We start from the raw sequence: 57104 nt of genomic DNA on the forward strand, positions 1-57104 counted from the left end.
AGGGGGATGAGGTGCTGCGCCCCACTGGCAGCCTGCGGATCGAGGAAAAAGATGTCGTGGCTATCTTTGCCATGGCTAAGGATGTGCCCGAGGTCGAGCGGTTGCTGCAGGTTTCGATCGATTTCTTCTGATGATGCGCGCGCGAACACAGCAGATCGGTTTGGTGCGGCGATTGCCGCTGTTCCTGCTGATCTGGGCGGTGTTTTCGCTGTCGATGTGGGTGCCGGCGATCTATGCGCTGGCGCTGGATGATCATGACACGTCGCGGTCGTTCTTCTATTCCGGTTTGTTGGGGCTGTTCGTGGTGGCCTCGGTCGGGTTGGCGTCATCGAACCGGGTGCCGCGAAGGGGCACGTTGGGGCAATTGGCGGTGTTGTTGGGGTGTTTTACGGTACTGCCCTTGTTTCTTGCCATTCCGCTGCACGATGCGTTGGGCAATACCACTTTCTTGAACGCCTATTTCGACATGGTCAGTGCGCTGACAACCACGGGCGCTGACATTTTCCCAGACCCTGATCGCCTTACGGCCCCGCTGCACCTTTGGCGGGCGCTGGTGGGTTGGATGGGCGGCTTGCTGATGTGGATTTCGGCCGCCGCGATTCTTGCACCGCTGTCGTTGGGCGGGTTCGAGGTGACCGCACGTGGGCAACCCGGCCGTCCAGTCTCTGGTGTTGCACAAAGTGAAAAGGTTGATCCGCGTGGACGATTGATCCGAGTGACTCGCACGCTGACGCCAGTTTATACAGGTCTGACGGCGGTGATCTGGCTTTTGCTGCTGATCGCAGGCGAGCAAGGACTGACCGCCATCTGTCATGCGATGTCCACAATGGCTACGTCCGGAATCTCTCCGGTCGGTGGGCTTGAGGGCGCACAGGCTGGTTTCACGGGTGAGGCGATCATATTCTTGTTCCTGTTCTTTGCCCTGTCCCGACTGACCTTTTCCACGGATACCGCCACCACCGGGTATTCGCGGCTGGACAAGGACCCAGAATTTCGGATCGGTCTGCTGATCGTCATCGCCGTTGCAACGCTTTTGTTTTTTCGTGTGTGGGCGGGCGTCAATGAAATCGGCGGGACACTGAGCCCGATTGATGCGGTGTATGTGTTCTGGGGTATGGTGTTCACGGCACTGGCTTTCTTGACGACGGCCGGGTTCGAAAGCGCCAACTGGAATGACGCACAGCAATTGTCGGGGCTGGGGACGCCCGGCCTGATCCTTATGGGGCTGGCCCTGATCGGCGGGGGAGTCGCAACCACGGCGGGCGGCGTCAAACTGCTGCGGGTATTCGCTTTGTACCTGAACGGAGCGCGTGAGATTGACCGGCTGATTTACCCCTCATCGGTCAGCGGCGTAGGGGGTGGTAACCGACGCATTCAAAGTGACGGAGCCTTTATCGCCTGGATCTTTTTGATGATGTTCGCACTGACGGCCGCCTTGTTCAATCTGCTGCTGGCGATGATGGGGGCAGGGTTCGAACAGGCCATGGTCTTGACCGTTGCGGCGCTTAGCACGACGGGTCCGGTGATTGAACTGGCCACGGATATTCCCATCCGACTTGTGGACCTGTCACTTGGAGCCAAACTGACAATGTGTGCGGCAATGGTGATCGGGCGGCTGGAAACACTTGCGATCATTGCCTTGATTACGCCAACCCTTTGGCGCGATTAAGCTTCGGCATTCCAGAATTGACTGATTTTTCATCTGGAATATCTGTGCGCAGCACTCCATACTCCTGCGGAGGGAGCGCGTTGGTCCGCAGCGCGTAGCAAGAACAATGGCGAGATAATAAAATATGGCTTCGGACAGACAGAATCTGCAGGACGCGTTCCTGAACAATGTACGGAAAGCAAAGGTCCCGGTCACAATATTCCTGATCAACGGTGTGAAATTGCAGGGTGTGATCACCTGGTTCGATAATTTCTGTGTGCTGCTGCGCCGCGACGGACAGTCGCAGCTGGTCTATAAGCATGCGATTTCGACCATCATGCCGTCGCAGCCGATCAGCCTGTATGAGGGCGAAGACGCCTCTTGATGGAACACGATAGGACGCGCACCCGGGCTTGGGTGCTGCATCCGGAAATCAAATCTGATGAACAGCGCCGCGTTCCCGAACCAGCGCTGGACGAGGCGGTGGCGCTGGCTGCCGCTTTACCCGATTTGGATGTGATCGGGTCTGAAATTGTGCGCTTGCAACGCGCCCAGCCGGGGTTGCTGTTCGGCAGCGGCAAGATCGAGGAACTGGCCGAGCGGCTTCATGACAATGAAATCGAATTGGTTCTGATCGACGGGCCGGTTTCACCCGTGCAACAGCGCAACCTTGAGAAGGCTTGGAAGGTCAAAATCCTCGACCGAACCGGCCTGATCCTTGAGATTTTCAGCGACCGCGCCCGCACCCGCGAAGGTGTGTTGCAGGTCGAGATGGCGGCGCTCAGCTATCAACGAACGCGGCTGGTGCGGGCCTGGACACACTTGGAACGTCAGCGGGGCGGATTGGGGTTTGTGGGCGGTCCCGGTGAAACCCAGATCGAGGCCGACCGCCGTGCGATTGATGAACAACTGGTGCGTCTGCGGCGGCAGCTGCAAAAAGTTGTCAAAACCCGCACGCTGCACCGCGCTGCCCGTGCCAAGGTACCGTATCCGATTGTGGCCTTGGTGGGCTATACAAACGCCGGTAAATCCACACTGTTCAACCGTCTGACCGGGGCCGAGGTGATGGCCAAGGACATGCTGTTTGCCACGCTGGACCCGACCATGCGCCGCGTTGAGTTGCCCGACGGTCCTGAGGTGATCCTGTCGGACACGGTGGGTTTCATCTCGAACCTGCCGACCGAACTGGTCGCGGCTTTCCGGGCGACACTCGAAGAAGTTCTGGGCGCCGATATCGTTGTCCACGTACGCGACATCAGCCATGAGGAATCCGATGCACAGGCGCAGGATGTCGAGGCGATTTTAACCTCGCTGGGCGTCGACGAAGAACGCCCCCGGCTGGAGGTGTGGAACAAGATCGACTTACTGAATGGCGACGAACGTGAGGCCGCGTTTAAACGAGCCAAACGTGATCCGTCGATATTCGCCATTTCGGCGGTAACCGGCGAAGGGGTAGACCCTCTGCTGGCCGAGATTGCAACCAAGCTGCAGGGTGCGCGACACGAAGAGATACTGTCTTTGGGATTTGCCGAGGGCAACAGGCGCGCCTGGCTGTTTCGACAGGATGTCGTGCGGTCCGAAAAGCAGACCGAAGACGGGTTCGAAATCACTGTATTGTGGACGGACAGGCAGGCGGCGCAATTCGCCGGGATTTAGCAATCAACCCCCATCAATCTGACGCTGCATATCCTCGACGTCGAACCAGCCTTGCGAGGATAGAACTTTGTGGTCTTCGGTCAGGTCCCATTCTTCCCAGCCCCGTGTGACGACAAGATTGCCGGTTTTGGTATGGTGGCCTTCGAAGGTCCAAACAAAGATAGCGTGGGGCCCAGCCCATCGCATCATGTCGCAGCGTAGCTCAAGATCGGGAAAGTCTGATTGAAATCCACGGGCCATTTCGGCGATCGCGGCGCGGCCTTTCAGCGGTTCAGCCCGGTTCATGGATATCTGCCCGTCGGCGGCAAAAAAGCTGGCGACTGCATTATGATCACCCGAACTCCAGGCGATTGCATAGTCGCGCGCAAGGTTGTTCAGCCTATCCCGAATACTCGCCATTTGTGCCCCCGGTCCCACATAATCCGCTGACAGATCGTATGCGAAAACGGCACTCGGCGTCCACGGGGGCGGGTAGCAGGGGGCAAGGTCTTGCCGAAACAGCGGAATTCAGCGCGGGATCAGGTTGGTCACTCCGACGGCCGCAGCGCGCGCCAAATCCAGGTCCAGTGACATCGGGATATACTCGCCTCGCCGCCATAGCTGAGCCTGATCATCATAATAGCGCGACAGGAAATGGCCCGACTGGCCGGTTGCCGTAATAAACACCGAGCTGTCCGGGTCCGCAAAGTCATAAACACCGCGATAACCTGCTCCATGTACGTTCTGAAACGGGTCCTTGCCCTCGCCCGAGGTACGCCCGCGTAGCAGGGTGTTGTCGCCGCCGCTGGTAGATTGCCGGATATTGACGAAGAACCGCAAAACCGGAACCGAGCCCAGTACCGGGTGATCGTGTGTTGCCTGATGCGCATCGCCCCAGCGCAGGGATTGCAGTGCGGTTCCATAGTTTTCGGCGATCCAGATCAGCGCATCGTCCAGCGCCAGCCGCGCCATGTCGGTGCAGGTCTCAGAGGGGGCACTTTGGCGTACGTCACACCAGACCGACGCGCCATCGATGTCGCGGTAGACGCGCTCGATGAACAGCGGCTCGACATGTTTGTATTCGGCGGCCAGTGGGCCCAGCTCGTCCGAGATTAGACGTATTTGCAGCGCCCTTAGCCACGCGGCATAGATCAGCGGTTCGGGCAGGTGCTCGTTCATCTCACCGTTCCATTCGGCCAGCAAGGACAGGGCGATCTGGCGCTGACGTTCCGGGGTGCCTTCGGGGGCGGATGCGCCGGTAAACCAAAGATCCGCGCCGATCAGCGGCAGCAATGAGCGGGCGGTAAAGCTGACGGTATCCAGTTGTGCCTCGATAAAGCTGTCGCGCGTGTGAACCTCGCGCGATTGCATCAGGCGTTCCCAGCGATGAACGCGCTGGGTGTCGCCCCATTCATACGAGACATGCAAGGGGAAGGGGCGGTCGATGATCTTGTTGTTTGTGTTGCCCAGAATACCACCTGCGGGGGCCACGAATTCGGGATTGTCGGCATAGGGCAGGCGACCTTGCCAGAGGTTTTCGGCCAGCCAACCGGGTGTTGGGATGCGGCCACGGCTTTGGTTGCGCAGGTCGCGTTTGGGCATTGCGCCAATCAATTTCAGACCGATCGTGTCCTTGTCGACCAGCGACAGGTTTTGCGAGGGCGAAATGAACAACTCGCCCACATCAATGGCCTCGCGAACAGTGTCGGCATTCATCAGGGCCATAGACGCCGTCATCGACGTGTCGCGCGGGCTAAGCGCCGTCCAAGACAACGAGGCGACATGACCCGGAGGCGTGATCGTATCCAGATTGTAATGACTTCCAGGCAGGACCGGGCCATTTTCCGTCCAACGCAGGGTCAGGGTGATGGGGGTCTCGTCCTTGATCTCGATAATCGAGGGGCGGGTGCGGAACTTTTTGAAGCCATCCGGCGACAGATATTCCTCGGTGTTGTCGGGGTTCAACTGCTCGATATGTACGTCCTGATCGTCCAGGTAGGACGACGTCAGACCCCAGCCTAAACGATCGCTGCGCCCGGTCATGATGGCAGGAACACCGGGAATAGTTGCACCAATCACGCCACCTTTGGCCAACTCCAGCCGCGCCAGATACCAGACACCGGGGGCAGTGAACCCTAGATGCGGGTCATTGGCCAACAACGTTCCCCCACTGGCCGAGCGTGAGGGCGCGGCGGTCCAGGCATTGGACGCTCCGGCCAATCCTCGTTTCGGAAAAGGCGACAGCGGCGTGTCGGGCATAGGTGTGCCGTGGGCGTAACGGGGCAGCCCTGGAAACAAAGCGGCATATTCTGGCAGGGCAGCAATACCGGCCCCCGGCACATTCGGCAGGATATCGGTCAACCGCGCCGGATCGTTCAGCATTAATGAAGTACGGGCACGCAGCACTTCGTCCTCAAGATGGCCGGACAGTTGCAGACCCATCAGCTTGATCACCGCAATGCTATCGCCCGGTTGCCAGGGCGAAACGGGCGCGTTGAACAAAAACATCTCGGGCGCACCACGGCCAAGGGCGGCTTCGTTGATCTCATCCAGTCGCGCGTTTACCCCGGCGGCATAGGCGCGTAAGGCGGTTTTGGTGTAATCGTCCTGCGCCTCGACCGAGCGGTGGGCCAGACCGTAAAGGTCCAGTCGGCGCAGCAGCTTGTCGATGTGGACGGTACGCGCGCCGAAAATTTCCGACAGGCGCCCCTGGGCGGTACGGCGCATGACCGTCATCTGCCACAGACGGTCCTGCGCATGGGCATAGCCCAGACCGAAGAACACATCCGGATCATTTTCGGCCAGGACATGAGGGACATTGGCGGTATCGCGGATGATCTCGACCGGGGCGTTCAGCCCCCGAACCGCGACCGTTTGATCGTAATCCGGCAGGGACTGGCTCGCCAGGAAATACACCAATGCCACAGCGGCCAAAGCCAGCAGGACCAGACCCGTTGTAATGCGTACGAGCCAGCGAAAAACAAATCCCATCTGCGGCCTACAATCCTGATCCTATTCCGATTGAGGTCAGACTAGATGATGGCTGGATCGACCGAAAGAGGAACAGCCCGGGAATATTCGTGTTTACAGCGCTATAAATGAAAAACCCCGCCGCAGCTGGGAACCTGTGGCGGGGACTAATGAGGGGGGAGTGGTAGTCCGATGTTTATGGAATGATCCGCGTGTATTTGGTGCCTTCGACAGTGGCGCCGAATTTCAAACCGGCTTGGCCGAATACCACCGCCAGCACAGGCGAACGCAGAGTCGTTGTGTCAGTGGACAGGGAGTTTCCAGTTGCATCAACCACATAGCCAATATCGGCACCGGCAGTCCATCCGCTGGAACGGCGGAAATCGTTCAATGCGTCCTGGGTCATGAAGAACAGGACATGTGCATATTGTTGCGCGCCGATTTGCAGGCCGGCGGTTCCGGAAATTGCAGAATAGTAATCAACCGTTGCGCCCTGAATGCGCAAGGCGCCTTGGCCGTAGGCGCCACCAAAGAAGATTAATCCGGCGTCGGTGATCAGGGGCATGATCAACATGCCGTTGGCTTTGTTTGCGATCTCAACCGTGTTGGGATATTTCGCATACATTTCGGTCAGTGTGGCATCGACGCGGGCATCGATGGTGGCGGCGTTGGAATTGCCGACACCGTTGCCGCAAGCTGCGGTTACCGTCAAACCGGCCATGCCAAAGGCAAAGCCACGACGGCTTAGTTGGGGTGCATTGGAACTGCTCATGTCTATTTTTCTCTGTATGACTGCCTGATATGTCGGGTGTTCCCGATCTTATGTGCAAGAATACGCCGATTGCCGTCGCGTGTCACGGGAAAGCTGAGTGACAGCGGATCACAATCGGCGAAAAATTGCGACAATTGGGGGCATTAGCCTTGCAAGGCGCGCGCGACCTGTGGGGCGAAATAGGTGAGGATGCCGTCGCAGCCAGCGCGCTTGAAGGCCAACAGGCTTTCCAGCATCACTCTATCACCATCGATCCAACCGTTCCGTGCCGCGGCCTGTATCATCGCGTATTCACCCGACACCTGATAGGCATATGTCGGAGCGCCAAAGGTGTCCTTTACCCGTCGGCAGATATCCAGATAGGGCATGCCGGGCTTGATCATCACCATATCCGCACCTTCGGTCAGGTCGCGTTCGATCAGGCGCAGGGCTTCGTTCGAATTGGCCGGATCCATCTGATAGGTCTTCTTGTCGCCCGTAAGCGCGCCCGAAGCACCGACCGCATCACGGAAGGGTCCGTAAAAGGCGCTGGCGTATTTCGCGGCATAGCTGAGGATCATCACGTTCTGGTGCCCAGCAGATTCCAACGCCCGGCGCATTTCACCGATCCGCCCATCCATCATGTCGGACGGACCGATGATATCGGCACCTGCCTCAGCCTGTGCCAATGTCATCCTGACCAGCGCTTCGATAGTCTTGTCGTTCACAATTTCGCCATCGATGACATAGCCGTCGTGACCGTTGATGTTGTACGGGTCCAGTGCCACGTCGGTCATTACCGCGATATCCGGGGCTGCGGCCTTTATGGCGCGGATGGCCCGGTTGGACACATTGTCAGGGTTCCAGGCCTCGGCGCAATCCTCGGTTTTCAGGTTGGCGTCGGTGTAGGGAAATATGCAGATCGCTGGGATTCCCAACGCCTGCGCCTCAACCGCGGCCTTAGCTATCAGGTCCACCGACCGGCGCATCACACCGGGCATCGAGGGTACGGGCTCCTCCACACCCTCGCCGTCGCGCACAAAAACCGGCCAGATCAAATCATCTGTGGTCAGCGTATTTTCCCGAACAAGGCCGCGCACGGCCTGCGATTGGCGCGCCCGGCGGAAACGGGTCAGGGGATAGGGGGCGATGGTCGGCTTCATGTCGCGCTCTCCTTGAATATTCCCGCATTGGGTGGCATGAATTCCACGTGGTCTCAAGGGTAACGATGGTCGCGCCTGCGCAGTGAAGGCCCCTAAGGACAGTGAACAAAGGGCTGACGCTTGGACTTATTCTCTACGCTTTTCGAAATTATCGACATGCGCAGCTTTTCGAATCTGTGGTATTGGATCGGGCTGGCCGTGCTGTGGTCGTCCACAAGCCACTGGACTCTGGGTGTGCCTTATGATCTGCTGGTGCGCGCGCGCCGTGTCGGCGGCGAAGCCGAGCGTGATTTTCTGGACATCGTGCGGATCAACAAAAACCGGATACTGTATATCGTTGAGGTATCGGGGCTGGCCATTCTCGGGTTGAGCTGTTTCATCTTCACCGGTCTGGCGATGCTTGGGTTCGTTTACGGGGTTGAATTCGCGCAGGCTGTGTTCTTGTTGTTATTCCCGGTCTGTATTGTGATGCTGATCAACATTTCGGCGGCGCGAAAGCTGCAGGCCGGCGACGGGACATTGGAGTTTACCGGCAAGATTTTGACCCGCTGCCGGATTTATACGCAGATTATCGGCATGATCTCGATCTTGATCACGTCGCTTTGGGGCATGTATCAGAACTTTTCGATTGGTGTTCTGGGGTAGGAAATTCGGAAAGGCGAGGCAATGACGGCTCCGAACCACGTAACAGTCGGCGGCGCCCCTGAGGGGTTTGACGCACAGCTTGTCCTGAACGAGATCACCCGATCCGCCGGGCCGGTTTGCCACGTCGCGCGCGATGACAAGCGGATGGAGGCAATGCGGGCAGCACTTGCCTTTTTCGCCCCGGACATGCCGGTGTTCGTCTTCCCCGGCTGGGATTGCCTTCCGTATGACCGGGTGTCGCCGAACGCGGATATCGCTGCGGCGCGGGTCGCAACACTGGCCGCGCTGGTGCATCAGATGCCCGAACGGTTTGTGTTGCTGACCACGCTAAACGCCGCGACCCAACGAGTGCCAGCGCGCGATGTGCTGCGTGAGGCCGCGTTTACTGCCCGGGTCAACCACCGTGTCGACGAAACAGCATTGCGGAACTTTTTGGTGCGCATGGGTTTCACGCAAAGCCCGACGGTTATGGAGCCCGGAGACTACGCGATCCGCGGCGGCATTATCGACATCTTCCCTCCGGGCGAATCTGGCCCGGTTCGGCTGGACCTGTTCGGTGATGTGCTGGACGGTGCGCGCCGGTTTGACCCAGTGTCGCAGCGCACGACTGAAAAGCTGGACGTGGTTGAACTGGCCCCGGTGTCCGAGGTCATTCTGGATGACGCCGCCATCACACGATTCCGCCAGAACTATCGCATCGAATTCGGCGCGGCGGGCACCGATGATCCGCTGTACGAGGCGGTCAGCGCTGGCCGCAAGCATCAAGGCGTGGATCACTGGTTGCCGTTTTTTCACGAAAAGCTTGAAACGCTGTTCGACTATCTGCCTGGTGCCACGATCTCGTTGGACGATCAGGTCACGCCCGCGCGCTTGGCCCGGTGGGAATCGATTGAGGATCAGTACGAAACTCGGCGGTTGGCGCTGGAAAACCGCTCGCGCATGGACACGGTCTATAAACCTACGCCTCCAGGATTGTTGTATCTGGACGATGCTGCATGGGAGCAGGCGGTGGGTGATCGGCGCGTTTTGCAGTTCAGCCCGTTGCCGCAGGCCAGCGGCCCCGGCGTGATCGACGCTGGTGGACGGATCGGGCGGAATTTTGCACCCGAGCGACAGCAGGAAAGCATCAGCCTTTTTGGCGCGCTGGCCAGTCATATCACAGACAAGATGGACAAAGGGCCGGTCCTGATCGCGTCTTATTCCGAGGGTGCGCGTGAACGCCTGACCGGATTGATCGAAGACGAAGGTCTGGCTGAGGCAATCCCCGTTTCCGACGGCACTCGCGTCGGTAAACGCGGGCTGCACCTGGCCGTTTGGGCGTTGGAGCATGGGTTCGAAACGTCGGATCTGACGGTGATCGCTGAACAAGATGTTCTGGGCGACCGCCTGATCCGCCAACCCAAGAAACGTCGAAAGGCCGAGAACTTCCTAACCGAAACCCAATCGCTATCACCCGGCGATCTTGTGGTGCATGTGGACCACGGGATTGGCCGCTACATGGGGATGGAGGTCGTGACGGCGGCGGGCGCAGCCCATGAGTGCCTTTTGTTGGAATATGCCGAACAGTCCAAGCTGTACCTGCCGGTCGAAAACATCGAGCTGCTGTCGAAATACGGGCACGACGAAGGTCTTCTGGATCGTCTGGGCGGCGGTGCATGGCAGGCCAAAAAGGCCAAGCTGAAAGAGCGCATCCGCGAGATGGCGGACAAGCTGATCCGCATCGCTGCTGAGCGGGCGCTGCGTAAAGCTCCGGTGATGGACCCGCCGCCCCATGCGTGGGAGGAGTTCAGCGCGCGTTTTCCGTATCAGGAAACTGATGATCAGCTGCGCGCGATTTCCGATGTGATGGAAGACATGCACTCGGGCGCGCCAATGGATCGTTTGATTTGCGGCGATGTCGGCTTTGGCAAGACCGAGGTCGCCATGCGTGCTGCCTTTGTCGCCGCGATGTCGGGCGTGCAGGTGGCCGTTGTGGCCCCTACGACGCTGCTGGCCCGACAGCACGCGGCATCGTTCAAGGAACGGTTCCGGGGATTCCCGCTTGAGGTTCGGCAGCTATCGCGTTTTGTCTCGGCGAAAGAGGCGCAACAAACCCGCGATGGGTTGGCGCGAGGCACAGTGGACATCGTGATCGGCACCCATGCGCTGCTGGCCAAGGGGATTCGGTTCAACAACCTCGGGCTGCTGATCATCGATGAGGAACAGCATTTCGGGGTGGGTCACAAAGAGCGCCTCAAACAACTGCGCTCGGACATTCACGTGCTGACCCTGACCGCGACGCCGATACCGCGGACGCTGCAATTGTCGCTGACTGGTGTGCGTGATTTGTCAATCATCGGCACGCCGCCCATCGACCGTCTGGCCATCCGCACCTATGTCAGCGAATTCGATGCGGTCACGGTGCGCGAGGCGCTGCTGCGCGAACATTATCGTGGCGGGCAAAGTTTCTATGTGGTCCCGCGTATTTCGGACCTGCCCGAGATTGAGGAATTCCTGAAGGACCAACTACCGGAACTGACTTACGTTGTCGCGCATGGGCAAATGGCGGCGGGCGAACTCGATGACCGCATGAATGCCTTCTATGACGGGAAGTATGATGTGCTGTTGGCAACGACGATTGTGGAAAGTGGGCTGGATATTCCGACGGCCAACACAATGGTCGTGCATCGCGCGGATATGTTCGGTCTGGCGCAGCTTTACCAGATCCGCGGACGGGTGGGGCGATCAAAGGCCCGCGCCTATGCCTATCTGACCACCAAACCGCGCCAGCGATTGACGGCCACCGCCGAGAAACGCCTGCGGGTTCTAGGCTCTCTTGATACACTGGGGGCGGGGTTCACGCTGGCATCGCAAGATCTGGACATTCGCGGTGCCGGCAATCTGCTGGGCGAGGAACAGTCGGGCCAGATGCGCGACGTGGGCTACGAGCTGTACCAATCCATGCTGGAAGAGGCGATTGCCAAAATCAAAGCCGGTGAGATGGAGGGTCTATCGGACGCAGACGATCAGTGGGCCCCACAAATCAATCTAGGCGTCCCGGTTCTGATCCCCGAGGATTATGTGCCCGATCTGGATGTGCGCCTGGGGCTGTACCGCCGCTTGTCCTCGCTTTCGACCAAGGTTGAACTTGAAGGTTTTGCGGCCGAGTTGATTGACCGCTTTGGTTCGCTACCAAAAGAGGTGAACACCCTGATGCTGGTCGTGCGTATCAAAGCGATGTGCAAACGTGCGGGCATTGCCAAATTGGACGGCGGACCAAAGGGTGCGACGATCCAGTTTCACAATGACAAGTTTGCCTCGCCTCAGGGGTTGGTCGAATTCATCCAGAACCAGCGCGGGCTGGCCAAGGTCAAGGACAACAAGATCGTCGTGCGCCGCGACTGGAAAAAGGACAGTGACAAGATCAAGGGGGCCTTTGCCATCGCTCGTGATCTGGCAGAAAAGGTTGTGGCCGAGAAGAAAAAGGCGAAGGTCTAGTCTCCGCTGACAAAAGTACACAACTGCCAGTCGCCCGCGTCTGACTTGACGAACGCGGCGCGGTGGCCGGTCATGGGCCAAAGAAAATCGGCGTGCATATAACCTTGCGTGCCGTCCGTCAGCAGGACGCGCTGATATTCGGCACCGTCTTGATAGTCACGTATAATCGCGATTTCGTGGCTGATCAGGCTTATAATGGACGAGTTGCGATCCGGTCTTTGACGTAGAGATACATCGGAACCTTTGACAAAGAACGCCAACTCTGGGTCCAGCGAGGCGGGCAGGGTGATCTGCCATTGATGCGGCATCCAGAACTCGCCTTCTTCGTCGAAGTAACCGGGCTGAGACAAAGTGGTTTCCAGGTCAGACCAGTATTGCGCGCGTAACGCATCCGCGTTTTCACGCTGTTCTTCCGACAGGGCTTCCGGGTCGAGGGTCAGATTGGAACGTAATTCCTCGGGGCCGCCTTCACCGCCATGGCTTAGGTAGATATCGGGGCAGGACGCCGCAACCACAGCGTCGGTATCCCGTGCAGCCACTTGGTCCAATAATGCCTCGCGAAAGGCGATCAACGATGGATCACGGTCTGCCTGATCGACCGGTGGAAAGGATTGACGGTCGGCAAGTGCTGGGCCGCAGATCACGGCAGCCAGCAGTAGCGCGTATCTCATTCGGCGGCCCTCATCGCGGCTTGGGCGCAGAAACAGGATGCTCCGACCGCGCGGTCGGCACGTGCCAGAGCCAAATCAAGACGTTGTTTGATTTGAGCGATTTCAACACTTTCGCCGCGCGCCTTCAGGCAGTCATGCAGACCTTTGAGGCTCCAAACATTGTCCGGATGGATCGAAGCACGGCTGAGGGTGGCGCCCAAGCCAAGGTCTTCGCGATAGACCGCTTCAGCCTCGGTTACGTGACCTTGTTCAAACAACAACGCCCCTAATGCATGGCGGGTTGGCTGCATCCAGCCCCACGGTTCGTCATAGGGCAGCGTGTCATCCAACTCGACCGAGCGTCGCAGATGGGCGTAAGCGATATCGTAGTTGCCCTTGCGATACTCAATCTCTCCACTCAGCATTTCCCGCGCGATTTCAAGCAGGTCAACGACGCGGTTGTTGTGTAGCAGGCGTGTTTCGGGCACGCAGGCCTTGGCCGACAGGAACAGTTGTTCCTCAGCTTCGGCTTCGGCGACGTCACCGGTTGCAGCATGGGCGATGGCGCGAGCATAGTGGATGGTGGCGGTCAACGTGCGATACAGGTCGGGGTCTGCGGGCAGTTTCAGTGCCTTGGCTTCCTCCCACTGGCCAAAACGGATCAGGATATGCGGCCCCATGGACATGTAGCTTTCGAAGTAATCCGCCATGGGCGGGCTTTCGATGCGCAACATATCTTCGGGGGTGGTGTCCCACAGGCCTTGATTGGCGCGCAGGGCCGGTTCCATCTGGCCCAGGAACAACGCCCCGTAGATGGCGAAATGGTAATTGTGCTGACGATAACCGGTATAGATGTTGAACGCGCCTTCGCGCTCGTAATATTTTAGATCGGCTATGGTGGCCTTTTCGTTCCAATAAACGACGTTGTGGTAGTGCCCGCACAGCACATCGATATGGGTGGGCATATGCACCAGATGGCCCGCATCCGGCACCAGCGTGCGCAGAACATCCCCGGCTTTTAATGCCTTTTCGGGGGTCGGAGACATCTCCATCAGGTGGACATAGAGGTGCAGCAAACCCGGGTGCGACATGGCTGCGGGATCATTTGCCATCGCGTCCTCAAGAACCTTCTGCGCCTCAAGCGTGGCGGCACCTTCGGCAGGTTTTCCGGTCTTCAGATCCCACATCTGCCAGGGGGTGAGGTTCAGCAGCGCCTCAACATATATCGTGCGCAGATCCAAGTGATCGGGTTGGTCGGTAAAGGCTGCGCGCATGGCATCTGCAAAATCGTGGTTCCAGCTGTTCATATCCGGGATCGGATTGCGTTGAGGGTAACGGGCGGGCAGGGCGTGGATCAGCGCCTGTTCAACGGGGGTGCAGGTGTCCAACAGGGCCACCGCTTGCTGTGTCGCGTCATAGGCTTGCGCGAGCGCTTTCTGCTGACCACGCGCGTCGCGTAAATCCCAGGGCAGGTTGTAATTCGGACCGGCGGCATAAGCGATGCCCCAATGGGCCATGGCGCAGTTCGGGTCATGCTCGGCAGCGCGTTGGAAACAGACAACGGCCTCGTCATGGTTATAGCCATAGGTCCAAACCAGCCCCCGATCGAACCAAAGCTGGGCCTCGGCTGAGGTCGTGCTGACCGGACAGGAATATGTGCCCAGATCGTAATAGTCGCTCATTGAAAATCTCCCCTCGGGTCGGGGAAAGATTAGCGTGATTCACCCGGGCTGCACAGGTCAGGCAGGCAGTCTGTTTTCGATCCGGCCCATATGCAGCATCAGTCCGAAACCGGCCACGCTCATCACCAGAATGCCGGTGGTCAGCGGATATAGCGAGCCATCGAACATTTGACCGATCGGGGCGGCGATAGCGGCGGCCAGAACGGTCGAAAACGCGCCGATGACCGACGCTGCCATACCGGCAATATGGCCCATTGGCTCCATTGCGATGGCGTTCAGGTTGCCCATCGTCATGCCAGCCATGAAAAAGATCGAGGTCTGCCAGAAGACGAACACCGCAAAGTTCAGATTGGCCGAAAGCGGCATCATGTTCAGCGTGATGACGCCAATCGTGATGGCGATCTGCGCGCCAAGGGCCCATGTCACCAGCCGCCGCATCCCCACGCGGATCACAAGCGCGGCGTTCAACAGGCTGGCGGACCCCGCCATCAAAGCCACAAAGCCGAACCAAAACGGGAAGCTGTCGGCGCTGTCATGGATCACGTCATAAACTGGCTGCACCATGGTCAGCATAGTGAACAACATGCCAAGGCAAAGGGATTGCACAAAGATTGATACGCGCACCGTGGGATGGGCGAACATCTCGCGTGCGGCCGCGGTCATCAAGGGCAGGCGCAGTGGGCGACGGTTTTCCGGCCTCAGCGATTCTGGTAGGCGCAGACCCAGCCAGATCACGGTGATCACCGAGAACAGGATGAACGAAACAAAGATGCCACGCCATCCCGCGATGGCGATCATTCCGGCCCCAAGCATCGGGGCGACGGCAGGCACCAGCGTAAAGATCATCATGGCGATAGAGACGATCCGCGCCATTTCCCGGCCCGAGTACAAGTCTCGGATGATCGCCATGGCGACCACACGCGGCGCGGCGCAGCCGATGCCCTGTGCCACCCGCGCGAACAGTAGAAGTTCCAGCGAAGAACTGGCCCAGGCCACGGCTGCCGACAAGATGTACAACGCCGAGCCGACATAGATCACTGGCTTGCGCCCAAACGCGTCGGACAATGGACCCACAAAGAATGTCCCGATGCCCATACCCAGAACAAATGAGGTCAGGATCAACTGAGCGTCGTTGATATCATCGGGGCTCAGCTGCGCGCCGATCTCGGGCAAAGCAGGCAGCATCGAGTCGATCGAAAACGCAATCGTCGCAAACATCATTGCGACAAGTGCGATGAACTCTCCCGAAGACATGCGATTGGCCATGGCGCCCTCCTGACCTGATTGCGCTATCACGGCTTTTCAGGTGGCGCTAGGGGGCAGGCTGCACAGGGACCTGTGCTATTTTGCAGGGGAAGCCTCAAGCTGAGACATAATCTCACCGATTACTTTTTCCCACATTTCAGGGGGTTGTGCGCCCGGAACCGCGTGCTGGTTGGCCACAATGAAGGTAGGAACAGAATTTACCCCCATCTGTCGCGAATGGGTGTCGCGGGTGCGGATATCCTCGCGATCAGCGTCGGATTTCAGCAGTTTCGATACCACAGCTGCGTCCATGCCGATACTGTCGGCGATATCGGCCAACACTTCGTGATCGCCAATATCACGTCCCTGCACGAAATATGCATCGAACAGAGCGTTTACGGCTGCGTCTTGCTTGCCCTCGATCCCGGCCCAGTGGATCAGGCGGTGCGCGTCCAACGTGTTAGGTGTGCGTTTCATCCCTTCGAAGTCGATGCTCAGCCCGGCATTCTGCGCATGCTCAACCACCGGGGCATAGGCGCGCACGGCACCGTCTTTGCCGCCGAACTTGCGCTCCAGATATTCGCGGCGATCCATGCCTTCGTTCGGCATGTCGGGGTTTAACTGAAACGGATGCCATTCGATAACGAACGGGTGGTCCGGGATAGCGGCCAGAGCTTTGTCCAGATGGGTTTTGCCGATATAGCACCATGGGCAGATCGGATCGGACATGATGTCGAGTTTGACGGTCTGAGTCATGGTGTATTCGCCTTGAAATAGGCCGGGAGCGCCCGACGCAGGAGTTTGCCATTACCACCGATTGGCAGCTCGGGCAGGTGAATGAACGCGCGTGGCTGTTTGTAGCGCGCCAGATTTGCCTCCACATAGGTTTGCAAAGCGTCTTCGTCCAGCTTTTCCGGACCGGTATAGAAAGCGGCTATCACGAATGTGTCCTGTTTAACCTCAACTGCCGCTGCACCCACTTGCGCGATGCCGGGGAATTTGGTTAGGGCGGCCTCAACCTCGACCGGGGACACGCGATAGCCACCCGCGTTCATCATATCGTCGTCGCGGCCCAGATAGGTGATCTGTCCGTCCATCGCCATGGCCCCTTGATCACCGGTCAGAAACCAGTCGCCCTGCATGCGGGCCTTGGCCTCGTCAGGTGCATTCAGATAGGTCAGCATCAGACCGGGGTCGGATCGGTGGATGGCAATGGTACCTTCTTGGCCACGCGGAACCGGCCCGTCCGGCCCCAATATCGCCACCCGGCGACCCGGTTGAGGTTGCCCCAACGCCTCGCCCCGCGCCGGATGTGCAGGGCTGGACGAGATGAAGGTCGAACATTCGGACATACCGAAGGCTTCGTACAATTCTGTCCCGGTCAGGTCGCTCCATTGCGCGTGCAGGTGCCGCGACAGCTTTTCGCCTGCGCACAGGCCGTGACGCAGGTCCGGTAAATGCAGATCAACGGCGGATTTAAGCAATTTGCGAAACACGCCGGGCGCGGCAGCAAAGATCGTTGCCCGATTTTGTCTTAACAGCTCTGGAAGGGCATCAGGGTCGGTGCCTGGATCGGGGATCAACGCGGTCGCGCCGATCGACCAGGGATCCATCAGCCCGGTGCCCAGAGTATAGGTCCAGTTGAACGCCCCGGCATGACACAGACGGTCCGTATCCCGCAACCCGTACCAGCCATCCACCATCATCTGGCGCGCCCAGATGGCGCGGTGGGCATGGGCCACAGCGCGTGGTTTACCAGAAGTGCCAGAGGTATAGACGACATAGGCCAACCGGTGCGGGTCACCGAGTTGGAACTCGGCAGGGGGCAGTGCGCGCATCCCCGACAGATCGTCCAGCGTAATCTGCAACGGATGATTGGCGCAGGCGACGGCTGGGTCGCGCAGAATGGCTGTGGGTTGCAGATCAGAAATCATGCGCACGGTTTCGGGCTCGGTCAGCTGTGACGAGGTGGGAACCGGCACGATCCCGGCAGCTATGGCCCCAAGATAGGCGATGGGGAAATCAACCGTATTCCCCAGTCGCATCAACGCAATGTCTCCGGGATTCAATCCGGTCTTCAACAGCCCGGTGGCGGTGCCCAGAATGGCCGATTTCAATACGCCATAGGTCCAATCCCGCGCCCCGTCATTGCCTAAAACCGACAAAGCGGTTTTGTCCGGGTGGTCATCCGCGTGCCGCAGAACGTGCGCGGCCAGATTGAATGGTGCGGGGCAGGCCGGAGGCGGCCCCTGATCGAAAACAGAAAGCATGGCCACTGGCTATCGCGGCGCTTGGCGCGTTGCAAGCCGGGCGGGCTGGTCCTATAGATTGGCGCATGAGTACTAATGAACAGCCATCTCTGATCCGAATTGCACGTGACTCGGGTGAGCACACCGATCCCGAACCACTTGATCTGGGTGCGCGCGTGCGTCAACTGCGCAAGGCGCGGAACTGGACGCTGGAACAAGCGGCGTCTCAGGCGGGGCTTGCGCGCTCGACCCTCAGCAAGATCGAGAATGGGCAGATGTCGCCCACTTATGACGCGCTGAAAAAGCTGGCGACCGGGTTGGAAATTTCGGTGCCACAGCTGTTCACCCCGCCACAGCGTGATCAGGTGATCGGTCGGATGGCAATCACCCGCATGGGCGAAGGCGCTGAACATCCGACGGGAACATACGAGCACGAGTTGCTGGCGGAAAACCTAACGAAAAAGCAGATGCTGCCCTATCGGGCTCGCGTGCGCGCGCGTTCAATGGACGAATTTGACGGCTGGGTGCGCCATGACGGCGAAGAATTCCTGTATGTGCTAACCGGGGTTGTGAAACTGTACACCGAATTCTACGAACCCGTCGAAATGCGCCGTGGCGACAGCGCTTATTACGACGCCAGTATGGGTCACAACGTGATTTCCGTCAGTGACGAAGATGCGACGATCCTGTGGGTAACGTCACTTGCTTAAGGAACGGCTGAACTCGCGGTTCAGACCTTCGGTGAATAGAAAATCCTCAAGTTCTTCGTGGGCTTCATTTACGGTCAGGTGGTGGCGTTCGGCTAGGTAGGCTTCGAACCCTTTTCGATCTTTGCTCAGCCGCACCTTGTCCTGATCGCGCAGATTCGGAAAACGCCGTTTAGCGCGGGAATACATAGCATCCCAGTCTTGCAGCAGGTCAGTCCAGTTCAACATCAGTCAGCTTTCCGTAATTCGGGTTTCACGGCTGCTCGGCCCTTTCATCAGGGTACGGAGATGGCGGGAGTCGATGCGCATGACAAAATGTCGCACCTGAGCGGCGCTGACGTAACGTCAAAAAGGCCCGTTACGCACGATACGCAACGGGCCTACGGACCTGAGGTTGGAGTGAGTGGAGGCCGGTCCGCAAAATCCAAGAGTGACGCGCTGCATGACAAGCTATCTAGCGAAATAATCAGAATTAATCCGGCCAAACAGCACGTTTAAATGACAATAGGCTATATCGTACAGATATGTTCAGTAAAGCCCCTTGTGGGTGTTTTTTTTAGTTAAGCTGGAATTTGGGTGATCAGCAAATTGTGGCGAAACTTCGTTCGAATACCCCTAGATGTAGTGTGGTTTGCGCCATGTGCCGAAATCCGCCGAAGGCTGCGGCGATATGGCAGAGCCGTCCTTTGGAGCCAAATCTTCAAATCCAAAGCACCAAAGCACCAAAGCACCAAACAACCTACAGCGGATTAATGCGGCAGTGGGGCTTATTTGGTCACTCTTCGTACCACCAAACCTGCGGCATATACTCGGGCCCGTCGCCATAGATCGGCAGGGTTTGAGGCTGCTTCAGTTCTTTGGCATGGGCGATGCGCCCGACGTCGAAGTTCCAGATCGGAATGACATAGCGACCAGCAGTCAGAACCCGATCAAGCGCGCGGGTGGCGGCCACGAAATCCTCGTGACTTTCCGAGGCCAGCATAGCGTCAATCAGCCCATCCACAGCGGGTGAGGCGACACCCATCAGGTTGCGCGTGCCCTGTACATCCGCGTTTTCGCTGCCCCAATACAGACGCTGTTCATTGCCCGGAGACAGAGACAGCGCACGGCGAAGGAACGTGATGTCAAAATCAAACTCGGCATTGCGGCCGACAAATTGCGCGCTGTCTACCTGTTCGACATTGACCTTGATGCCCAGACGTTCAAGCGCGCGGGTGTAGATTTCGATGGCCGTTTGTCCTTCGCTATCGCCCTGTTGCAGCAGAACGGTGATGGCAAAGTCCTGACCATTCTGGTTGCGCAGCACGCCGTCCTGAATGGTCCAGCCAGCCTCGGCCAGCAGCTTGTTGGCCTTGCGAATATTAGCGCGATTCCGGGCCGAACCGTCGCCGACGGGCAGGGCATAACCTTCAAGCGCGCCGGGCGGAAGGTCGTCGGCATAAAGTTGCAGCAGATCGGCGACACGCCCAGTGGCCGGGCCGGGTTGCATGCCCAGGTCAGAGCCCGAGAAATACGAAGTGATCCGTGGTTGGGCGCTGCCGGTGATCGTATCGTTGATAAATTCGAAATTGAACGCCAGCAGCATCGCCTCGCGGACTCGCCAATCATCGAAAGGGGCCTTGCGGGTGTTCATGACAAACCCGGTCATGCCCGAGGGTTTGCCGTGCGGGATTTCGGTCTTGACCACATCACCGCGCTGAACGGCAGGAAAATCGTACTGAGTGTTCCATTTGTCGGCGTTGAATTCGCGCACCGCGGTCAGTTCACCGGCCTTGAACGCCTCGAACAGGACGGTGCCGTCGCCAAAAAACTCGATCCTTATGTCATCCAGGTTCATGGTCCCGCGCCGGAACGGAATGTCAGCCCCCCAATAGTCTGGATTGCGCCGCAAATTCACATAGCGGCCCGCCTCATAGCTATCGATCACGTACGGCCCCGACCCGATGGGAACGTCCTGCAGCGCGGCGTTGGCGAAATCTTTCCCCTCCCACTGTGCTTTTTGCAGGATCGGACGCAGCCCGGCGATCAGTGCCAATTCCCGGTCGGGTTCGTTGAAAGTGATCCGCACCGTGCGGGGGCCGGTCTGTTCGATGCTGTCGATCTTGCCCCACAAACCGCGGTAACGCAGATGACCTTCGGTGCCCAGAGTTTCATAAGACCAAATCACATCATCTACGGTCACCGGATTTCCGTCAGAAAACCGGGCGTTCTCACGCAGGGTAAATTCTACCCAAGAGCGGTCCGGTGCAGTCTCAACTGATTCGGCTAACAACCCGTAAAGCGTGAAAGGTTCGTCCCAGGACCGGCCCATCAGACTTTCATGGGTCCAAAATCGCAATTGCCATGGCGAGCTGCCTTTTTGCACAAACGGGTTCAAACTGTTAAAGCCGCCGGTGTTTCCGAATACAACCTTGCCGCCTTTGGGCGCGTCGGGATTGGCATAGGGCAGGGACACAAAATCCGGTGGTAGGGCAGGGTCGCCGTACATAGCTATGCCATGGGCCGATTCTGCATGAGCGATTGTGACAGCAAAAATAAAGGTGATTCCCGCGATCACAGGGCGAACGGGGCGTAGAAAATTGGGGCGCATTTTGGAAACAGTCCTGCTCTGGCCTTATTTTGTTGGGATTCACCGTATCGATGATTTTTCTTATTTTCAAACTTTTAGCTTGGACGGATGCAAGGAATTGCTTATAAAGGATGCACTGCTCGATAGGTTTCTTGCCTGTATGAAACCTGCCTCAATAACTTAACGCCCGCTTCGTGCGGGCGTTTTTTTTTGAGGCGTTTCCACCCCGGATGCAGAACCCATATGTTTCCCCGTTTCCTTTGCAGTTGCAGCATGGCACTGTGCGGTCAAAGCAGATGTTGACGGAGAAAGCTCATGAGCGTGGCGGGAAAAACGGCGATCATCACAGGGTCGAATTCAGGGATCGGTTTGGGTGTTGCCCGCGAATTGGCCAAGGCTGGGGCCAACGTAATATTGAACTCGTTCACCGACCGGGATGAGGATCACGCGCTGGCCGCCGAGATTTCGCAGGAAACCGGAACCAACGCGCGTTACATCAAGGCGGACATGTCCAAGGGGGACGAATGCCGTGCCCTGATCGAAAAAGCGGGTGCCTGCGACATTCTCGTGAACAATGCAGGCATTCAACACGTCTCACCGATTGATCAGTTCCCGGTCGACAAATGGGATGCAATCATCGCGATCAACATGAACTCGGCCTATCACACTATGGCAGCGGCTCTGCCGATGATGCGCCAGGCCGGGTGGGGGCGCATTGTGAACATCGCCTCGGCGCACGGGCTGACTGCGTCGCCGTTCAAGGCGGCCTATGTCGCGGCCAAACATGGTGTGGTTGGGATGACCAAAACCGTAGCACTGGAGACCGCGCAGGAACCGATAACCTGTAACGCGATTTGCCCGGGCTACGTGCTGACGCCGCTGGTCGAGGCGCAGATTCCCGACACTATGAAAGAATACGGCATGAACCGCGAGGACGTGATCAAGAACGTCATGCTGGAACGACAGCCTTCGAAAGCTTTTGCAACGGTTGAGCAACTGGGCGGTACAACGGTCTTTTTGTGTTCGGATGCCGCCGCGCAGATCACCGGAACGGCAATCTCGGTGGATGGGGGCTGGACGGCTCTGTAAGTCAGGGGGCAGGTAATGAAACGCATCAATCTGGCACTGCAGGGCGGCGGCGCGCATGGCGCCTTTACCTGGGGTGTCTTGGACCGGTTGCTGGACGAGGATGATATCGAGGTCGCGGCAATCACCGGCACCTCGGCCGGGGCGCTGAACGGGGCTGCGTTCAAATCCGGCATGGTACGCGATGGACGTGACGGCGCGCGGGCCAGCCTTGATGGGCTGTGGGCGCGCATGGGGGCCGTCGGCGATATGCGCCTTGCCAATTGGATGCAGGCACTTGAGCCCGCTCAGATTGCGAACGCCATGGAGTATTCCCTGCCGTTTTCCGTGGGCGATGCATGGTCGCGGCTGGTATCGCCCTATGCTTATGGTCCGTTTTATCGCAACCCGCTGGAACCGGTGGTGGACCGGTTCAATTTCAAGGAAATTTGCGCCGATGAAGGACCGCGCCTGTTCGTCTGCGCCACCTGCGTGCGCAGTGGCAAGATCCGTGTTTTTACTGGGGATGAGGTCTCGACCGATGCGATTTTAGCATCGGCCTGCCTGCCGAACCTGTTTCAGGCAGTTGAGATTTTTGATCCCAAATCGGGCCGGACCGAAGCGTATTGGGATGGCGGCTATACCGGGAACCCGGCGCTGTACCCCTTGTTCAACACCGATCTGCCGGATGATGTGGTGATCGTGAACATCAACCCGCTGGAACGGGAAGAAGTGCCGAAAACGCCGCAACAAATCCAGAACCGGATCAACGAGATCAGCTTTAACTCATCCCTGTTCCGCGAATTGCGCGCGATCAGCTTCGTGCAGCGCTTGTTGGCCGAAGGCAAATTGAAAGCGGGTGAGATGAACCGGGTTCTGGTTCACATGATCGCCGATGACGCGCTGATGAACGATCTGTCGGTGGCAACTAAGACGGTGCCGAACCCGGTTGTTCTGCACAAGTTGAAAGAGGCCGGGCGCACGGCTGCGCATCGGTTCCTTTCGGACAACAAGGGCGATTTGGGGCGGAACAGTACTGTCAACCTGCCCGAGATGTTTGGCTGATCACTCAGGCGGTAGCGTCGGATCTTTGCCGTTAGGGTAAACCAGACCGGCAGAAATCACCAGCTTGGCCGCGTCCTCGATAGTCATGTCCAGCAGAATGACGTCTTCGGCAGGAAAGAACAGCAAAAACCCCGAGGTCGGGTTTGGCGTGGTCGGGATGAAAACGCTCAGCAATTCGCCCGCGGTTTCGGCGCGCTGGGTGACCTCGCCTTTGGCGGTGGTCGATACAAAGCCGATAGCCCAGATACCGCGGCGTGGATATTGCACCAAGCAGGCTTTTTCAAAAGATCTTTCTGTCTGGGCAAAGACCGTCTCGGATATCTGCTTGATCCCGGAATAGATCGAGCGGACAACCGGCATCCGTTCTACCAGGCTTTCGGTGAAGGAAATAAAGGACCGTCCCAGAATCCCCTTGGCGACCCAGCCCACCAGAACAGTGAACACCAGAAAGATGATGACGCCGACGCCGCGCAGGTTGATGCCTACATATTGTTGGGGCTGGAACTGTTGTGGGATCAGCGGCAGGACAGCACTGTCGATCCAGCCCACGACGGACCAAATCAACCAGATCGTCAGCCAGACAGGCGCAATGACAACGATGCCCGTCAGAAAAGACGCGCGCAGCCGGGAAAACAGGCCCGGTCCGCGGTGGGGTTCTTCGTCAAACGGTGTGTTCATTGCGATCCTGATTGGTTTGCCGATTTAGTTAAGCAGTCCGGCGTCTTGGTACAATAGGGTAGCTCTAGGCGGATTTGGTCAAAGCAATCGCGATACCGGCGGCTAGACGGGCATTGTTGCGCACCAGCGCAATGTTTGCGGTCAGCGAGCGGCCCCCGGTCTGTTCATAGATCCGTTGTAGCAGGTATGGCGTGACGCCTTTGCCAGTGATCCGGTGCGTATCCGCGTCGGATTGGGCGGCAGCGATGATGGGGGCCAGTTCCTCGGCCGGGATTTGATCGGCGTCCGGGATCGGGTTGGCAACCAGCTGACCCCCGGGCAGGCCAAGCGCGCGACGGGTGGCGTGAGCTTTGGCGATGTCTTCGGCACTATCCATGCGCAAGGGCGCGGGATAGGGGGACTTGGCGGACCAAAAGGCCGGGAATTCATCCTGTCCATGCGCGATAACCGGAACGCCCAATGTCTCGAGCACTTCAAGTGTTTTAGCAAGATCCAGGATGGCTTTCGCACCGGCTGCAACAACAGTAACGGGTGTCTGCGCCAATTCGTGCAGATCGGCTGAGATGTCAAACGAGGTCTCGGCCCCCTGATGCACACCACCGATGCCACCGGTCGCAAAAACCTCGATCCCGGCATAGCGCGCGGCGATCATCGTGGCGGCCACTGTCGTGGCCCCGGTGCCGCTGGTCGACATACAGGCCGCCATGTCCGCGCGTGAGATCTTGGCGACGCCCTGGGCCTGCCCCAAGGCTTTCAACTGGTCGTCTTCCAGGCCCACATGCAGTTTGCCTTTGATCACGGCCATGGTTGCAGGAACCGCGCCAGCGTCACGGACGTCCTGCTGAACCTGCGCCGCCACCTCGATATTCTGAGGGTAGGGCATACCATGGGTGATGATGGTGCTTTCCAGCGCAACGATGGGCTGACCTGCATCTTTGGCGGCGCGGACCTCGGCGGAATATTGGATGTCGATCACAGTGGTGTTTCTCCGGAAACATAGGTTGCGGCGGCATGCAGGGCGCGGCGTAAGGCTTCGTCATTGGACGCACCGTTGGCCTCGGACGCGATATGCGCCGCCATGAAAGTATCGCCCGCACCGGTCACACGGGTGACCAGAACGGAGGGCGGTGTTTGGGTCAGTATCTCGTCAGCGCTGCCAATGGTGGCCGAGTTGCCGCCGTCCGTGACCAGCACCCGCAGCGCGCCACGGTCCAGCAAGCCCTTGGCAGCGCCTTCAGAATCGGTGAATTCGCGCTGGCACAAGATGCCGGCCTCTTCAAGGTTCACATAAAGCGTGGCACGGGCGTGTTTCAGGAACGGCAGCAGACGTTCGGCCTTGCCGGGCGATGCCGGGGCCACGCGCAGGTCCGCACGCGCAAAGGCGGGGCTTTGGGCGATTTCTTCCAACAAGGTCAGCGTCAGATTGCCGTCCAATGCGATGGGACCCTGGAACGGAGTGTTCTCATAACCCAGCGGCCCATGCATCAAGGGGCGCAGGATTTTCGCCCCGGCGGCCTCAAGCGAATGCGCGTCAGCAATTGCCGCGATCAGGCCGTTGGCCCCTTCGACGGCCATGTACCTGTCTGTCGGCAAATCCTGCGAACGATAGATGTGGTCCGTGACCATGCCCAGCCGCGAACAGGCGATGACCAGTTCGTCGCCTTCGGGGTCGCGACCAATGGCTGTCAGAAGGGTCGGCGTCATACCGAAGCGTACCAGCGTCATGGCGATGTTCATGGCCACTCCGCCAGGCAGGCGGGTGATCCGCCCCGGCACGTCCGAGCCCTGACGCATGGCGCTGGCGGACCGCCCGATTATGTCCCACAGGACCGAGCCGATACACAGGATTTCGCTGTTCTGAGTCATGCCCGTGTCATGCCGCAGCCCCGAGGTGGGTGCAAGGGTTAACGCTCACATCGCATCGGTAAGAGTTTTAAGCGCGGCAAGCGGGTCTTCTTGCGACCAGATCTCATCGCCGATACCGAAGAAATCAGTGCAAGGGGTCAGGTCGCGGATCAGCTCAGGCGTCAGGCCACCTTCGGCCACAACCGGAACCTCGATCATCTCAGACCACCACTGAAACAGGTCTTTTTCAGCCGTGGTTCCGTCCCCCAACGTTGACGCGCCGACCGGGCCAAAGGCAACATAATCTACGCCAGCTTCGCCGGCGGTCATGCCATCATGGCTGGACGCGCCACAAAAACTGCCAACAATGGCATCCGCGCCCAACTCCTTGCGCGCGGCGCGCACTGAACGTGCGGCGTCGTCCAGATGCACCCCGTCCAACCCCAACCGTTGCGCCAGCAGAACATGGTTCGAGATGACCAGCGCCACGTCACGGGTATGGGCCACCTCGCGGCAAGCATCAGCAGCGCGCGAGATCGCGTCTTCGTCATTGCCTGCCAGAGCCAGTCGGATGCAGGCAATCTCGGCACCGTCCAGAACGCGGCTAAGCTGGTCGGGGAACGTGCTCAATGAGATGGTCGGAGGGGTGATCAGGTAAATCTGCGGCTGCTCGGGGGTGTCCATTGGCGCGTCCTTAGCTTTCAGTCTTTGGCGCGGTTTAGCGGATTGTGCCGGGGAAGCAAACTTTTATGCCGGTTTAAGGCGCAATTGACCAATCGGATGCCTTGCCCTGCGCCATCGCGCCGATTACAGCAAGCCAAGTTTTCCGGAGACAACCATGCCCAGCGATACATCCCAGCCGTCCTTTGTGCTCGTCCGCCCTCAGATGGGTGAAAACATCGGCGCTGCCGCGCGGGCGATGTGGAATTTCGGGCTGGACCGGATGCGGATCGTGGCACCGCGTGATGGCTGGCCAAACCCCAAGGCGGTGGCAATGTCCAGCGGGGCGGGGCGCTTGCTGGACGAAGCGCAGCTATTCGATGACCTTGCGGGCGCGCTGGCCGACAGCACCTTTGTCTTTGCAACCACCGCGCGCCAGCGTGGTCTGACCAAACCGGTCTACAGCCCCGAACGCGCGATGCAGATCGCGGCCGAAAAAGTGGCGGCTGGTGAAAAGGTCTCGGTCTTGTTCGGACCGGAACGGGCAGGGTTGGAAAACGAAGATATCGCCAAGGCAAATGCCATTATCTCGGTTCCGGTAAACCCGGAATATGCCTCGCTGAACCTTGGCCAATGCGTGTTGTTGACCGCCTATGAGTGGATGCGCCAGACAGGCGATGTGGTGCACGAAGCCACCGATCTGGGCAAAGGCGACTGGGCCACGGGGATCGAGGTCGAAAAACTGGTCGAACATTACGAGGACCGGCTGGACGAGGCGGGCTTTTTCTATCCCCCCGAAAAGGCCGAAGGCATGAAGACCAATTTGCGCAATCTGTGGTCTCGGATGCGGATGACGCGCGCGGATGTGCAGATGCTGCACGGGATCATGCGTCAGATGGTCCGTTGGAAGGATAAAGGCTGAGGCTGGACCTTAGCCCCCCTTCACCCTAGCTTGCGACGAAATCCAAGGCACAAGAGGACAGCATGAGCGGTAAGCGCAGCATCTTCGAAGACGTCTCAGACACAGAAAAACAACAGGCCGTTCAACCGGGCATGATTGACCGTGGTCGTGGCGGTGCACGCGGGGCAATTCGCGTCTGGCTGACGATCCTGTTCGCGCTGGTCGTTGTCATGATCGCCGTAGGCGGCCTGACACGCCTGACCGATAGCGGACTGTCGATAACGGAATGGCGCCCGGTCACTGGGGCCATCCCACCAATGACCGAGGCCGATTGGCAGGCCGAGTTCGAAAAGTACAAGCAGATCGATCAATGGCGCATTCAGAACCAATGGATGGAGCTTGATGACTTTAAATCCATTTACTGGTGGGAGTGGGGTCACCGTCAACTGGGCCGGGTGATCGGTCTAGTTTGGGCACTTGGGTTCTTTGGCTTCCTGCTGGCTAGGAAAATTCCGACCGGGTGGACCGGTAAACTGCTGATTCCAGGCGCTTTGGGCGGTGTTCAGGGCGCGGTTGGCTGGTGGATGGTTGCCTCGGGCGTGACGCAGGGCGAGGGGATGACGGCCGTTGCCAGCTATCGCCTGGCAGTCCATCTGGGTCTGGCCTTCGTTATCCTCGGGTTCCTTGCGTGGTACATCTTTGAGCTGGGGCGCGAGGAGCGTGACCTGATGCAGGCCCGCCGCGCGAAAGAGGGCAAACTGTTCTCGCTATCGACCGGGCTGATGCATTTCGCCTTTCTACAAATACTCATAGGCGCCCTTGTGGCAGGCATAGACGCTGGAAGATCATATACCGATTGGCCCCTGATCGGTGGTCAACTGTTGCCGCCTGACGCGACGATGCTTGAACCGATGTGGCGCAATTTCTTTGAAAGCCCCGGTCTGGTGCAGTTCATTCACCGCTGTGCTGGCTATCTTCTGTTTATCTTCGGCATCATTGTCTGGAGACGCGGCAGCACCAGCGCGCATCCGCAAACGCGGTTTGCGTTCAATGCAGCTTTTGCGGCGCTTTCGCTGCAGGTGGTGGTCGGGATTATGACGGTGATCTACGCGGCCCCCTGGCAGATCGCCATCTTCCACCAGTTCATGGCCGTTGTTGTTTGGACCCTGATCCTGCGCGCACGTTTCCTGACAGCATATCCAATCGCCACCTCAATCCGCGGAGCATGACCCTGATGACTGCCTATGATGACCTGATGGCCTTCCAACGCGAAACGTCGGCCCTCGGGCAAATCGCCGGGCGGCTGGGCTGGGACCAGGAAACGGTGATGCCGCGCGGCGCGGCCCCGCAACGGGCTGAGGAAATGGCCGCGATCGAAGCGGTTCTGCATGCCCGCCGTTCTGACCCGCGCGTGGCTGAGTGGTTGGAGCTAGCCGACCCACAAGACGACGTGGCCCGCGCCCAATTGCGCGATATCCGTCGAACTTACGAGCGGACGGCAAAAGTGCCAGCCGATCTGGCCAAGGCCATTGCGCGCGTGACGTCAGCAGCCCAGGGAACTTGGGCGCAAGCCCGTTCAGACGAGAATGTGGCTACCTTTCTGCCTGTTCTCGAGGAGGTCGTTGCCCTCAAGCGTGAAGAAGGCGCTGCACTGGCGCAGGGTGGTGATGTCTATGACGCCATGGTCGAAGACTACGAACCCTATACCACCGGGTCACAAATCGCCGAGATTTTCGATCAGATGCGCCCTCGTCTTGTGGCCCTGCGCGCGGCCATTTTGGATAAACCAGCACCGCACGCTCTGACCGGAAAATTCGACGAACAGATACAGATGCAATTGTCGCAGAAACTGGCGACCACGTTCGGGTACGATCTGAATACTGGGCGGGTGGACAAGGCAGTGCATCCGTTCAGTTCGGGCAGTGGCCTGGATGTGCGCATCACCACTCGCACCAGCGAGACCGACCCGTTCAACTGTTTCTACTCAACCATTCATGAGGTCGGCCACGCCGCCTATGAACAGGGTATCAACCCGGCCTATGCGCTGACACCACTGGGGCAGGGCGTGTCGATGGGCGTGCATGAAAGTCAAAGCCGGATTTATGAAAACCAGCTGGGCCGATCTAGGGCGTTCACGGAGTGGCTTTACAATCAAATGGTTGACGCGTTCGGTGATTTCGATGTCGCGGATGCCGATGCGTTCTATGCCACGGTCAACGGCGTACACAAAGGCTATATTCGGACCGAGGCGGACGAGGTGCAATACAACCTGCACATCATGCTGCGCTTTGACCTTGAACGCGCCCTAATGGCCGGAGACCTTCAGGTCAGCGATCTGGAGGCAGCGTGGAACGACCGGTTCAAGGCCGATTTTGGATATGAGGTCGACCGACCTTCGAACGGGTGTTTACAGGACGTCCACTGGTCGGTCGGATTGTTTGGTTATTTCCCGACCTACTCATTGGGCAATGTCTATGCCGGATGTCTGTATCAAGCGTTGCGCGCTGCGGTTCCTGATTTGGATGCGCAACTGATCAGGGGCGACACGTCTGGCGCAACCAGTTGGCTGTGCGAGAACCTACAGCGTTTTGGCGGGCTCTTCACCCCGCGCGAGACTATCCAACGCGCCAGCGGGATTGAACCGGGACCGGAACCGTTGTTGGCGTATTTGGAACAGAAATTTGGTACGCTCTACAATCTTTGAACGCACAATTTCCGGCCAAACTCGTTGTCACATGTGTGCCGCGTTGCCAGTTCTTTGCCTAAAGTAGCCCATAGGAACCGATCATTGCTAATCAGGCAGTAGATAGATGGTCAGATAGCATAATAGTTGAAAGCCCCCCTGAACCATATGGTTTTCTTCCAAATCAAAATTCATAACTGTCTGATCCGCCAGAAAAAAAGCAAGCCACAATCCTAGCGATGCGATAAACGCTGCGTCGACCCTCTTCTGCCAGCGATCCGTCTGGGAATACGGGGTAAATGAAGCGAACGCAAATAGCAGCGTCGAAAGAAATAGCCACAGTATGATCCCGACAAATAAAATTACATCAACGGCAGTAGAGGCACCAAACTGCGCCAGCGTTTTTTGCAGAAACGGAAAGTTGTGACCGTCAAACCAAGGGGTTGAAGTCAACCCCAGCAGCTCTAGCCCGCCGATGAAATCGGTCAAAAACGCGAATGTCCACCAGAGGAACCAAAAGATAACTAAACTTTGTTTGAACAAAATTCGCATTAAAACGACCTCTTGAAACTGCTGTTTCAAATATCATTGGTCATAGAATAGCGATTTTTAGGAAATACAGAAACCAGCGCCGATTTGATCGTTCTATCGGGCAAACCGTTGATTGCCACATTTTGAGAGATTGTTGGCGAAAACAAATCCAAGGCCCCAAAACACTGCGCTTTGGGACCTTTGTTGTAATCTTATCCCTCGGCCTCTTCGTCGCCTTGATCGGCGATCCAGGCGACGCTGACGACCACTTCGCCTTTACCGGTGTTGAACACCTTCACACCGCCCGCGCTGCGCGACCGGAACGAGATGCCTTCGACCGGCACTCGGATCGACTGTCCCTTGGACGTCGCCAGCATGATCTGATCGTCGATCTCAACCGGGAACGAGGCCACCAGCTCTCCGCCGCGCATTGCCTTGTCCATGGCAGCAACCCCCATGCCTCCGCGTCCGCGGACCGGGTAATCGTGGCTGGAGCTTAGCTTGCCCGAACCGCCTGCCGTGATGGTCAGGATCAGATTTTCAGCGGCCGACATCTGGGCATAGCGTTCCTGGCTGATGGTCGCCAGCGCATCGCCATCCTCGTCATTGGTTTCGACCTCTTCGGTCAGGCCGGCCACGGCGCGGCGCATTTTCAGATAGGCGGCGCGTTCGTCCGACGTAGCCTCGAAATGGCGGATCACCGACATCGACACCACGCGGTCGCCATTGCTTAGCCTGATGCCACGCACACCGGTCGACTTGCGGCCCTTAAAGACACGCACATCGGTGGTCTGGAAGCGGATCGCACGGCCAGAGTTGGTGACCAGCATCACGTCATCATCTTCCGAGCAGATGCGCGCGTTTACCAGCTCGACACCGTCGGGCAGATCCATCGCGATCTTACCGTTGCGCTTAACGTTGGTGAAATCGCTCAGCGCATTGCGGCGCACGTCGCCGGCACTGGTGGCAAAGACGATCTGCAGGTTCTCCCACTCTTCATCCGGGACATCCACGGGCATGATAGCCGCGATGGAAACACCTGTCGGGATTGGCAGGATGTTGACGATGGCTTTGCCCTTACCGGTCCGGCCCGATTGTGGCAGGCGCCAGGTCTTGAGCTTATAGACCATGCCGTCGGTGGTGAAGAACAGCAGCTGTGTGTGCGTGTTCGCAACGAAGAGGTTGGTAACAACATCCTCTTCCTTGGTCTGCATGCCCGACAGGCCCTTACCGCCGCGTTTCTGCGCGCGGAAATCGGCCAGCGGGGTACGTTTGATGTACCCGCCAGAGGTGACAGTCACGACCATATCTTCGCGTTCGATCAGATCCTCGTCTTCCATGTCGCCGGACCAGTCGACGATCTCGGTGCGACGGGGAACGGCGAACTGTTCGCGCACGCTGCGCAACTCATCGCCGATGATCGACATGATGCGTTCGCGCGAGGACAGAATATCCAGATATTCCTTGATCTTACCTGCTAGTTCTTCCAACTCGTCCGTGACCTCCTTGACGCCCAGTTGGGTCAGGCGCTGGAGGCGCAGGTCGAGGATGGCGCGGGCCTGAACCTCGGTCAGGTTATAGGTGCCGTCGTCGTTCATCTTGGACAGAGGATCATCGATCAGTCGCAGATAACCCTCGATCTCAGCGGCAGGCCAACGGCGCGTCATCAGCTTTTCACGCGCCTCGGCTGCGTCCGCGGATGACCGGATGGTGGCAACAACTTCGTCTACGTTGGAAACGGCCACGGCCAGACCACACAGGATGTGGCTACGTTCCCGCGCCTTGCGAAGGTCATAGGCGGTGCGGCGGGCAACGACATCCTCGCGGAAATCGATGAACGAGGTCAGAAACCGGCGCAGGGTCAGTTGTTCAGGCCGACCACCGTTCAGGGCCAGCATGTTACAGCCAAAGGACGTTTGCATCGGCGAGAAGCGGTAAAGCTGGTTCAGCACCACCTCGGGTGTCGCATCGCGTTTCAGTTCGACTACCACGCGGACACCGTTACGGTCGGACTCGTCCTGTACATGGGCCACGCCTTCGATGCGCTTCTCACGCACCGCCTCGGCGATCTTTTCGATCATCGCGGCCTTGTTCACCTGATAGGGAATTTCATCGACGACGATAGCGTAACGATCCTTACGCAGTTCTTCCACGCGGGTCTTGGCACGGATAATGACGCTGCCGCGACCTTCAAGATAGGCTTTGCGCGCACCCGAGCGGCCCAGCATGACGCCGCCGGTCGGGAAGTCGGGGCCGGGGACGTATTCAATCAACTGCTCGGACGTCAGGTCCGGGTCGTCGATCAGTGCCAGCGTGGCGTCGATCACTTCCCCCAGATTGTGCGGTGGGATGTTGGTCGCCATGCCCACGGCGATACCACCAGCACCATTGACCAACATGTTCGGGAAACGGGCGGGCAGGACGGTCGGTTCCCGGTCCTTACCGTCATAGTTGTCCTGAAAATCGACCGTCTCTTTCTCGATATCGGCAAGCAGCGACGCGGCAGGCTTGTCCATGCGCACTTCGGTATAGCGCATGGCCGCCGGGTTATCGCCGTCCATCGAGCCAAAGTTGCCCTGACCATCCAGCAACGGCAGCGACATCGAGAAATCCTGCGCCATCCGCACCAGCGCATCATAGATCGCGCTGTCACCGTGCGGGTGGTACTTACCCATAACGTCGCCAACCGGGCGGGCCGATTTGCGATAGGCCTTGTCGTGTGTGTTCCCGGTTTCGTGCATTGCATACAGAATGCGGCGATGCACCGGCTTCAGCCCGTCGCGCAGATCGGGGATCGCGCGGCTGACGATGACCGACATTGCATAGTCCAGGTAGGACGTGCGCATCTCGGATTCGATGGACACCGTCGGGCCGTCATAAACGGGGCGCTCGGGCGGGGTTTCGTCCATGTTTTCAGGAATATCTGGCGTATCGCTCACGTAAACTGCCCGTGTTTTGTTTTGGGTCTATATCTTGTGGATGCACCTTATCAGATCCGGCACATAAGGTGCAAGCAAGCAACGATTTTGCATACGAAAAACCCCGTAACACCTGAGTAACATATTGTTAACTAAGGGTTAGGGTGTTTTCGTGTTACCCTGAAGAGACCTTGCAACAAAATTGGAGGTCTGCATGGAGCAAAGCGAAACCGAACTAATGCTCAAAGGGTACGGGCTGACAACGGCAGAATTCTTCTACCGCATGCCCGATTACATTCACGTTCTGAACACGTTCATCTGGCAGGATTACGATCTGGCGCCGGATCATCCGAAATTGTTCGATTTCATCGACTTCTGGCAGCGCGAGATTGACGGTCCGCTGCATTCGGTCCGGTTTACGCATCGCAAGATGATCGCGCCCGGTGAATGGCGCAACATGGTGGGTGAATTCAGGGTCAATTGAATATCCAGCCTGTTTTTTGGTCAGTAACGATTGAGACGCGTTAAATTTATTAGTGCTTGGGTTATGGTGTCGACCAATCCATTGGTCACATACGGAATCGCTTTATGTCCCGAGCTTTGCTTTTCGCCGCTGCGCTGTTAACTGGCGGACCAGCCGTCGCCGAAGGCGTCTTTGATAAAATCAAAAAAGGTGCTGCGAACACAGCCGACGCTGTAGGGCGTGGGACTGAAACCGTGGGCAACACCATTCAGAAAGGTGCAAGCGCGGTTGAGGGGACCATCAACTCGACCACGGATTTGGTGACGAACGAGGCCACCCCGGAAGAGACGCGCGCCAAGCTGGACGCGATGGCCAGCGAGGTTCTTACCCAGTTATTAGCGGAAAACCCCGACGCAAAAGCGTTGTATGACGTAAGTGCGGGCTACGCCGTGTTCGACTCGCGCAAGGTTACGGTGTTTCCGGTCTCGGCCGGGTATGGGCGCGGGGTGGCCGTTTCAATGGATACCGGTCAGCACACTTATATGAACATGGGTACTGGCGGAGTGGGTGCCGCAGTGGGTATTGGTGGGTTTGAAACCAAGTTCGTGATCCTGTTTGAAACCCCCGCCGATCTGGCGAAATTTATCGAATATGGTTACGACGCAACAGCGGAAACCGGGGCGATGTACGGTGACGAGCGCAGCGGGGAAACCGTGCGGTTCACTGATGGCCGGTCCTTTTTCGTGCTGGGCAAGAAAGGCTGGCGCGTCTCGGCTGGGGCGTCCGGCACGAAATTCTGGGAATCGCCTGAACTGAACTGATCAGCCTGAACAGCTGGCCCCGCCCAGAACACAGAATTTGGCGCAATGGGGATGGTTGAGGTGTACGTCCGCCTCGGCCTCGGCCAGGGTGTGACCCATTTCGAATTCGGGCGCATAAGGTAAAAGTGTGCAGGCCAGAACGGCGGGGCGTTCCGCACCCTTGCGCTTTACCACCATACGGGCGCTGGCGCACATCACGGCGTCGGGTGATTTGTCCAGAATACCCCAGCAAGCTGTGGTGATTTCCGGCACTTCGATGGTTTCGTCCATCTCGGGGAACAGAACCGTCTGGCCCGGGTTTTGGGCGTCAATGTCAAAGCCGTGCTGCTTGAAAAACGCAGCATAGCCAGCGCGGCTTTCCGCGTCGCTGTCACCCCAGACAGTGCGCCCGGCCACGGCCATGTTTAAGCCGTTGTCACGCAGCCACTCCATCCCGGTCACGGTCTTGGCGAAGCTGCCCTTGCCACGTTCTTCGTTATGCAGATCGGAGCAGTAGTGATCGACCGAGATTCGCAGGGTTAGCTTGTTGCCGTAGTCACGCTGCAATTCCAGCAGACCCTCACGCATCTTTCGGCGCATCATTGGTTGCATGGCATTGGTGAGGATCAAAACCTCATACCCACGCTCCAGCGCGGCGCGGGTCATGTCGATCATTTCTGGGTTCATGAATGGTTCGCCACCAGTGAACCCGATTTCCCGAACCGGCCAATTTCGGGCTTCGATTTGATCCAGATAGTCCCGCACCTCATCGGCGGTGATATAGACCAGCGCATCGTTGGTCGGGCTGCTTGCGATATAGCAGTTGACACATTCGATATTGCACAAGGTACCGGTGTTGAACCAAAGCGTTTCAGGGTTGCTAAGCGCAACCGAGGCCCGTGTTTGCCCGTCAGCCGTCACCAATGTGTTCTGAAATTTGCCGATATTGGCAATCTGAGAGGCGTTGTCTTTCATTCCGGTATCCGGTTCTTTGCAGTCCTGCTGCTGACTTAGCCTTTCAGACCGAATTAGTTAAGGGTGCCACGGCCGACCTGACAGAGTTTTGATGATGGGAAAAAGTGTAATTTTGTTTGCGCTAACATTGGACATGCCCTCAGGGGTAAGGTAAGGGAAACGCATGGTTTCTCGCGTCATCCCCGTCGACCCGTTCGATCTGGTCATTTTTGGCAGTACTGGCGATCTTGCGCAGCGTAAGATCCTGCCTGCCCTGTTCCGACGCTATTGTGCCGGACAATGGCCCGAGGATGTTCAGATCATTGGTGCCGCCAGATCGGAATTGGACAGCGATGCGTTTCGGGATGTGGTCGCGCAATCGTTGCGCGAACATGCGCCCGCGCATTGTGCGGATGCCAAGGCATTGAATGCGTTCTTGCAACGGGTTGATTATGTCGCGTTAGATGCGCTTACGGATGAGGGGTGGGGTCAGCTTGCAGCGAAGCTCACAATTGATCGGGTACGGGCGTTCTATTTCTCGGTTGGGCCGCGCCTGTTCGGACCGCTGGCCGAACGGATCAAAGCTAATGATCTGGCCACGACCCAGACACGGATCGTTGTCGAAAAACCCTTTGGTCATGATCTGGGCAGCGCGCAGGCGTTGAATGCGACGCTAGCGGCACATTTCTCCGAAGGGCAGATTTACCGGATCGACCATTATCTGGGCAAAGAAACCGTTCAGAACCTGATGGCCGTTCGGTTTGGCAACATGCTTTTCGAACCATTGTGGAACAGTCAGTATGTCGACCACATCCAGATCACCGTGGCCGAATCCGTCGGCATTGACGGGCGCGAAGAGTATTATGAGCGCGCAGGCGCCATGCGTGACATGGTGCAGAACCACCTGATGCAACTGCTCTGCCTGATCGCGATGGAACCGCCGGCCAAGTTCGACCCCGACGCGGTACGGGACGAAAAGCTCAAGGTGATCCGCGCATTGGACCCGGTCGAGCCGCACCACATTGTGCGCGGTCAGTTTGAAGGTGGGCTGAGTGGACGCAGCTATCGGGATACTGTTGGTAATCCACGTTCGACCACGGAAAGCTATGTGGCGCTGCGGGCTCACGTCAGTAACTGGCGGTGGGCGGGTACACCGTTTTATTTGCGTACGGGCAAAAGGCTTGTGGCGCGATCTTCGGTGATCAATGTGATGTTCAAAGACGCGCCGCATTCGATCTTTGGCGCAGATGCCGGGCGCCATGCCAACGTTTTGTCGATCCGCCTGCAGCCGAACGAAGGCATTACGCTGAAGGTGACGATCAAGGAACCGGGGCAGGGTGGGATGCGCCTGGTCGACGTGCCTCTGGACATGAGTTTTGCCGAGGCATTGGGGCCCGAAAACCAGGACCCGCCGGACGCTTATGAGCGGTTGGTGATGGATGTGATCCGCGGCAACCAAACCCTGTTTATGCGCGGAGATGAGGTCGAGGCCGCATGGGCCTGGACCGATCCGATCATCGCGGGCTGGCAGGCGCGCGGGGATGTTCCCAAACCTTATGAAAGCGGCAGCACTGGCCCGGGCGACGCCGAGCTGCTGATGAAACGAGACGGTCGCCGCTGGCAAGGGATAAACCCATGAACATACAGGAATACGCCGACCGGGATATGCTGGCCATCGACGTTGCAAACGTGCTGGCGGGTGAACTGGAATCCGCCTTGCTGCATCACGACTTTGCCTCATTGGCTGTCCCCGGAGGCACGACGCCTGGCCCGATGTTTGATGTTCTGTGCGCGGCGGATTTGGAATGGGACCGGGTGTGGGTTCTGCCCACCGATGAACGCTGTGTGCCGGGTGATCACGACCGCTCGAACGAGCGTCTGATCCGCGAGCGGTTGCTGACAAATCGGGCGTCGGTGGCGCAATATATACCTCTGTATGTGCCGGGGAAGGAGCCCGAAGATGTCTTGCCGGAAATCGAAAGCCTGATCACTCCGATCCGGCCCTTGTCGGTGCTGGTTTTGGGAATGGGCGAGGATATGCACACCGCGTCCCTGTTCCCGGGTATGGATGGGCTTGAGGCCGCGTTGGGCGGTCACGCGCGTCCTCTGGCGGTGGCACGGACCGAGGTTCAGCCGGAACCCCGTATCACGCTGACTGCGCCTGTTTTGGATGGTGCCTTGTCAAAACACCTGATCATTTTCGGGAACGCGAAACGGGATGCTTTGGAACGGTCCATGTCCCTGCCACCGGAAGAGGCCCCCATCGCAGCGGTGCTGAGTGGCATGACCGTACACTGGGCGGAGTAGACGCTATGCAACTGGAGACACTCAAAGCACTGGCAGCAGAACGGAAGGGGCAGCCCATTCTGGGTCTGTTCAGTAAGGATGCAAACCGGGCGCAGGGGTATTCGGCCTCAACCGGTGACCTGCTCTTTGATTACTCGAAAACCAGTATTGACGCGGACATCCGTGACGCTTTGATCGGGCTGTGCGATACGGCGGGTCTGGCGGAACGGCGCGACGCCATGTTCTCGGGTGCCAAGATCAACGAAACCGAAGGGCGCGCGGTATTGCACACGGCGTTGCGTAACCTGGATGGCGGACCAGTTGAGGTCGACGGTCTGGATGTGATGCCTGACGTGCTGGACACGCTGCACCGGATGCGGGTTTTCGCCGAAGAGGTGCGCGGCGGCGCGATTTCCGGGACAGGTGGCAGCTTTACCGACGTCGTGAATATCGGCATCGGCGGCTCGGATCTTGGGCCAGTGATGGCCACGCACGCGTTGGCCCCGTATCACGACGGGCCAAACCTGCACTATGTGTCCAATGTCGATGGTGCGCATATCGCGGATACGCTGCGCCCACTTGACCCGACCCGGACGCTGGTGATTGTCGCATCCAAGACATTCACCACCATTGAAACCATGACCAACGCCCGGACCGCCCGTGCTTGGTTAACGGATGGCGGTGGCGATTGTGGAAAACAGTTCGCAGCCGTGTCGTGTGCGGTAGATAAGACCGATGCCTTTGGTATCGCCCAAGATCACGTATTTGGTTTTGCCGATTGGGTAGGGGGGCGCTATTCGGTCTGGGGGCCGGTTGGGCTACCGGTGATGATCGCCGTCGGTTCGAACGCGTTTGATGCCTTTCTGCGCGGGGGACAGGCGATGGACGTCCATTTCCGCGCTGCTGACTGGATCGAGAACATGCCGGTAATGCTGGCTCTGGTTGGGGTCTGGCACCGCCAGGTTCTGGGATATACCAGCCGCGCGGTTCTGCCCTATGATCAACGACTGCTGCGTCTTCCCGCCTATTTCCAACAGCTTGAGATGGAGTCGAACGGTAAATCCGTTGCAATGAACGGCAGCGCCTTGACCATGCCTTCGGGGCCTGTGGTTTGGGGTGAACCGGGCACCAATGGCCAGCACGCCTTTTACCAGTTGATCCATCAGGGCACCGATGTGATCCCCTGCGAATTCATGGTGGCCGCCGAAGGGCACGAGCCCGAACTTACCCACCACCACCGCCTTTTGCTGGCCAATTGTCTGGCCCAGTCCGAAGCGCTGATGCGCGGCCGGTCGTTGGATGAGGCGCGGCAGCGCATGGCCGAACAAGAGTTGGCCAGTGAGGAGCTTGAACGTCAGGCCCGTCACCGTGTGTTCCCGGGCAACCGGCCGTCCTCGACCCTGATTTATCCGAAGCTCACACCGTATGTGCTGGGCCAAATCATCGCCATGTACGAACACCGTGTTTTCGTCGAAGGGGTTCTGCTGGGAATCAATTCATTCGACCAATGGGGGGTGGAACTGGGCAAGGAATTGGCGACCTCGCTGGGTCCGATAGTGGATGGTGAAGTTAGCGCTGACGGCAAGGATGGCTCGACCGCCTCGCTGGTTGCTTATGCGCTAAAACACCGCGATTGAGGGTTCGATTTTACCACCTGCCGCAACGGCAAATCGCATTCTTTTATTGTCAGACAATTAAATGCTTGGCAGGCTCTGCCTAAGGAAAAGCCATATCGCCCGATGTGATTGCGGGCACAAAGTGGCACCGCCATAGGGAGGACGCCCATGCTGGGACAGATGATGACGCAGCCCTTGCTGATCTCGTCGCTGATTGATCACGCCGACCGCTTTCACGGTCAGACTGAGATTTATTCGGTTGAAACCGATGGTACAGTTAGCCATAGAAGTTGGTCGCAAGTGGCTGAAAACGCGCGGAAACTGGCCTCGGCACTGTCCAAGTTGGGATTGGAACCACAGACGCGGATTGCGACGCTGGCTTGGAATAACCGGCGGCATCTTGAGATCTACTATGCCACTTCCGGGGCGGGGTTCGTGTGCCACACCGTCAACCCGCGACTGTTTCCCGAACAGCTGACCTATATCATCAACCATGCACAGGACCGGGTTTTGTTTTTCGACGCAACCTTTATTCCTTTGGTCGCAGCCCTGCACGAGCATTTGCCCGATGTTCAACATTTCGTCCTGATGGGGCCAAGAAACGATGACGCAATTGCGCAGATACCGGGTGTGCAATTTTACGACGATCTGATCGAGACCGGTGAGGCCAGTTTTGAATGGCCCAGCTTTGACGAAAACACTGCATCCGGCCTGTGTTACACATCTGGCACAACCGGCAATCCAAAGGGGGTGTTGTATTCGCATCGCTCCACCGTGCTGCACAGTTTCGGATCGAACACACGCGACGTTATCGGGTTTTCGGCGATGGATGTGGTCATGCCGGTGGTTCCGATGTTCCATGTAAACGCCTGGGGGTCCCCATATGCTTGCGCCATGTCGGGATCGCGGATGGTGTTGCCGGGGCCGGGTTTGCATGGTGAGGCGCTGGTGAATCTGATCGACACTTACGGCGTCACTCTGGCCATGGGCGTGCCGACGATCTGGCAAGGGCTGTTGGCTTTTGCCGAGCAGTCTGGCAGCAAGCTGGCCAGCCTGCAGCGGACGGTGATCGGCGGGGCCGCGTGCCCGCCTTCGATGATCGAAACCTTCCGCGAAACTTATGGCGTCGACACCATCCACGCCTGGGGGATGAGCGAGATGAGTCCGTTGGGGACCGCAAATCACCCTCTGGCCAAGCACTTTGACCTGCCGGAAGACGAGCAGCACGCCATTCGAGAAAGCCAGGGAAGGCCCTGTTATGGTGTCGATCTGAAGATCGTCGACGATGACGGCAATGATCTGCCGCATGACGGCGAAACCCAAGGTGATCTGCTGGTTCGCGGGCCGTGGGTTCTGGACAGTTATTTCCAGATGCAAGATGAAGATTTGCTGCGGGATGGCTGGTTTGCCACTGGTGATGTCGCAACGGTGGACTCTGACGGCTATATGACCATCCGCGACCGGTCCAAGGACATCATCAAATCCGGGGGTGAGTGGATCAGTTCGGTCGAGTTAGAGAACATCGCCGTCGCGCATCCCAAATTGGCGACCGCAGCCGTGGTTGGCGTACCGCATCCAAAGTGGGACGAGCGCCCACTGCTGGTGGCCGTACGCGCCGAGGGGGAGGACCCAAGCGAAGAAGAGGTGCTGACATTTTACGACGGCAAAATCGCTAAATGGCAGGTGCCGGACAAGGTGGTGTTTGTGGATGCCTTGCCTCTGAACGCAACGGGTAAGGTTCTGAAACGCAACTTGCGCGCGGATTTCAAGGACGCCTTGGTGGGCTGATCTTTAAAAAACGTGGGAAATGGCTCCGGCGGTAGGGATCGAACCTACGACCAATTGATTAACAGTCAACTGCTCTACCGCTGAGCTACGCCGGAACGGTCCGCGCCGTATAGCAACCAGTTTCTGCGGCGTCCAGAGGGCGTATAGTATTTTTCGTCGAAAAATCTTGCGCCGCAAACGACCGTTGGTGATTGGGATTCAAGGTGGGGAGAATTTGGCTCCGGCGGTAGGGATCGAACCTACGACCAATTGATTAACAGTCAACTGCTCTACCGCTGAGCTACGCCGGAACTGAGGGCCGTATAACAATCCCGATTTTTGCCGTCCAGAGGGGAATTCGACGTTTTCGAAAAAAAGTTCTGGCGGCTTAGGTTTGTCTGATGAAACGGGTGTCAGCTGACAGTTTTCCTTCGGAAGTGACCTGAGATTTCCCAATCAGATCAATCAAATGGGCCAAAACATTCCGTTCAGCAGCAGGCAAAAGGGCGGTCGGAGTGTCGAGGTAAATTCGCTCGGCCAGTTCTCGGGCCGTACCGGGGTGATCTTCCAGCGTAGACAGAATCTGTGCTTCGCGTGCCAGGCGGTGTTTGATCAGCCAGTCCAGACGCGCTGCGGGATCGGCAATCGGCGCGCCATGCCCGGCGTGAAAGACGGCCCACTCGCGTGAGTCCAGACGATGGCAGGCCGCCATGAAATCCGTCAGGTCACCGTCTGGGGGCGAAACCAGTGAACTGGCCCATCCCATGACGTGATCACCCGTGAAACAGACCTCACCCCAGCCAAGCGCGATGTGATTTCCCAGATGGCCGGGGGTGTGAATCACCTCAAGCTGCCAGCCGTCGCCTGAGATCAAAGCCCCATCCGCAAGTTCGATGTCGGGGCGAAAGCTGGTGTCGATGCCTTCACCGCCGCCGACTAAACCGCTCTCGGCCAGTTGAGTCATAACTACGCTACGCCCGGCCTCGGGCCCTCCAAAGGCCATGATCGGTGCTCCTGTACGATCCGCCAAGGGTTGGGCCAGCGGAGAGTGATCCAGATGGCTGTGGGTAACGATGATATGGCTGATCCGCTGTCCGGGTAGTAGTCCCGCCAGAATCGCATCCAGATGTTCATTGCTGAGCGGACCAGGGTCGATCACGGCAAGCTCGGTGGTGCCCACCAGATAAGTGTTGGTCCCGCGATATGTCATTGGGGATGGATTTGGCGCCAGAATACGCCGCAATCCCGGCTGCAGCTCGACCGCCGGGCCGGCGGGCGGATTGAAATCGTCAGGCGCCTGCATTCTGACCTCTTTCTCTTGTCGTAACAGCCCGTTAGGTTTAGCGCATGTCCGCGCTTTGGCTCAAACACTATATGCCGCGCAGCCTCTATGCCCGTGCTGCACTGATCCTGGTCCTGCCGGTGGTCGTGGTGTTGCTGGTGGTGGGGGTCGCGTTCCTGCAAAAACATCTGGAAGACGTCACGGCGCAAATGACACGCGCTGCTTCGCGCGAAGTGATGTTGATCACGGAAGTCATGGAAGAGACGGAAACGCAACAACAGGCGATGGCGGCTGTTCGGCTTGACCTGCAAGCGCTTGAAATGAAGGCCCGGTTTCTGGGCATTAACGACGAACCAAAGGTTGGTCACCGCCGTTGGTACGATTTCATTGCACCCCAGGTCGAGGACGATCTGCGGGCCTTGCTTCCAGATTTGATTGCGGTTGCCTTGCCCAGCGGACAAGAGGCGCGGCTGTATCTGCAGACGGATCTGGGCATTCTACAGCTGACTTTTGATCGCCGTCGTCTGTCTCCGGTGGCGCCACACCAGTTGATCGTGACAATGGTGTTCTTTGCGGTTGTCATGACCACGATTTCTTTCCTGTATATGCGCAATCAATTGCGTCCGATCACTCGTCTGGCCGAGGCTGCGCAGGCCTTTGGTCGGGGCAGGGTGGTGCCGTATTCTCCCGGTGGGGCCATCGAAGTACGCGCGGCGGGCAGTGCTTTTCTGGATATGCGTGCCCGTATCGAGCGCCAGATGGAGCAGCGCACCATGATGCTGTCGGGGGTCAGTCACGATCTGCGCACACCGCTGACGCGTTTGAAACTTGGCCTTTCGATGTTGCCCGAGGATGAAGCAGCCCCTTTGCAGCAGGATGTCGATGAGATGCAATTGCTGCTGGATGCGTTCCTTGAGTTTTCGCGCGGTGCGGCCGAGGGCGCTCCGGAATCTGTCGATCCGAAGGTGCTGTTGGAGCAAATCGTCAAAGACGCGCGTCGTGCAGGGCATGAGGTCGATTTGATCTCGGTCGAGGGGGAAGGGACGGTCATGCTGCGTCCCACTGCCATGCGGCGCGCCGTGGAAAACCTGATTGGAAACGCCGTGCGGTATGGCAATCGCGCGGATGTCAGCCTGTCCATCACACCCAAATCCCTGCGTATCCGGGTCGAGGATGACGGGCCAGGAATTCCACCTGAACAGCGATCCGAAGCGGTCAAACCGTTCGCGCGCCTTGATCCGGCGCGCAATCAGAATCAGGGTACCGGAGTGGGGTTGGGCCTTGCCATCGTTTCAGATATCGCGCGGGCCCATGGGGGCGTGGTGCGTCTGAGCAAAAGTGAGCGGCTGGGCGGCCTCTGCGCTGACATTATCATCGGTCGCTAACGACCCTGTACATGCGCTGCATCACCAGCGGAGTCAGGTACATCGGAATTTGATAGGCCCCGATGAACACCATGATCGGCGCAGTAACCTCGGGCGCTAAAGCCACGAAGAACAGCGCGATATTGCGGTTGCCTGCGATCAGCGACACTGCCGTCGACGCGGCTGTGGGCATACGAAGCCGGGTCAGTCGAAAACAGACGACCTGAACGCCAAAATTGGCCGCGCAGGCGAAGGTAATCCAAAGGAACGCTCGTTTCGGATCGGTCAGGATGACCTCGCTGACTGAGGGCATCAGACCAATGACGAAGAGAGCCAATGTGATGTTGGCAAGGCCTTCGAGCGCACTTTCTGTTGTGGGCGATGGGTCTCGCAACAGCGTTTTGCGAATAGCGACTGCGGTCAGCGTCACCAGCAGGATTGTGATTAGCAGTTTTAACGCGGCCCAAAGCACCGTATCGAATCCGCCCAGTTGCGGCGCGAACCAGAAAACCGGGGCTATGGTCATTGGCAGTACTGCAGTACCGATCACCAAAAGGCGGAGCGCGTATTCAGATGGGTGCCCCATCATCCGACACATATTTGGGCTGCCAGCGATGGAGGGAGCCGCGGTCATGACCAACAAGGCAAACAGGGCGGGGGTGTCGAGCCACCCGCCCAATGCACCGACCGTCAGAACTGTCAGGGGCATCGCAAGCTGTAGACCAAGAACTACCAAGACAACGCGGGGCAGATCACGCAGTGATCCGAATATGCGCGCGGGCTCCATTCGTAGCACGGTGACGAACAGCAACAGCACAACCATCGGCGGCAACAGCGACCGCATCGGTTGCGCCAACCCCGGCAGCAGCAACCCCGACAAAAGGCCCGCCAACAGAACATACGGTCCGTGGCGGGCAGCGATGTGCAGCGGGTTCAAAGGCAGGCTACCCGGTTGGGCCTTGCCGCAGGTTATTCGGTAGCCAAGTGGCCAAATCCGGGAACCAGATCAGGACGAAAACCATAACAACCATGATCAGGAACATCGGAATCGCAGCACGGGCGATATAGCTCATTTCATGATTGGTCATGCCCTGCATCACAAACAGGTTGAACCCGATAGGCGGCGTGATTTGCGCCATTTCGACCACGACGACGATAAAGATACCGAACCAGATCAGGTCGATTCCGGCGTCGCGGATCATAGGCTCGACCACAGCCATGGTCAGCACGACCGAGGAAATGCCATCCAGAAAACACCCAAGGATGATGTAGAACACAAGCAGCACCATCAGCAGTTCGAACCGCGTCAGTTCCCATCCGGCAATCAGATCGGCCAGACCGCGTGGCAGGCCGGTAAAGCCCATCGACAGCGACAGGAAAGCCGCGCCCGCAAGGATCAATGCGATCATCGCGCTGGTGCGAGTGGCCCCCATGAGGCTTTCAGTGAACGTCTTCCAGTTCAACGAACCCTGACCAGCGGCGAGCAACAGCCCTCCGATCACACCAAAGGCGGCGGCCTCGGTCGCGGTGGCATATCCCAGATACATCGAACCGATGACCACGACGATCAACAGGATCACAGGCAGCAAAAAGCGCGAGTTCTTGATCTTCTCGGCAAAGGTCAGTTTGTTTTCCTGGTTCGGGTTCCAGTCCTTGCCGATTTTGGAATAGATCGCGACATAGCCCATGAACATGCAAGCCAGCACCAGACCCGGCAGGATGCCAGCAAAGAACAGCTTGGTAATCGATTCATTGATGGTGACGCCATAAACGATCAGCGTCAGCGAAGGCGGGATCATCAGGCCCAGCGTCGCAGCACCTGTCAGAGTGCCGATGATCATGCGTTCGGGATAATTGCGCTTGCGCAGTTCTGGGATCGACATCTTGCCAACCGTGGTCAGCGTCGCCGCGGACGAGCCCGACACGGCGGCAAAGACCGTACAGCCGACGATATTGGTATGCACCAGACCGCCGGGCAGGGGGGCCATCCACGGTGAAAGCCCCTTGAACATGTCTTCGGACAATCGCGTTCGATACAGGATTTCACCCATCCAGATAAACATCGGCAGCGCCGTCAGCGTCCATGAGGACGAGGCTGACCAGATGGTGGTGATCATGACGTCGCCGACGGGGCGAGTAGTGAACAGCTCCATCCCGACCCAGGCGACGCCCATCAGTGCCAGCCCGACCCAGACGCCGGTGCCCAACAGAGTGAATAGAACAAAGAGGAAGAGGATGATGATTGATGCGTTTTCCATGCTCTCACTCTCCGTGGCTTTGATCGGCAAGATCGCGGGTGATGCGGTGATCGCCGCGGAAGATCACGTGAATCAGATGATCAGTCAGGGCGATGGCCAGAATGACCGCGCCGATTAACATGGCCGATTGCGGTATCCAAAGCGCGGTTTTGTCCTGTCCCTGGCTGATATCGTTGAACTTCCAGCTCCAATAAACAAAGCGGTAGGCGTACCAGCAGAAGTACCACATGACGGCCGTGCCGATACCAAAACACCAAATCTCCAGCACCCGGCGAAATTTATCGGGCACCGCATTCAACAGGATCGACACGCGGATATGGCTGCCCCGGTTCAGCGCATTGGCAAAAGCCAGGAATGAGGCCGCGGCCATCGCATACCCGGCATAGTCGGGCGCGCCAGGGAATACCTCGCCGGTCCAACGGGCCAGCATCTGCACCACAATTAGAACCAGTATGGCGATAAGGCTCAACGCCGCTAGTACGCCTGCTGCCAGGTAGATGAAATCCAGTACGGACCGAAGCCCTCGTAACGCTGCCATACTGTCCCCGCTTTTCTTTTGGTTGGATAGAGAACGGGCGGCAGATCGCTGCCGCCCGCGTCCATTTGGTTATTGTTGTGCTTGGAAGGCGTCGACAATGGCTTTGCCTTCGTCCCCGGCGGCCTCGAGCCATTCATTGGTCATGGTTACGCCGATTTCTTTCAACTCGTTGGTCATCTGCTCGGACGCCGGACCAACGGTCATGCCGCCGTCACGCAAGCCTTGCAGGGTGAACCCGGTATATTCCTTGGCCCGCCAGTTCCCCGCATATTCCGCCAGTTCGGCGCAGGCTTTGATGACGTTCTTGTTCGCGTCAGACACGCCCGCCCAGATATCCGAGTTCACCATCACGTAGTTGCGCGGCAGCCAGGCATCTACTTCGTAGAAATAATCCAGGCTTTCCCAAACTTTGCGGTCATACCCGGTTGAGCCAGAAGATACCATGGAATCGGCAACGCCAGTGGCAAAGGCCTGGCTGATCTCGGCCGCTTCGATGGTCACCGGCAGCATTCCGGTCAGCTCGGCCAGACGTGACGTGGCGTTGTTGTACGAGCGGAACTTGATGCCTTTCATGTCAGCGACCGAGTTCACCTCGTCCTTAAAGTACAGCCCCTGCGGCGGCCACGGCACTGCATAAAGCAGCGTTAGGTTCTGTTCGGCCAACAGGTTCTCGATCGAGGGTTTTGCAGCATCCCAAAGCTTGGCGCTGTCGTCGAAAGACGTGGCAAGGAAGGGGATTGAATCAAATCCAAACAACGCGTTTTCGTTCTGGTGGCCGGACAGCAGACGCTCTCCAATAGGGGCCTGGCCGGTCTGAATGGCGCGTTTGATATCCGCCCCTTTGAACAGGGAACCCGAAGGGTGGGTGACAATCTCGATCTCGCCGCCGGTACCGGTGGTCACGCATTTGGCGAATTCAGCACCTGTGGCCGAATGGAAGTTCGACGCCGAATAGGCCATCGGCATGTCCCATTTTTCAGCTGCGACCGGCAGGGCTGCGGCAGCGGTCAGTGCGGTTGCTGCCATAAGGCTCGTCAGTTTTTTCATTTTAGTCTCCCAGTTGGTATTGATTCTGCCGATGTTGTTCACCGGCTTTGCTAATTTGCGTATCGCGACGGGGCGTAAACGCTGACATCCGTGTTCGGAAGTCTGCCCGCGATCATTTGCGCCAACAAACGCCCTGTTTTCGGCCCGCCCGTCAGACCGATGTGATGGTGGCCAAAACCCATATACGCGCCGTCAATCCCCGGAACTTCACCGATAACCGGTATCGAATCTGCGGGTGCGGGCCGGTGCCCCATCCATTCCACTTCATCCTTCCATGTCACACCCGGAAAAGCCGCCCGGGCATTCTTGCGCATCAATTCGAACGGCGCCTTCGAGGGTGGCGCGTCCAACCCGCCGAACTCGACAATCCCGGCCAGACGGATGCGACCCTCTAACGGAGTGGCGACGAATTTGCCTGACGCTACCATAACCGGGCTTTTCGGCATCGCGGAAGGTTCCACTAATTCAAGATGATACCCGCGTTCGCTTTCAAGAGGAACAGAAATGCCCAGCTGGTCAGCCAAGGGGCCGGACCAGACCCCCGCCGTTATAATCGCTGAGTCGCAGGGGATGGTTGTACCGCCTGCGCGCACACCTGTAACTTTGCCGTTGTCCCGAACCACGTCTTCGACTGCAGCGCGTATAACTTTGCCTCCATTGTCCTCGACATGGGCGGCCAGATCTTTGACATAGCGCCCCGGATCAGTGATGTGGCCATGATCGGCAAGCCGGGCGGCAAACCCGAGGTCTTTGCTGAAAATCGGGTCATAAGCGTGAAAGGCTTCGCCTTCTAATTCGTCCCACGCAAAACCATGCTTGCGCCGGATGTCCCAGCCAAGTGCATCACTCTCAAAATGTTTCCGGTTTTCGTAAAGGAACAGATAGTCGGACGGGACAATCCACTTCTCGGCCCCGGTGCCGTGCGCCAGTGTCTTATGGTCATTCAGGCTATCGCCGACAATAGGCGTCAGCGCAGCAGCAATGCGTTCAACGTCGCTCGCGTTGGCATGTTTCAGATAGCGCAGTAGCCATGGCAACAGCTTGGGCACGTATCCCCATTTCAAGAACAGTGGCTGGGACGGATCAAACAACATCCTTGGGGCCTTTTGCAGCAGCCCCGGAACCGTGACTGGAATGATCGAGCAGGAAGCCAGAACTCCGCCATTGCCGTGCGACGTACCCTCGCCAGGTCCAGCCTTGTCGATCAATATGACGTCATGCCCGTCACGTTGCAGCCAGACCGCTGTGGACACGCCAACAATACCGGCACCGATTATGGCAATGGTCTTGCGCTCACTCATGCCGCCACCGCCTTGGCCAAGGCATAGTGGTTCAGCTTGTCCAGATCCGGTCGGCCACCAATCCCGGGCATGTCCGGCACGATGACTTGCCCGTTCTGCACCACGAAGGGGTCTTCCAGAATGTCTTCTTTCAGGAAATACGATGCCTGATAGAACTCGCATCCCAGCTTTATTTCGGGTGTTGCAGCGATCATGTGGGTTCCGGCCAGATGCGCCAGACCAGCCTCGAACATATCTCCACCATAGGCGCTGAGCCCATGAGCCGCGGCGATGCGGGCCACAGTCTGACCCCGGCTAAGCCCACCGGACTTCATGATCTTGACCGACACGCCATCGCATATGCCTTCTCGCGCGGCACGCTCCATATCCTCAGGGCCAAACACGCTTTCGTCGGCCAGCAGGGGCAGGTCGATCTGACCTCGCAGTTTGGCCATCATGCCATAGTGATGCGCCCGCACTGGTTGTTCGATGAAATCGGGTTTGAATTGAGCAACATCGCGTACCTGAGCAGGAGCATCCTCGATAGACAGACCTTGATTGTAATCCACGCGCACAGAAAACTCGGGGCAATGTTGCGCCAGATGTTCAAGCCGCATGATGTCGAACGCATGGTCCTTGAACCCGGTCTTCAGCTTGACGATGCGAACCCCGTCCTCGCGCAATTGCTCGAGTAGCGCAATGTCCTGCGCGAAATCAGGATTGGCGATCGAACAACTCAGCGGAATCGAGTCCCGGCATTTGCCACCCATCAGTGCCCAGACCGGCACGCCGCTGATACGCCCTGTCAGATCCAGCAAGGCGGTTTCCAGTGCGGCCTTGGCCTCGGTGCAATGTGCGACGGCATAGGCGGCCTTGGCCATGATCCCAGCCCGATCTGCCACACGTGACCCAACAACCAACGGCCGGAAATAACGATCCAGCGCTGCGTAAGTTGCTTCGGGTGTTCCGGTAAAAACCGACCATGGCGACGCTTCGCCAAATCCTTCTGATCCGCCCTCTGAGGTCAGGCGCAAGATCACAATTTCGCAGCTGCCTTCGACCGAGCCGATTCCATGATCACGCCGTGATGTAACAGGCAGTTCAAGGTGCCAAAGGTCAAACCCTGTGATGGTTTGGTTCAAGTCGGTCATTGGTCCTCCGGTCGTTCGGGGGAACCGTGCCGCGATAGCTATATCATTTCAAATACTATATTGTGGCAAGGGTATCAGAAAAAATGATGTGGGAATGTCAATGTCTTTAAGGTTTCGGCAATTGCAGGCGTTTCACGCGATTATGGAGACGGGAACGGTGACAGGGGCGGCTTCGGTTCTGGGGATATCACAACCCGGGATCAGTAATCTTCTAGCTCAACTAGAACGCGAAGCTCGTCTGCCGCTGTTTGAACGCAACAAGGGCCGTCTGTTACCAACCCCCGAAGCTGATTTGCTGTACCGCGAGGTGGACACCGTCGTGCGTGGGCTGGATCACGTGGCGCAGGCCGTGACGGATTTGCAGAACAAGCATCCCGGTCAGCTGCAAGTGGCCGCACCGCACATGCTGTCGTTTGGATTCATGCCAAGGGAAATCGCGCGTTTCGCCGCCAGCCGCCCCAATCTGTCGGTCAGTTTTCAATCGCAATACTCGTCCAAGATTCAGGAATGGGTGATCTCGGGCCTGTTCGAGGTCGGCATTGTCGAGGTGCCAATTCTGCACGATACGCTCAATGCTCAGGTGTTCCGCTTTGAAACCGTGGCCACATTTCCCGAAGGCAGCCATTTGGCCCAATACGACGTGCTGACCCCTGAGTTGCTAGAGAACGAGCCCTTTATCGTGATGGGCCCCGAGCATCAGACCTATCGTGGGACACGGGATGTTTTTCAAGCGGCGCACCGGACTTGGCGCACGCAAATTCATACACATCTGTCCGAAAACCTGCTGAGCTTTGTCAAACAGGGCATGGGGGTTGCAGTCATCGACCCCTTTACCGTCGCCTTTGATACTGAGCGCGGATATCAGACCCGCCCATTTCGGCCCGCGGTGACGTTGGAACTGGCGATTATCACCGCCAAAGGGCGTCCTTTGTCGACCATCGCGCGGGAGTTTCTGGACCAACTTGTGCCCGCGATGGCGTCTTTTTCCACCAACGCGCATGGCGGCGACAGCGTTTGAATGCCAAGCGCTCAGTTTTTGCCTATTGACCTTTATCCGGTCTGTGCAAACTCTGCCCACGTCGTCGCGTTTCGAATGGCGAACAGACCCCTGCAGAACGTGTCCGGAAATGAAAAGGTTTGAGGAATGATCGCAACTGGTGGCAAATCACTTTACGGCGCATCGGTGGGTATCCTGATGCTGGACGCACGCTTTCCCCGCATTCCCGGCGACATGGGCAACGCGCTGACTTGGCCGTTTCCGGTGCATTTCCGCATTGTCCGGAACGCCTCACCCGATCTGGTGGTGCGTCGTGGAGCGCAGGGGATGCTGGACGCCTTTGTCGATGCCGCGCGCGAGCTGGTTGACGAGGGCGTCGACGGGATCACCACCAATTGCGGGTTCCTGTCGCTGTTTCAGAAAGAGCTGTCTCAGGCGGTCCCGGTGCCCGTTGTCACATCCTCGCTGATGCAGGTCGAAATGGTGAACAAGGTATTGCCTGCGGGCAAACGGGCAGGGGTGCTGACTATCTCGGCCTCGACCCTGACCGAGGCCCATCTGCGCAGCGCACAGGTGCCAGAGGGCACGCCCATCGGCTCGACCGAGGGCGGGCAGGAATTCACGCGCGCGATCTTGGATAATGAACTGACGCTGGACGTAGACAAGGCCCGCGCCGACAATGTCGAGGCCGCCCTGGCGATGAAAGAGGCCCATCCCGACCTCGGCGCGTTGGTGCTGGAATGCACAAACATGTGCCCCTACGCGGCCGATATTCAATCGGCGACGGGGCTGCCGGTGTATTCCATCGTCTCTCTGGTCAGCTGGTTTCAGGCAGGGTTAAGGCCGCCGGTTTACTGAGTGGCTAACGCTGAGCGGCGACGTGTTTTGCATCCATTCAACGCGCTACGTGCCCGTGCAAGTTAAACGATGAATTTCACGCGGATTCGACACCTCGAGTCGGTTTTATTGGCGTAATTGCCGTAGTAAATCTTCTTCACTTTGCAGGATTTTCTAGTGGCCGGTGCCGGCACTTGGAGACGTCAGTCGCGCGATCACAGATCACGCGAATGAGATATTGCAGATGATAAGATGATGCAAATTTTTGGTCTAAAGCACCGATCGACCCGTATTCCTTTTGTAATGGGAGGAAGTCATGACCAATAGTTTCGACGTAAAATCGACGTGGGATTCGGTAATGGATGAGACCAAGAACCCACTCAAGAAATACTCTCTATCTACAGCGCATATGCTGATGCAGATGTTGGCGTGGATGTGGAGTGCAATTTTTTCACTTATGATTGGCAGCTATTTCGTTTTCGGAATCACTGCGGTGGGCCACATGCTGCTGATTGGTGGATTGTTTGTAACGTTAGCCGTTTTCCAAAAAGCCGAAGCGGCTGATCCCAAAGAGTGACCTTGCCTCCCCCCAATGATGGGGAGCCATCGTAATCCGGGGCATTTGGTCCAATCCCTGACGTGCTCCGAATAGCCTACACTACCCCAAACTGTCGCCGCGTTGTTTGTAAAGGTACATCTCCGAACAACGCGGTTTTTTTGGTTAGGGAATGCATGTGAAGGCTCTGCAGTCGAGTAAGGCGTTTTGTATCCACTAAACTTGAGGCGATTTTTTATCTTATAGTGACGAAATGTTTTTCGCGGTCGGGGATTAGCAATGGACAACACTGTATTATATTTTTTAGTTGGCATTTTTGTCGTTGGGCTTTTGACGCTCGGCTATTACTCAAGAAGTAGCGGCGCATTGATATCTATTGTGATCGTGATTGGCGTAATTGCCTCGGTAATAGCCTATCTTGGTGGTTATTTTGGTGAGCCTCCAAATTAGAAATCCTACTGAGCATCGAAAGCAGCGAGTGATCCAGCGCCTGCGTTGCCGCGTATCCTTTTTGTCCCTTTAGTCTGGGCAACCCCTGACCAGACTATGGCCCGCGTTGCTCGCCATCCCAGATTTGGGCAACGCGGGCACTGTTAATCCAGTTCTTAAGGTAATCCGCATCGTATTTTTCCCCAACTGCGCACAGTGTAGGCCATTTAAGTATCCTTCAGGTCAGCCGGGGATCTTTGGGTTCTAGGGGTATCTAGCTTCTTGATACGATTGACCGGCCGGGCAAGTGATTTCTGGTCTATCAGTAATGCGTGTTGTTCTGGCTCGGTCTGATCCGACTTTGGATCACGCAACAACCACAGAAACAGCGTTCCCTTGCTTGCCTTCTGAAAACCAGTTTTGCGGTGTTTTGGTAGGCCCGGCAGGACTTGAACCCGCAACCAAAGCGTTATGAGCGCTCTGCTCTAACCAATTGAGCTACAGGCCCGCCTGAGCGCTTTGAGTATCACGGTGAACGGCCGCGTCAAGCCTGACCGTTGCAAGATGCCCAACAATCGACTAACCCGCGCGGGAACCATTCATAAGGGGCTGGCCATGACGACGGGCAAGAACGGAATCACCTATGCCGATGCAGGCGTTGATATTGATGCGGGGAACGCTCTGGTCGACCGGATCAAGCCTGCGGCCAAGCGCACCAACCGCTCGGGCGTGATGAGCGGTCTGGGCGGGTTCGGTGCCTTGTTCGATCTGAAAGACGCCGGATATCATGACCCGATTCTTGTGGGCGCGACCGACGGTGTGGGCACCAAGCTGCGGATTGCCATTGATACCGGAGTGGTCGACGGTGTGGGTATCGACCTGGTGGCAATGTGCGTCAACGACCTGATCTGTCAGGGGGCCGAGCCGCTGTTCTTCCTGGACTATTTCGCCACGGGCAAGCTGGACACCGACACCGCCGCGCGGATCATCGAAGGTATTGCCGAGGGCTGTGTGCAGTCTGGTTGCGCCCTGATCGGCGGTGAAACGGCCGAGATGCCGGGCATGTATCCCGATGGCGATTTCGATCTGGCTGGCTTTTCGGTCGGCGCGATGGAGCGTGGCGCACACCTGCCTGCGGGTGTGCAGCGGGGCGACGTGCTTCTGGGGTTGGCCTCGAACGGGGTGCATTCCAACGGCTATTCGCTGGTGCGCAAGCTGGTTGAAATCTCGGGTCTGGGCTGGGATGCCGCATCGCCTTTTGGCGACGGGTCGCTGGGTGAGGCGCTGCTGACGCCGACGCGGTTGTACGTGAAACCCGCCCTGCAGGCGATCCGGGCAGGGGGCGTACACGCGCTGGCCCATATCACCGGCGGCGGTCTGACCGAAAACCTGCCGCGCGTGCTGCCAGAGGGGTCGGGTGCGGAGATCGACTTGAACGCCTGGGACCTGCCGCCCGTCTTCCGCTGGATGGCGGAAACCGGTGGTATCGTCGAGGCCGAGATGCTGAAGACCTTCAACTGCGGCATTGGCATGATTGTCGTCTGCGCCGAAGACCGCGCCGATGAACTGGCCGCTCTACTGGCCGAGGCCGGAGAAGCAGTTGCTCGCATCGGCACCGTGACCGACACGCCCGGCATGGACTATTCGGGCAAACTGTTGTGAGTCACAAGCGCGTCGCCATCCTGATTTCGGGGGGTGGGTCCAACATGGTGTCGCTGGTCGACAGCATGGTCGGCGATCACCCGGCACGCCCGTGTCTGGTTCTGTCGAATGACGCTACGGCGGGCGGGCTGAAAAAGGCCGCGGACCGTGGCATCCCGACGGCTGCGGTAGATCACCGCCCCTTCAAAGGCGACCGCGCTGCGTTTGAAGCAGAGCTGCTGAAGCCTTTGGAAGAGGCGCAACCGGATATTGTCTGTCTTGCGGGGTTCATGCGTGTTCTGACCGGTGATTTCGTTTCCCGCTTTCAGGGGCGGATGCTGAATATCCACCCCTCACTGCTGCCGAAATACAAAGGCCTCAACACCCATGCTCGCGCGATCGAGGCCGGGGATGCCGAACATGGATGTTCGGTTCACGAGGTTACGGCAGCGCTGGATGACGGCCCGATCCTGGGGCAGGCGCGGGTAAACATCGAAGCCGGTGACACGCCCGACGCTTTGGCTGCTCGTGTGCTGGTTTGGGAGCATAAACTTTATCCTGCAGTGTTGCGCCGTTACGCCAGTGGCGACCGGACTCCGGTGTTGCTGCCCTGAACGTCCCAGAGTGATTTACACGCGTGTTAAAATCGGCCTATGGTCTGCACTACGGCTAGGTACGGAAGAGACGATCAGCCGAAGAAAACAAGAGCAAGAACAGCACCGCGCATGAAAACCCTGACAACGACGCAAGAGCTGGCCAATTTCTGCGAGGCCGCGGCGGAATATGACTATGTCACCGTAGATACCGAGTTTCTGCGCGAACGGACCTATTATTCAAAGCTTTGCCTGATACAGCTGGCCGTTCCGTCTGATGACGAAGACAGCGCGGTTCTGGTCGATCCGCTGGCTGATGGATTGTCTCTGGACCCGCTTTATGAGCTGTTCGGCAACGACGATGTGGTCAAGGTCTTCCATGCCGCGCGTCAGGATCTTGAAATTTTCTGGGTCGAAGCAGGTGTCTTTCCGAAACCGCTGTTCGACACGCAAGTTGCAGCAATGGTTTGTGGCTTCGGTGAGCAGGTGGGGTATGAAACGCTGGTGCGCAAGATCTGCAAGCAGGGGGTCGACAAGACCTCGCGGTTTACCGATTGGTCCCGCCGCCCACTATCCGAGGCGCAAAAGACCTATGCGCTGGCGGATGTCACCCATCTGCGCCAAATCTATGAATATCTCGCAGCGCAATTGCAAAAATCGCAGCGCAGTCATTGGGTGGCAGAGGAGTTGCGCACGCTGACCCATCCTGCGACCTATGACATTCACCCCAAAGATGCATGGAAACGTGTAAAGACCCGGACGAATTCGGCCAAATTTCTGGCCGTGGTGCGCGAACTGGCGCAGTTTCGCGAGGCTTATGCGCAGGAAAACAATGTGCCGCGCAGCCGGGTCTTCAAGGATGATGCGCTGATCGAGCTGGCATCAACCAAGCCCAAATCGCCCTCGGATCTGGGCGGCTCGCGCTTATTGCTGCGCGAGGCCCGAAAGGGCGCGATTGCCGATGGTATTCTAAGCGCCGTCAAAAAAGGGGTGAATTGCCCTGCGGATCAGCTGCCGCAAGTCGACAACAGCCGGGACAAACTGAAGGTGAACCCGGCTCTGGCGGATTTGCTGCGGGTGTTGTTGAAATCGAAAACCGAAAGCTCGGGCGTGGCAGCCAAACTAATCGCCACCAGCTCGGAATTGGATCAGATCGCAGCGGGTGAGCGGGAACTGCCTGCGATGTCAGGTTGGCGGTTTGAGGTGTTCGGCGAAGACGCCTTGAAACTGTGTGAAGGTAAAATCGCGCTGGCGGCCAAAGGTCAGAACGTCAAAGTTGTATCGCTTTAGCGCCGATTAACGGCGCCGCGATTCCAATGCGTTCTGCTGCCCTACAACCCGCACCAGACGAGTTTTTTCCAAGTCTTTCTTGCTGATATTGATTGCGTCGGACACCATTCGAGACCGTTCGGTTCCCGTATTCGTTGCGCGCGCGGGATAGGTTACCCGGAAAGTGAACTCCAAAACGCCGTTCTTCTGGTTTTCTTCACTGTCTACGCGAACCAGTC

52 protein-coding genes and 3 tRNA genes (2 of these 55 running past the window's edge) are annotated in these 57104 nt (G+C 58.0%); 26 read left to right on the forward strand and 29 right to left on the reverse strand.

From position 1 onward, the window contains the following. From trkA to hflX, 4 genes are all read left to right on the forward strand, one after another. Positions 1 to 131: the final stretch of a Trk system potassium transporter TrkA gene (trkA, locus tag ACR0LY_RS02315; RefSeq protein ID WP_170348884.1), read on the forward strand. Its footprint begins 1246 nt before the window's first position; the window shows 131 of its 1377 coding nt (coding positions 1247-1377); the start codon falls outside the window, past its left edge; it ends in the stop codon at positions 129 to 131. Then, positions 131 to 1669, forward strand: coding sequence for a TrkH family potassium uptake protein (locus ACR0LY_RS02320; RefSeq protein ID WP_170348883.1), 1539 nt, complete (start codon positions 131 to 133; stop codon positions 1667 to 1669). Before trkA ends, ACR0LY_RS02320 begins: the two co-directional genes overlap by 1 nt. A gap of 124 nt (positions 1670 to 1793) precedes the next feature. Then, entirely contained in the window at positions 1794 to 2033 is a 240-nt protein-coding gene (gene hfq / locus ACR0LY_RS02325) for an RNA chaperone Hfq (RefSeq protein ID WP_010440340.1), read from the forward strand. After that, positions 2033 to 3304 (forward strand): GTPase HflX, encoded by a 1272-nt coding sequence (gene hflX / locus ACR0LY_RS02330; protein ID WP_170348882.1) that lies wholly within the window; start codon positions 2033 to 2035, stop codon positions 3302 to 3304. Before hfq ends, hflX begins: the two co-directional genes overlap by 1 nt. A gap of 3 nt (positions 3305 to 3307) precedes the next feature. Here hflX and ACR0LY_RS02335 read toward each other — a convergent pair whose 3' ends face one another. The 4 genes from ACR0LY_RS02335 to hemB all read right to left on the reverse strand — a co-directional run bounded on the left by ACR0LY_RS02335 (position 3308) and on the right by hemB (position 8167). Continuing rightward, entirely contained in the window at positions 3308 to 3703 is a 396-nt protein-coding gene (locus tag ACR0LY_RS02335; RefSeq protein WP_170348881.1) for an SgcJ/EcaC family oxidoreductase, read from the reverse strand. A 108-nt stretch (positions 3704 to 3811) separates the two neighbouring features. Next, positions 3812 to 6274, reverse strand: a complete 2463-nt coding sequence (locus tag ACR0LY_RS02340) for a penicillin acylase family protein (RefSeq protein ID WP_480567092.1) — start codon at positions 6272 to 6274, stop codon at positions 3812 to 3814. Positions 6275 to 6449: 175 nt separating this feature from the next. Further along, entirely contained in the window at positions 6450 to 7025 is a 576-nt protein-coding gene (locus ACR0LY_RS02345) for a lipid-binding SYLF domain-containing protein (RefSeq protein WP_170348879.1), read from the reverse strand. A gap of 143 nt (positions 7026 to 7168) precedes the next feature. Continuing rightward, positions 7169 to 8167, reverse strand: coding sequence for a porphobilinogen synthase (gene hemB, locus ACR0LY_RS02350; protein ID WP_170348878.1), 999 nt, complete (start codon positions 8165 to 8167; stop codon positions 7169 to 7171). A 156-nt stretch (positions 8168 to 8323) separates the two neighbouring features. On the opposite strand from hemB, the gene ACR0LY_RS02355 reads away from it, so the two are divergent. Both ACR0LY_RS02355 and mfd read left to right on the forward strand, forming a co-directional pair. Beyond that, positions 8324 to 8812, forward strand: coding sequence for a component of SufBCD complex (locus ACR0LY_RS02355; RefSeq protein ID WP_480640494.1), 489 nt, complete (start codon positions 8324 to 8326; stop codon positions 8810 to 8812). Positions 8813 to 8833: 21 nt separating this feature from the next. Next, positions 8834 to 12289, forward strand: coding sequence for a transcription-repair coupling factor (gene mfd, locus ACR0LY_RS02360; protein ID WP_170348876.1), 3456 nt, complete (start codon positions 8834 to 8836; stop codon positions 12287 to 12289). Here mfd and ACR0LY_RS02365 read toward each other — a convergent pair. The 5 genes from ACR0LY_RS02365 to ACR0LY_RS02385 all read right to left on the reverse strand — a co-directional run bounded on the left by ACR0LY_RS02365 (position 12286) and on the right by ACR0LY_RS02385 (position 18136). After that, positions 12286 to 12960, reverse strand: coding sequence for an SH3 domain-containing protein (locus ACR0LY_RS02365; RefSeq protein ID WP_170348875.1), 675 nt, complete (start codon positions 12958 to 12960; stop codon positions 12286 to 12288). The two genes, mfd and ACR0LY_RS02365, sit on opposite strands and share 4 nt — an antisense overlap. Continuing rightward, entirely contained in the window at positions 12957 to 14621 is a 1665-nt protein-coding gene (locus ACR0LY_RS02370; protein WP_170348874.1) for a tetratricopeptide repeat protein, read from the reverse strand. Before ACR0LY_RS02370 ends, ACR0LY_RS02365 begins: the two co-directional genes overlap by 4 nt. Positions 14622 to 14678: 57 nt before the next feature. Then, positions 14679 to 15887 (reverse strand): multidrug effflux MFS transporter, encoded by a 1209-nt coding sequence (locus ACR0LY_RS02375; RefSeq protein ID WP_170348873.1) that lies wholly within the window; start codon positions 15885 to 15887, stop codon positions 14679 to 14681. Positions 15888 to 15962: 75 nt separating this feature from the next. Beyond that, positions 15963 to 16622 (reverse strand): DsbA family oxidoreductase, encoded by a 660-nt coding sequence (locus ACR0LY_RS02380; protein ID WP_170348872.1) that lies wholly within the window; start codon positions 16620 to 16622, stop codon positions 15963 to 15965. Further along, positions 16619 to 18136 carry a class I adenylate-forming enzyme family protein gene (locus ACR0LY_RS02385; protein WP_170348871.1) on the reverse strand — a complete coding sequence of 506 codons (1518 nt, stop codon included), beginning with the start codon at positions 18134 to 18136 and terminating at the stop codon, positions 16619 to 16621. The genes ACR0LY_RS02380 and ACR0LY_RS02385 overlap by 4 nt, the downstream gene beginning before the upstream one ends. 65 nt (positions 18137 to 18201) lie before the next feature. Between ACR0LY_RS02385 and ACR0LY_RS02390 the strand changes: the two genes are divergently transcribed. Next, positions 18202 to 18825 carry a helix-turn-helix domain-containing protein gene (locus ACR0LY_RS02390; protein WP_170348870.1) on the forward strand — a complete coding sequence of 208 codons (624 nt, stop codon included), beginning with the start codon at positions 18202 to 18204 and terminating at the stop codon, positions 18823 to 18825. Here the strand turns inward: ACR0LY_RS02390 and ACR0LY_RS02395 are convergent. Beyond that, a complete protein-coding gene (locus ACR0LY_RS02395) occupies positions 18814 to 19050 on the reverse strand; it encodes a hypothetical protein (RefSeq protein ID WP_170348869.1) in 237 nt (78 codons plus the stop codon). The genes ACR0LY_RS02390 and ACR0LY_RS02395 overlap by 12 nt on opposite strands. Before the next feature lie 547 nt (positions 19051 to 19597). Beyond that, positions 19598 to 21412 (reverse strand): extracellular solute-binding protein, encoded by a 1815-nt coding sequence (locus ACR0LY_RS02400; protein ID WP_170348868.1) that lies wholly within the window; start codon positions 21410 to 21412, stop codon positions 19598 to 19600. A 294-nt stretch (positions 21413 to 21706) separates the two neighbouring features. Here ACR0LY_RS02400 and ACR0LY_RS02405 point away from each other — a divergent pair, with 294 nt between their 5' ends. Beyond that, positions 21707 to 22480 carry a 3-hydroxybutyrate dehydrogenase gene (locus tag ACR0LY_RS02405; RefSeq protein WP_170348867.1) on the forward strand — a complete coding sequence of 258 codons (774 nt, stop codon included), beginning with the start codon at positions 21707 to 21709 and terminating at the stop codon, positions 22478 to 22480. Between the two features lie 15 nt (positions 22481 to 22495). Further along, positions 22496 to 23521, forward strand: a complete 1026-nt coding sequence (locus ACR0LY_RS02410) for a patatin-like phospholipase family protein (protein ID WP_170348866.1) — start codon at positions 22496 to 22498, stop codon at positions 23519 to 23521. Here the strand turns inward: ACR0LY_RS02410 and ACR0LY_RS02415 are convergent, their stop codons facing one another. From ACR0LY_RS02415 to ACR0LY_RS02430, 4 genes are all read right to left on the reverse strand, one after another. Further along, positions 23522 to 24199, reverse strand: a complete 678-nt coding sequence (locus tag ACR0LY_RS02415; RefSeq protein ID WP_170348865.1) for a DUF502 domain-containing protein — start codon at positions 24197 to 24199, stop codon at positions 23522 to 23524. It abuts the gene before it with no gap. A gap of 64 nt (positions 24200 to 24263) precedes the next feature. Then, positions 24264 to 25175, reverse strand: coding sequence for a pseudouridine-5'-phosphate glycosidase (locus tag ACR0LY_RS02420; RefSeq protein WP_170348864.1), 912 nt, complete (start codon positions 25173 to 25175; stop codon positions 24264 to 24266). Next, entirely contained in the window at positions 25172 to 26065 is an 894-nt protein-coding gene (locus tag ACR0LY_RS02425; RefSeq protein ID WP_170348863.1) for a PfkB family carbohydrate kinase, read from the reverse strand. The genes ACR0LY_RS02420 and ACR0LY_RS02425 overlap by 4 nt, the downstream gene beginning before the upstream one ends. Before the next feature lie 45 nt (positions 26066 to 26110). Next, positions 26111 to 26728 carry a thiamine phosphate synthase gene (locus ACR0LY_RS02430; RefSeq protein ID WP_170348862.1) on the reverse strand — a complete coding sequence of 206 codons (618 nt, stop codon included), beginning with the start codon at positions 26726 to 26728 and terminating at the stop codon, positions 26111 to 26113. Positions 26729 to 26882: 154 nt separating this feature from the next. On the opposite strand from ACR0LY_RS02430, the gene ACR0LY_RS02435 reads away from it, so the two are divergent. The 3 genes from ACR0LY_RS02435 (at position 26883) to ACR0LY_RS02445 (ending at position 30309) form a co-directional block, all read left to right on the forward strand. Further along, entirely contained in the window at positions 26883 to 27626 is a 744-nt protein-coding gene (locus tag ACR0LY_RS02435) for an RNA methyltransferase (RefSeq protein WP_170348861.1), read from the forward strand. A 62-nt stretch (positions 27627 to 27688) separates the two neighbouring features. Continuing rightward, entirely contained in the window at positions 27689 to 28834 is a 1146-nt protein-coding gene (ctaA, locus tag ACR0LY_RS02440; RefSeq protein ID WP_170348860.1) for a heme A synthase, read from the forward strand. A gap of 5 nt (positions 28835 to 28839) precedes the next feature. Further along, positions 28840 to 30309 carry a carboxypeptidase M32 gene (locus ACR0LY_RS02445; protein WP_170348859.1) on the forward strand — a complete coding sequence of 490 codons (1470 nt, stop codon included), beginning with the start codon at positions 28840 to 28842 and terminating at the stop codon, positions 30307 to 30309. 87 nt (positions 30310 to 30396) lie between these two features. Here ACR0LY_RS02445 and ACR0LY_RS02450 read toward each other — a convergent pair whose 3' ends face one another. Then, entirely contained in the window at positions 30397 to 30840 is a 444-nt protein-coding gene (locus ACR0LY_RS02450) for a hypothetical protein (RefSeq protein ID WP_480567091.1), read from the reverse strand. A gap of 191 nt (positions 30841 to 31031) precedes the next feature. Further along, positions 31032 to 33728, reverse strand: coding sequence for a DNA gyrase subunit A (gene gyrA, locus ACR0LY_RS02455; RefSeq protein WP_174820455.1), 2697 nt, complete (start codon positions 33726 to 33728; stop codon positions 31032 to 31034). A gap of 223 nt (positions 33729 to 33951) precedes the next feature. On the opposite strand from gyrA, the gene ACR0LY_RS02460 reads away from it, so the two are divergent. Both ACR0LY_RS02460 and ACR0LY_RS02465 read left to right on the forward strand, forming a co-directional pair. After that, on the forward strand, positions 33952 to 34221 hold the full coding sequence (locus ACR0LY_RS02460; RefSeq protein WP_058280415.1) for an usg protein: 270 nt from the start codon (positions 33952 to 33954) through the stop codon (positions 34219 to 34221). Positions 34222 to 34325: 104 nt separating this feature from the next. Continuing rightward, positions 34326 to 35021, forward strand: a complete 696-nt coding sequence (locus ACR0LY_RS02465; RefSeq protein ID WP_217353031.1) for a lipid-binding SYLF domain-containing protein — start codon at positions 34326 to 34328, stop codon at positions 35019 to 35021. Here ACR0LY_RS02465 and ACR0LY_RS02470 read toward each other — a convergent pair whose 3' ends face one another. After that, entirely contained in the window at positions 35022 to 35975 is a 954-nt protein-coding gene (locus tag ACR0LY_RS02470) for a radical SAM protein (RefSeq protein WP_170348856.1), read from the reverse strand. Between the two features lie 163 nt (positions 35976 to 36138). Here ACR0LY_RS02470 and zwf point away from each other — a divergent pair, with 163 nt between their 5' ends. From zwf to ACR0LY_RS02490, 4 genes are all read left to right on the forward strand, one after another. Further along, positions 36139 to 37593: a glucose-6-phosphate dehydrogenase gene (zwf, locus tag ACR0LY_RS02475; RefSeq protein WP_170348855.1), complete on the forward strand. Its 1455-nt coding sequence runs from the start codon at positions 36139 to 36141 to the stop codon at positions 37591 to 37593. Further along, on the forward strand, positions 37590 to 38261 hold the full coding sequence (pgl, locus tag ACR0LY_RS02480) for a 6-phosphogluconolactonase (RefSeq protein ID WP_170348854.1): 672 nt from the start codon (positions 37590 to 37592) through the stop codon (positions 38259 to 38261). Before zwf ends, pgl begins: the two co-directional genes overlap by 4 nt. Positions 38262 to 38266: 5 nt before the next feature. Next, a complete protein-coding gene (pgi, locus tag ACR0LY_RS02485; protein ID WP_170348853.1) occupies positions 38267 to 39877 on the forward strand; it encodes a glucose-6-phosphate isomerase in 1611 nt (536 codons plus the stop codon). A gap of 147 nt (positions 39878 to 40024) precedes the next feature. Beyond that, positions 40025 to 41644 (forward strand): long-chain-fatty-acid--CoA ligase, encoded by a 1620-nt coding sequence (locus ACR0LY_RS02490; protein ID WP_170348852.1) that lies wholly within the window; start codon positions 40025 to 40027, stop codon positions 41642 to 41644. 20 nt (positions 41645 to 41664) lie between these two features. On the opposite strand, the gene ACR0LY_RS02495 is transcribed toward ACR0LY_RS02490, so the two are convergent. The 3 genes from ACR0LY_RS02495 to ACR0LY_RS02505 form a co-directional block, all read right to left on the reverse strand. Continuing rightward, positions 41665 to 41739, reverse strand: a tRNA-Asn gene (locus ACR0LY_RS02495). A gap of 120 nt (positions 41740 to 41859) precedes the next feature. Then, positions 41860 to 41934: transfer RNA gene (locus tag ACR0LY_RS02500), tRNA-Asn, on the reverse strand. Positions 41935 to 42011: 77 nt separating this feature from the next. After that, positions 42012 to 42926 (reverse strand): MBL fold metallo-hydrolase, encoded by a 915-nt coding sequence (locus ACR0LY_RS02505; RefSeq protein WP_170348851.1) that lies wholly within the window; start codon positions 42924 to 42926, stop codon positions 42012 to 42014. Between the two features lie 44 nt (positions 42927 to 42970). On the opposite strand from ACR0LY_RS02505, the gene ACR0LY_RS02510 reads away from it, so the two are divergent. Further along, positions 42971 to 44290, forward strand: a complete 1320-nt coding sequence (locus ACR0LY_RS02510) for an ATP-binding protein (protein ID WP_170348850.1) — start codon at positions 42971 to 42973, stop codon at positions 44288 to 44290. Here ACR0LY_RS02510 and ACR0LY_RS02515 read toward each other — a convergent pair. The 6 genes from ACR0LY_RS02515 to ACR0LY_RS02540 all read right to left on the reverse strand — a co-directional run bounded on the left by ACR0LY_RS02515 (position 44277) and on the right by ACR0LY_RS02540 (position 50543). Next, the gene (locus ACR0LY_RS02515; protein WP_170348849.1) at positions 44277 to 45206 is read right to left on the reverse strand and encodes a hypothetical protein; all 930 of its coding nucleotides are present in this window, start codon (positions 45204 to 45206) and stop codon (positions 44277 to 44279) included. The genes ACR0LY_RS02510 and ACR0LY_RS02515 overlap by 14 nt on opposite strands. Before the next feature lie 7 nt (positions 45207 to 45213). Continuing rightward, the gene (locus ACR0LY_RS02520; protein ID WP_170348848.1) at positions 45214 to 46527 is read right to left on the reverse strand and encodes a TRAP transporter large permease; all 1314 of its coding nucleotides are present in this window, start codon (positions 46525 to 46527) and stop codon (positions 45214 to 45216) included. A 4-nt stretch (positions 46528 to 46531) separates the two neighbouring features. After that, positions 46532 to 47065: a TRAP transporter small permease gene (locus ACR0LY_RS02525; protein WP_170348847.1), complete on the reverse strand. Its 534-nt coding sequence runs from the start codon at positions 47063 to 47065 to the stop codon at positions 46532 to 46534. Between the two features lie 69 nt (positions 47066 to 47134). Next, complete coding sequence (locus tag ACR0LY_RS02530; RefSeq protein WP_170348846.1) at positions 47135 to 48112, reverse strand: TRAP transporter substrate-binding protein; 978 nt, start codon at positions 48110 to 48112, stop codon at positions 47135 to 47137. 50 nt (positions 48113 to 48162) lie between these two features. Then, on the reverse strand, positions 48163 to 49413 hold the full coding sequence (locus tag ACR0LY_RS02535; protein ID WP_170348845.1) for an NAD(P)/FAD-dependent oxidoreductase: 1251 nt from the start codon (positions 49411 to 49413) through the stop codon (positions 48163 to 48165). After that, entirely contained in the window at positions 49410 to 50543 is a 1134-nt protein-coding gene (locus ACR0LY_RS02540) for an enolase C-terminal domain-like protein (RefSeq protein WP_170348844.1), read from the reverse strand. Before ACR0LY_RS02540 ends, ACR0LY_RS02535 begins: the two co-directional genes overlap by 4 nt. Positions 50544 to 50643: 100 nt before the next feature. Between ACR0LY_RS02540 and ACR0LY_RS02545 the strand changes: the two genes are divergently transcribed. The 4 genes from ACR0LY_RS02545 (at position 50644) to ACR0LY_RS02560 (ending at position 53383) form a co-directional block, all read left to right on the forward strand. After that, complete coding sequence (locus tag ACR0LY_RS02545; RefSeq protein WP_170348843.1) at positions 50644 to 51561, forward strand: LysR family transcriptional regulator; 918 nt, start codon at positions 50644 to 50646, stop codon at positions 51559 to 51561. Positions 51562 to 51687: 126 nt separating this feature from the next. After that, positions 51688 to 52398, forward strand: coding sequence for an aspartate/glutamate racemase family protein (locus ACR0LY_RS02550; protein ID WP_170348842.1), 711 nt, complete (start codon positions 51688 to 51690; stop codon positions 52396 to 52398). A gap of 295 nt (positions 52399 to 52693) precedes the next feature. Then, positions 52694 to 52954 carry a hypothetical protein gene (locus ACR0LY_RS02555; RefSeq protein WP_170348841.1) on the forward strand — a complete coding sequence of 87 codons (261 nt, stop codon included), beginning with the start codon at positions 52694 to 52696 and terminating at the stop codon, positions 52952 to 52954. Positions 52955 to 53212: 258 nt separating this feature from the next. After that, a complete protein-coding gene (locus tag ACR0LY_RS02560) occupies positions 53213 to 53383 on the forward strand; it encodes a hypothetical protein (RefSeq protein WP_170348840.1) in 171 nt (56 codons plus the stop codon). A 410-nt stretch (positions 53384 to 53793) separates the two neighbouring features. Here ACR0LY_RS02560 and ACR0LY_RS02565 read toward each other — a convergent pair. Further along, a tRNA-Ile gene (locus ACR0LY_RS02565) sits at positions 53794 to 53870 on the reverse strand. Between the two features lie 107 nt (positions 53871 to 53977). Here ACR0LY_RS02565 and purM point away from each other — a divergent pair. From purM to rnd, 3 genes are all read left to right on the forward strand, one after another. Continuing rightward, positions 53978 to 55024, forward strand: a complete 1047-nt coding sequence (gene purM / locus ACR0LY_RS02570; protein WP_170348839.1) for a phosphoribosylformylglycinamidine cyclo-ligase — start codon at positions 53978 to 53980, stop codon at positions 55022 to 55024. Next, positions 55021 to 55617 (forward strand): phosphoribosylglycinamide formyltransferase, encoded by a 597-nt coding sequence (gene purN / locus ACR0LY_RS02575; RefSeq protein WP_170348838.1) that lies wholly within the window; start codon positions 55021 to 55023, stop codon positions 55615 to 55617. Before purM ends, purN begins: the two co-directional genes overlap by 4 nt. A gap of 111 nt (positions 55618 to 55728) precedes the next feature. Continuing rightward, positions 55729 to 56886 (forward strand): ribonuclease D, encoded by a 1158-nt coding sequence (gene rnd, locus ACR0LY_RS02580; protein ID WP_170348837.1) that lies wholly within the window; start codon positions 55729 to 55731, stop codon positions 56884 to 56886. Between the two features lie 6 nt (positions 56887 to 56892). Here the strand turns inward: rnd and ACR0LY_RS02585 are convergent, their stop codons facing one another. After that, a protein-coding gene (locus tag ACR0LY_RS02585; RefSeq protein ID WP_480640504.1) for a hypothetical protein crosses the window boundary here: on the reverse strand, positions 56893 to 57104 show its 3' portion. It continues 289 nt past the right edge of the window; the window shows 212 of its 501 coding nt (coding positions 290-501); the start codon falls outside the window, past its right edge; the stop codon is at positions 56893 to 56895.

It is taken from the genome of Ruegeria sp. BC5 (assembly GCF_056539205.1).

Bases quoted from the DNA above. Each gene is read 5' to 3' on its own strand.
- ACR0LY_RS02320 (WP_170348883.1), top strand. From the start codon at position 131: ATGATGCGCGCGCGAACACAGCAGATCGGTTTGGTGCGGCGATTGCCG.
- hfq (WP_010440340.1), top strand. From the start codon at position 1,794: ATGGCTTCGGACAGACAGAATCTGCAGGACGCGTTCCTGAACAATGTA.
- hflX (WP_170348882.1), top strand. From the start codon at position 2,033: ATGGAACACGATAGGACGCGCACCCGGGCTTGGGTGCTGCATCCGGAA.
- ACR0LY_RS02335 (WP_170348881.1), bottom strand. From the start codon at position 3,703: ATGGCGAGTATTCGGGATAGGCTGAACAACCTTGCGCGCGACTATGCA.
- ACR0LY_RS02340 (WP_480567092.1), bottom strand. From the start codon at position 6,274: ATGGGATTTGTTTTTCGCTGGCTCGTACGCATTACAACGGGTCTGGTC.
- ACR0LY_RS02345 (WP_170348879.1), bottom strand. From the start codon at position 7,025: ATGAGCAGTTCCAATGCACCCCAACTAAGCCGTCGTGGCTTTGCCTTT.
- hemB (WP_170348878.1), bottom strand. From the start codon at position 8,167: ATGAAGCCGACCATCGCCCCCTATCCCCTGACCCGTTTCCGCCGGGCG.
- ACR0LY_RS02355 (WP_480640494.1), top strand. From the start codon at position 8,324: ATGCGCAGCTTTTCGAATCTGTGGTATTGGATCGGGCTGGCCGTGCTG.
- mfd (WP_170348876.1), top strand. From the start codon at position 8,834: ATGACGGCTCCGAACCACGTAACAGTCGGCGGCGCCCCTGAGGGGTTT.
- ACR0LY_RS02365 (WP_170348875.1), bottom strand. From the start codon at position 12,960: ATGAGATACGCGCTACTGCTGGCTGCCGTGATCTGCGGCCCAGCACTT.
- ACR0LY_RS02370 (WP_170348874.1), bottom strand. From the start codon at position 14,621: ATGAGCGACTATTACGATCTGGGCACATATTCCTGTCCGGTCAGCACG.
- ACR0LY_RS02375 (WP_170348873.1), bottom strand. From the start codon at position 15,887: ATGGCCAATCGCATGTCTTCGGGAGAGTTCATCGCACTTGTCGCAATG.
- ACR0LY_RS02380 (WP_170348872.1), bottom strand. From the start codon at position 16,622: ATGACTCAGACCGTCAAACTCGACATCATGTCCGATCCGATCTGCCCA.
- ACR0LY_RS02385 (WP_170348871.1), bottom strand. From the start codon at position 18,136: ATGCTTTCTGTTTTCGATCAGGGGCCGCCTCCGGCCTGCCCCGCACCA.
- ACR0LY_RS02390 (WP_170348870.1), top strand. From the start codon at position 18,202: ATGAGTACTAATGAACAGCCATCTCTGATCCGAATTGCACGTGACTCG.
- ACR0LY_RS02395 (WP_170348869.1), bottom strand. From the start codon at position 19,050: ATGTTGAACTGGACTGACCTGCTGCAAGACTGGGATGCTATGTATTCC.
- ACR0LY_RS02400 (WP_170348868.1), bottom strand. From the start codon at position 21,412: ATGCGCCCCAATTTTCTACGCCCCGTTCGCCCTGTGATCGCGGGAATC.
- ACR0LY_RS02405 (WP_170348867.1), top strand. From the start codon at position 21,707: ATGAGCGTGGCGGGAAAAACGGCGATCATCACAGGGTCGAATTCAGGG.
- ACR0LY_RS02410 (WP_170348866.1), top strand. From the start codon at position 22,496: ATGAAACGCATCAATCTGGCACTGCAGGGCGGCGGCGCGCATGGCGCC.
- ACR0LY_RS02415 (WP_170348865.1), bottom strand. From the start codon at position 24,199: ATGAACACACCGTTTGACGAAGAACCCCACCGCGGACCGGGCCTGTTT.
- ACR0LY_RS02425 (WP_170348863.1), bottom strand. From the start codon at position 26,065: ATGACTCAGAACAGCGAAATCCTGTGTATCGGCTCGGTCCTGTGGGAC.
- ACR0LY_RS02430 (WP_170348862.1), bottom strand. From the start codon at position 26,728: ATGGACACCCCCGAGCAGCCGCAGATTTACCTGATCACCCCTCCGACC.
- ACR0LY_RS02435 (WP_170348861.1), top strand. From the start codon at position 26,883: ATGCCCAGCGATACATCCCAGCCGTCCTTTGTGCTCGTCCGCCCTCAG.
- ctaA (WP_170348860.1), top strand. From the start codon at position 27,689: ATGAGCGGTAAGCGCAGCATCTTCGAAGACGTCTCAGACACAGAAAAA.
- ACR0LY_RS02445 (WP_170348859.1), top strand. From the start codon at position 28,840: ATGACTGCCTATGATGACCTGATGGCCTTCCAACGCGAAACGTCGGCC.
- ACR0LY_RS02450 (WP_480567091.1), bottom strand. From the start codon at position 30,840: ATGCGAATTTTGTTCAAACAAAGTTTAGTTATCTTTTGGTTCCTCTGG.
- gyrA (WP_174820455.1), bottom strand. From the start codon at position 33,728: ATGGACGAAACCCCGCCCGAGCGCCCCGTTTATGACGGCCCGACGGTG.
- ACR0LY_RS02460 (WP_058280415.1), top strand. From the start codon at position 33,952: ATGGAGCAAAGCGAAACCGAACTAATGCTCAAAGGGTACGGGCTGACA.
- ACR0LY_RS02465 (WP_217353031.1), top strand. From the start codon at position 34,326: ATGTCCCGAGCTTTGCTTTTCGCCGCTGCGCTGTTAACTGGCGGACCA.
- ACR0LY_RS02470 (WP_170348856.1), bottom strand. From the start codon at position 35,975: ATGAAAGACAACGCCTCTCAGATTGCCAATATCGGCAAATTTCAGAAC.
- zwf (WP_170348855.1), top strand. From the start codon at position 36,139: ATGGTTTCTCGCGTCATCCCCGTCGACCCGTTCGATCTGGTCATTTTT.
- pgl (WP_170348854.1), top strand. From the start codon at position 37,590: ATGAACATACAGGAATACGCCGACCGGGATATGCTGGCCATCGACGTT.
- pgi (WP_170348853.1), top strand. From the start codon at position 38,267: ATGCAACTGGAGACACTCAAAGCACTGGCAGCAGAACGGAAGGGGCAG.
- ACR0LY_RS02490 (WP_170348852.1), top strand. From the start codon at position 40,025: ATGCTGGGACAGATGATGACGCAGCCCTTGCTGATCTCGTCGCTGATT.
- ACR0LY_RS02505 (WP_170348851.1), bottom strand. From the start codon at position 42,926: ATGCAGGCGCCTGACGATTTCAATCCGCCCGCCGGCCCGGCGGTCGAG.
- ACR0LY_RS02510 (WP_170348850.1), top strand. From the start codon at position 42,971: ATGTCCGCGCTTTGGCTCAAACACTATATGCCGCGCAGCCTCTATGCC.
- ACR0LY_RS02520 (WP_170348848.1), bottom strand. From the start codon at position 46,527: ATGGAAAACGCATCAATCATCATCCTCTTCCTCTTTGTTCTATTCACT.
- ACR0LY_RS02525 (WP_170348847.1), bottom strand. From the start codon at position 47,065: ATGGCAGCGTTACGAGGGCTTCGGTCCGTACTGGATTTCATCTACCTG.
- ACR0LY_RS02530 (WP_170348846.1), bottom strand. From the start codon at position 48,112: ATGAAAAAACTGACGAGCCTTATGGCAGCAACCGCACTGACCGCTGCC.
- ACR0LY_RS02535 (WP_170348845.1), bottom strand. From the start codon at position 49,413: ATGAGTGAGCGCAAGACCATTGCCATAATCGGTGCCGGTATTGTTGGC.
- ACR0LY_RS02540 (WP_170348844.1), bottom strand. From the start codon at position 50,543: ATGACCGACTTGAACCAAACCATCACAGGGTTTGACCTTTGGCACCTT.
- ACR0LY_RS02545 (WP_170348843.1), top strand. From the start codon at position 50,644: ATGTCTTTAAGGTTTCGGCAATTGCAGGCGTTTCACGCGATTATGGAG.
- ACR0LY_RS02550 (WP_170348842.1), top strand. From the start codon at position 51,688: ATGATCGCAACTGGTGGCAAATCACTTTACGGCGCATCGGTGGGTATC.
- ACR0LY_RS02555 (WP_170348841.1), top strand. From the start codon at position 52,694: ATGACCAATAGTTTCGACGTAAAATCGACGTGGGATTCGGTAATGGAT.
- ACR0LY_RS02560 (WP_170348840.1), top strand. From the start codon at position 53,213: ATGGACAACACTGTATTATATTTTTTAGTTGGCATTTTTGTCGTTGGG.
- purM (WP_170348839.1), top strand. From the start codon at position 53,978: ATGACGACGGGCAAGAACGGAATCACCTATGCCGATGCAGGCGTTGAT.
- rnd (WP_170348837.1), top strand. From the start codon at position 55,729: ATGAAAACCCTGACAACGACGCAAGAGCTGGCCAATTTCTGCGAGGCC.